Annotated in this window: 52 protein-coding genes (2 of these 52 cut by a window edge); 33 read left to right on the top strand and 19 right to left on the bottom strand. The window is 65.4% G+C overall.

Annotated elements, in window-relative coordinates; translation table 11 throughout:
* From KW835_RS05715 to KW835_RS05690, 7 genes are all read left to right on the top strand, one after another.
* On the top strand, positions 1-1,060 hold the 3' portion of the coding sequence (locus KW835_RS05715) for a hypothetical protein (RefSeq protein WP_218381330.1). It extends 143 nt beyond the left edge of the window; the window shows 1,060 of its 1,203 coding nt (coding positions 144-1,203); its start codon lies off the left edge, out of view; it ends in the stop codon at positions 1,058-1,060.
* Between the two features lie 59 nt (positions 1,061-1,119).
* Entirely contained in the window at positions 1,120-1,383 is a 264-nt protein-coding gene (locus KW835_RS26775; protein WP_339385505.1) for a FliM/FliN family flagellar motor switch protein, read from the top strand.
* Complete coding sequence (locus KW835_RS27100) at positions 1,380-1,781, top strand: flagellar biosynthetic protein FliO (RefSeq protein WP_370633586.1); 402 nt, start codon at positions 1,380-1,382, stop codon at positions 1,779-1,781. Before KW835_RS26775 ends, KW835_RS27100 begins: the two co-directional genes overlap by 4 nt.
* A complete protein-coding gene (gene fliP, locus KW835_RS05705) occupies positions 1,778-2,542 on the top strand; it encodes a flagellar type III secretion system pore protein FliP (protein WP_218381328.1) in 765 nt (254 codons plus the stop codon). The genes KW835_RS27100 and fliP overlap by 4 nt, the downstream gene beginning before the upstream one ends.
* 91 nt (positions 2,543-2,633) lie before the next feature.
* Entirely contained in the window at positions 2,634-3,380 is a 747-nt protein-coding gene (locus KW835_RS05700; RefSeq protein WP_339385504.1) for a sigma-70 family RNA polymerase sigma factor, read from the top strand.
* A 245-nt stretch (positions 3,381-3,625) separates the two neighbouring features.
* The gene (locus KW835_RS05695) at positions 3,626-4,081 is read left to right on the top strand and encodes a M48 family metallopeptidase (RefSeq protein ID WP_218381326.1); all 456 of its coding nucleotides are present in this window, start codon (positions 3,626-3,628) and stop codon (positions 4,079-4,081) included.
* A 38-nt stretch (positions 4,082-4,119) separates the two neighbouring features.
* Entirely contained in the window at positions 4,120-4,527 is a 408-nt protein-coding gene (locus KW835_RS05690) for a hypothetical protein (protein ID WP_218381325.1), read from the top strand.
* 212 nt (positions 4,528-4,739) lie between these two features.
* Here the strand turns inward: KW835_RS05690 and KW835_RS05685 are convergent, their stop codons facing one another.
* On the bottom strand, positions 4,740-5,816 hold the full coding sequence (locus KW835_RS05685) for an AI-2E family transporter (RefSeq protein ID WP_218381324.1): 1,077 nt from the start codon (positions 5,814-5,816) through the stop codon (positions 4,740-4,742).
* A gap of 243 nt (positions 5,817-6,059) precedes the next feature.
* On the opposite strand from KW835_RS05685, the gene KW835_RS05680 reads away from it, so the two are divergent.
* The 5 genes from KW835_RS05680 (at position 6,060) to KW835_RS05660 (ending at position 13,742) form a co-directional block, all read left to right on the top strand.
* A complete protein-coding gene (locus tag KW835_RS05680; protein WP_218381323.1) occupies positions 6,060-8,939 on the top strand; it encodes a 2-oxoglutarate dehydrogenase E1 component in 2,880 nt (959 codons plus the stop codon).
* Positions 8,940-8,991: 52 nt separating this feature from the next.
* A complete protein-coding gene (odhB, locus tag KW835_RS05675; protein WP_218381322.1) occupies positions 8,992-10,269 on the top strand; it encodes a 2-oxoglutarate dehydrogenase complex dihydrolipoyllysine-residue succinyltransferase in 1,278 nt (425 codons plus the stop codon).
* A gap of 89 nt (positions 10,270-10,358) precedes the next feature.
* Positions 10,359-11,786 (top strand): dihydrolipoyl dehydrogenase, encoded by a 1,428-nt coding sequence (gene lpdA, locus KW835_RS05670; RefSeq protein WP_218381320.1) that lies wholly within the window; start codon positions 10,359-10,361, stop codon positions 11,784-11,786.
* Positions 11,787-11,874: 88 nt separating this feature from the next.
* Positions 11,875-12,972, top strand: coding sequence for a cell division protein ZapE (gene zapE, locus KW835_RS05665; RefSeq protein ID WP_218381318.1), 1,098 nt, complete (start codon positions 11,875-11,877; stop codon positions 12,970-12,972).
* 8 nt (positions 12,973-12,980) lie between these two features.
* On the top strand, positions 12,981-13,742 hold the full coding sequence (locus KW835_RS05660; protein ID WP_218381317.1) for a hypothetical protein: 762 nt from the start codon (positions 12,981-12,983) through the stop codon (positions 13,740-13,742).
* Between the two features lie 240 nt (positions 13,743-13,982).
* Here the strand turns inward: KW835_RS05660 and KW835_RS05655 are convergent, their stop codons facing one another.
* A complete protein-coding gene (locus KW835_RS05655) occupies positions 13,983-14,789 on the bottom strand; it encodes a PP2C family serine/threonine-protein phosphatase (RefSeq protein WP_218381315.1) in 807 nt (268 codons plus the stop codon).
* Positions 14,790-15,048: 259 nt separating this feature from the next.
* Here KW835_RS05655 and KW835_RS05650 point away from each other — a divergent pair, with 259 nt between their 5' ends.
* Positions 15,049-17,100: an ATP-dependent DNA helicase gene (locus KW835_RS05650; protein WP_218381546.1), complete on the top strand. Its 2,052-nt coding sequence runs from the start codon at positions 15,049-15,051 to the stop codon at positions 17,098-17,100.
* Here KW835_RS05650 and KW835_RS05645 read toward each other — a convergent pair.
* Positions 17,063-17,860: an outer membrane protein assembly factor BamD gene (locus tag KW835_RS05645; RefSeq protein WP_218381314.1), complete on the bottom strand. Its 798-nt coding sequence runs from the start codon at positions 17,858-17,860 to the stop codon at positions 17,063-17,065. The genes KW835_RS05650 and KW835_RS05645 overlap by 38 nt on opposite strands.
* Before the next feature lie 191 nt (positions 17,861-18,051).
* On the opposite strand from KW835_RS05645, the gene dnaE reads away from it, so the two are divergent.
* The 4 genes from dnaE to KW835_RS05625 all read left to right on the top strand — a co-directional run bounded on the left by dnaE (position 18,052) and on the right by KW835_RS05625 (position 25,051).
* Entirely contained in the window at positions 18,052-21,594 is a 3,543-nt protein-coding gene (dnaE, locus tag KW835_RS05640; protein ID WP_218381313.1) for a DNA polymerase III subunit alpha, read from the top strand.
* Positions 21,595-21,674: 80 nt separating this feature from the next.
* On the top strand, positions 21,675-22,043 hold the full coding sequence (clpS, locus tag KW835_RS05635; RefSeq protein WP_029414237.1) for an ATP-dependent Clp protease adapter ClpS: 369 nt from the start codon (positions 21,675-21,677) through the stop codon (positions 22,041-22,043).
* A 57-nt stretch (positions 22,044-22,100) separates the two neighbouring features.
* Positions 22,101-24,449, top strand: coding sequence for an ATP-dependent Clp protease ATP-binding subunit ClpA (gene clpA / locus KW835_RS05630; protein WP_218381312.1), 2,349 nt, complete (start codon positions 22,101-22,103; stop codon positions 24,447-24,449).
* A 344-nt stretch (positions 24,450-24,793) separates the two neighbouring features.
* Positions 24,794-25,051, top strand: coding sequence for a DUF2789 domain-containing protein (locus KW835_RS05625; RefSeq protein WP_218381311.1), 258 nt, complete (start codon positions 24,794-24,796; stop codon positions 25,049-25,051).
* A 55-nt stretch (positions 25,052-25,106) separates the two neighbouring features.
* On the opposite strand, the gene KW835_RS05620 is transcribed toward KW835_RS05625, so the two are convergent.
* The 3 genes from KW835_RS05620 to KW835_RS05610 form a co-directional block, all read right to left on the bottom strand.
* On the bottom strand, positions 25,107-26,480 hold the full coding sequence (locus KW835_RS05620) for a lytic murein transglycosylase (protein ID WP_218381309.1): 1,374 nt from the start codon (positions 26,478-26,480) through the stop codon (positions 25,107-25,109).
* A gap of 34 nt (positions 26,481-26,514) precedes the next feature.
* Positions 26,515-28,923 (bottom strand): TonB-dependent siderophore receptor, encoded by a 2,409-nt coding sequence (locus KW835_RS05615; RefSeq protein WP_218381308.1) that lies wholly within the window; start codon positions 28,921-28,923, stop codon positions 26,515-26,517.
* A 147-nt stretch (positions 28,924-29,070) separates the two neighbouring features.
* Positions 29,071-30,363, bottom strand: coding sequence for a sigma-70 family RNA polymerase sigma factor (locus tag KW835_RS05610; RefSeq protein ID WP_218381307.1), 1,293 nt, complete (start codon positions 30,361-30,363; stop codon positions 29,071-29,073).
* Between the two features lie 122 nt (positions 30,364-30,485).
* Between KW835_RS05610 and sbcB the strand changes: the two genes are divergently transcribed.
* The 4 genes from sbcB (at position 30,486) to KW835_RS05590 (ending at position 35,246) form a co-directional block, all read left to right on the top strand.
* Complete coding sequence (gene sbcB / locus KW835_RS05605; RefSeq protein WP_218381306.1) at positions 30,486-31,925, top strand: exodeoxyribonuclease I; 1,440 nt, start codon at positions 30,486-30,488, stop codon at positions 31,923-31,925.
* A 147-nt stretch (positions 31,926-32,072) separates the two neighbouring features.
* Positions 32,073-33,320 (top strand): cystathionine gamma-synthase family protein, encoded by a 1,248-nt coding sequence (locus tag KW835_RS05600; RefSeq protein WP_218381305.1) that lies wholly within the window; start codon positions 32,073-32,075, stop codon positions 33,318-33,320.
* A gap of 28 nt (positions 33,321-33,348) precedes the next feature.
* Positions 33,349-34,680, top strand: a complete 1,332-nt coding sequence (locus KW835_RS05595) for a protein kinase (RefSeq protein ID WP_218381304.1) — start codon at positions 33,349-33,351, stop codon at positions 34,678-34,680.
* Between the two features lie 182 nt (positions 34,681-34,862).
* Entirely contained in the window at positions 34,863-35,246 is a 384-nt protein-coding gene (locus KW835_RS05590; RefSeq protein ID WP_218381303.1) for a RidA family protein, read from the top strand.
* A 524-nt stretch (positions 35,247-35,770) separates the two neighbouring features.
* On the opposite strand, the gene arsB is transcribed toward KW835_RS05590, so the two are convergent.
* The 4 genes from arsB to KW835_RS05570 are packed head-to-tail and all read right to left on the bottom strand — an operon-like array spanning position 35,771 to position 38,188.
* Positions 35,771-36,820 carry an ACR3 family arsenite efflux transporter gene (arsB, locus tag KW835_RS05585; protein WP_255593302.1) on the bottom strand — a complete coding sequence of 350 codons (1,050 nt, stop codon included), beginning with the start codon at positions 36,818-36,820 and terminating at the stop codon, positions 35,771-35,773.
* A 16-nt stretch (positions 36,821-36,836) separates the two neighbouring features.
* Complete coding sequence (locus KW835_RS05580; RefSeq protein ID WP_218381302.1) at positions 36,837-37,343, bottom strand: arsenate reductase ArsC; 507 nt, start codon at positions 37,341-37,343, stop codon at positions 36,837-36,839.
* 11 nt (positions 37,344-37,354) lie between these two features.
* Positions 37,355-37,852, bottom strand: coding sequence for an ArsI/CadI family heavy metal resistance metalloenzyme (locus tag KW835_RS05575; RefSeq protein WP_218381300.1), 498 nt, complete (start codon positions 37,850-37,852; stop codon positions 37,355-37,357).
* A gap of 12 nt (positions 37,853-37,864) precedes the next feature.
* A complete protein-coding gene (locus KW835_RS05570) occupies positions 37,865-38,188 on the bottom strand; it encodes a helix-turn-helix transcriptional regulator (protein ID WP_218381299.1) in 324 nt (107 codons plus the stop codon).
* 499 nt (positions 38,189-38,687) lie between these two features.
* Here KW835_RS05570 and KW835_RS05565 point away from each other — a divergent pair, with 499 nt between their 5' ends.
* The 3 genes from KW835_RS05565 (at position 38,688) to KW835_RS05555 (ending at position 40,924) form a co-directional block, all read left to right on the top strand.
* Complete coding sequence (locus tag KW835_RS05565; RefSeq protein ID WP_218381297.1) at positions 38,688-39,179, top strand: hypothetical protein; 492 nt, start codon at positions 38,688-38,690, stop codon at positions 39,177-39,179.
* Positions 39,180-39,263: 84 nt separating this feature from the next.
* Entirely contained in the window at positions 39,264-39,887 is a 624-nt protein-coding gene (locus KW835_RS05560; RefSeq protein WP_218381296.1) for a superoxide dismutase, read from the top strand.
* An 80-nt stretch (positions 39,888-39,967) separates the two neighbouring features.
* Positions 39,968-40,924, top strand: a complete 957-nt coding sequence (locus tag KW835_RS05555; RefSeq protein ID WP_218381295.1) for a ZIP family metal transporter — start codon at positions 39,968-39,970, stop codon at positions 40,922-40,924.
* 157 nt (positions 40,925-41,081) lie between these two features.
* On the opposite strand, the gene KW835_RS05550 is transcribed toward KW835_RS05555, so the two are convergent.
* Positions 41,082-42,311: a nucleoside recognition domain-containing protein gene (locus KW835_RS05550; protein WP_218381294.1), complete on the bottom strand. Its 1,230-nt coding sequence runs from the start codon at positions 42,309-42,311 to the stop codon at positions 41,082-41,084.
* Positions 42,312-42,552: 241 nt separating this feature from the next.
* Between KW835_RS05550 and KW835_RS05545 the strand changes: the two genes are divergently transcribed.
* From KW835_RS05545 to KW835_RS05515, 7 genes are all read left to right on the top strand, one after another.
* The gene (locus KW835_RS05545) at positions 42,553-43,266 is read left to right on the top strand and encodes a YebC/PmpR family DNA-binding transcriptional regulator (protein ID WP_218381293.1); all 714 of its coding nucleotides are present in this window, start codon (positions 42,553-42,555) and stop codon (positions 43,264-43,266) included.
* A gap of 87 nt (positions 43,267-43,353) precedes the next feature.
* A complete protein-coding gene (locus KW835_RS05540; RefSeq protein ID WP_218381292.1) occupies positions 43,354-43,662 on the top strand; it encodes a DnaJ domain-containing protein in 309 nt (102 codons plus the stop codon).
* Positions 43,659-44,228 carry a hypothetical protein gene (locus KW835_RS05535; RefSeq protein ID WP_218381291.1) on the top strand — a complete coding sequence of 190 codons (570 nt, stop codon included), beginning with the start codon at positions 43,659-43,661 and terminating at the stop codon, positions 44,226-44,228. The genes KW835_RS05540 and KW835_RS05535 overlap by 4 nt, the downstream gene beginning before the upstream one ends.
* 142 nt (positions 44,229-44,370) lie before the next feature.
* Positions 44,371-45,135 (top strand): hypothetical protein, encoded by a 765-nt coding sequence (locus KW835_RS05530; protein ID WP_218381290.1) that lies wholly within the window; start codon positions 44,371-44,373, stop codon positions 45,133-45,135.
* A complete protein-coding gene (locus KW835_RS05525; RefSeq protein WP_218381289.1) occupies positions 45,135-46,391 on the top strand; it encodes a hypothetical protein in 1,257 nt (418 codons plus the stop codon). The genes KW835_RS05530 and KW835_RS05525 overlap by 1 nt, the downstream gene beginning before the upstream one ends.
* A gap of 270 nt (positions 46,392-46,661) precedes the next feature.
* A complete protein-coding gene (locus KW835_RS05520) occupies positions 46,662-47,843 on the top strand; it encodes a GGDEF domain-containing protein (protein WP_218381288.1) in 1,182 nt (393 codons plus the stop codon).
* A 190-nt stretch (positions 47,844-48,033) separates the two neighbouring features.
* Positions 48,034-48,690 (top strand): DUF1569 domain-containing protein, encoded by a 657-nt coding sequence (locus KW835_RS05515; protein WP_255593301.1) that lies wholly within the window; start codon positions 48,034-48,036, stop codon positions 48,688-48,690.
* Positions 48,691-48,786: 96 nt separating this feature from the next.
* Here the strand turns inward: KW835_RS05515 and KW835_RS05510 are convergent, their stop codons facing one another.
* Positions 48,787-50,064 carry an amidohydrolase family protein gene (locus tag KW835_RS05510; RefSeq protein ID WP_218381287.1) on the bottom strand — a complete coding sequence of 426 codons (1,278 nt, stop codon included), beginning with the start codon at positions 50,062-50,064 and terminating at the stop codon, positions 48,787-48,789.
* Positions 50,065-50,216: 152 nt separating this feature from the next.
* On the opposite strand from KW835_RS05510, the gene KW835_RS05505 reads away from it, so the two are divergent.
* On the top strand, positions 50,217-50,618 hold the full coding sequence (locus KW835_RS05505; RefSeq protein ID WP_255593300.1) for a VOC family protein: 402 nt from the start codon (positions 50,217-50,219) through the stop codon (positions 50,616-50,618).
* Positions 50,619-50,697: 79 nt separating this feature from the next.
* On the opposite strand, the gene KW835_RS05500 is transcribed toward KW835_RS05505, so the two are convergent.
* The 7 genes from KW835_RS05500 to KW835_RS05470 all read right to left on the bottom strand — a co-directional run bounded on the left by KW835_RS05500 (position 50,698) and on the right by KW835_RS05470 (position 56,025).
* Positions 50,698-51,294: a chromate transporter gene (locus tag KW835_RS05500; RefSeq protein WP_218381542.1), complete on the bottom strand. Its 597-nt coding sequence runs from the start codon at positions 51,292-51,294 to the stop codon at positions 50,698-50,700.
* A gap of 32 nt (positions 51,295-51,326) precedes the next feature.
* Positions 51,327-51,926, bottom strand: coding sequence for a chromate transporter (locus tag KW835_RS05495; RefSeq protein WP_218381286.1), 600 nt, complete (start codon positions 51,924-51,926; stop codon positions 51,327-51,329).
* A 210-nt stretch (positions 51,927-52,136) separates the two neighbouring features.
* Positions 52,137-52,421, bottom strand: a complete 285-nt coding sequence (locus KW835_RS05490; protein ID WP_218381285.1) for a DUF6150 family protein — start codon at positions 52,419-52,421, stop codon at positions 52,137-52,139.
* Between the two features lie 160 nt (positions 52,422-52,581).
* Positions 52,582-53,211, bottom strand: coding sequence for a hypothetical protein (locus KW835_RS05485; RefSeq protein WP_218381284.1), 630 nt, complete (start codon positions 53,209-53,211; stop codon positions 52,582-52,584).
* Positions 53,212-53,295: 84 nt separating this feature from the next.
* A complete protein-coding gene (locus tag KW835_RS05480; RefSeq protein WP_218381283.1) occupies positions 53,296-54,642 on the bottom strand; it encodes a type II toxin-antitoxin system HipA family toxin in 1,347 nt (448 codons plus the stop codon).
* A gap of 36 nt (positions 54,643-54,678) precedes the next feature.
* Positions 54,679-54,987 carry a helix-turn-helix domain-containing protein gene (locus KW835_RS05475; RefSeq protein ID WP_218381282.1) on the bottom strand — a complete coding sequence of 103 codons (309 nt, stop codon included), beginning with the start codon at positions 54,985-54,987 and terminating at the stop codon, positions 54,679-54,681.
* Between the two features lie 81 nt (positions 54,988-55,068).
* A complete protein-coding gene (locus KW835_RS05470; protein WP_218381281.1) occupies positions 55,069-56,025 on the bottom strand; it encodes a LysR substrate-binding domain-containing protein in 957 nt (318 codons plus the stop codon).
* A gap of 153 nt (positions 56,026-56,178) precedes the next feature.
* Here KW835_RS05470 and KW835_RS05465 point away from each other — a divergent pair, with 153 nt between their 5' ends.
* On the top strand, positions 56,179-56,659 hold the beginning of the coding sequence (locus tag KW835_RS05465; RefSeq protein ID WP_218381541.1) for a D-serine ammonia-lyase. It continues 893 nt past the right edge of the window; only the first 481 of its 1,374 coding nucleotides appear in the window; the start codon lies at positions 56,179-56,181; its stop codon lies beyond the right edge, outside the window.

The following is a 56,659-nucleotide window of genomic DNA, read 5'->3' as shown; positions in this document are numbered from 1 at the left end:
GATACAGCGCAATGACGAGTTGGTGATGGGGCTGGGTACAGATACCGCGGTCCTGCGAACCTACAACAGCCAGGGTCTGCTCGATGACGACAATGCGGACAACTGGCGCATCGGTTTTTACCGCTCACTCAACGCGCTCACCGGCACGCTCAACGGGGCGGGAAGCTCGATCGTTCGGGTGGATGCGGACGGCGCGCAATCTCTCTATCGCTATGACCCAGCCCTGCAGGTCTACGTGTGCAAGGATGGCTCGGGTGCCTACGACCATCTCAAGTTCAACCTGGCCGAAAACACCTGGACCTGGAGCGACGGGGCATCCAGCACCGTCGAAACGTACGACTGGACCGGCTCCACCGGCCGCTTGCAAACGCAAAGCGATTCCGACAGCCACCTGGTCACGTATGCATACCGCGGCAACCTGCTTGCCAGCGTGACCAACGCGAGTGGAGATGTCAGCTACCTTGAATACTTGGGGAGCAACCTCACCAGCGTCAAGAGTTTCTATGCCAGCGGACAAGAGTCGGTGCTTGTTCGCTATGGATACGATTACGCAAACCGACTCTCGGAAGTGGTGGTAGACCTGTCGCCGGACGATGCCTCCATTGCCGATGGCAACACCTACGTCACGCGCTACACCTATGACGGAGACAGCCACCGCGTCTCCAGCATCCTCCAGAAGGACGGCTCGGCGCTTTACGTGACATACGGGCTCGTCGCAGGCAAGCAGCGGGTGCTGGAGGCGACCCAGGTTGTGGACGGCAACCTTCAGCTACTACAACGCGCTGGACCAGCGCATTGCACAAGTGGACGCAGAAGGCTAGCGGTTCCACATCAGGGGAAGCCCGACCCGAACCTCTTTGTGCCAGCTGGCTGGGCCAGACCTCCGGCCAGATGGCCGCCGAACTACTTCGTCTTTCGTGACCATAAATCTGCGAAATCATGTCTCGAACAATTTCTTCGATGGACTCCACCGAGCCAGGCCCGTACTCAAGCCCATCCTCGCTTGCTTCTTCTGCGTCTGCAAATGAGGAGCCGGCTCATGTCCAGCGCATTGAGCTGAGTGAGCTTTCTGCGCAGCCAGAAGACATGGATTCGAGGCATGGCAAGCTTGCGCCGTTGGTGTCGACCCTGCACCCATTGCAGCAGGTGAAAGCCACTTTGCAAGTGTGCGTAGGTTCTGCAAGCTTGACGGTCGGCGAACTTCTGGGCGCGCAAGAGCAGCAGGTACTTCAGTTGGACCGCGACATCCATCAGCCCGTCGATCTCTTGCTGGAAGGGCATGTGATCGCACGTGGCCAACTGGTTGCGGTGGGCGATCACTTCGCGGTCCGCATCACGGAGCTTCCTCTTCCCATGGACCTTCCTGGTGCTGCCCAGCCATGAGCCTGCCCAAGAGCATTCCGCTACGCCGTGAAGTGCCTGACGCAGCTTTGGGTAGCGGCTCGGAGATCGCTTGGCTCGGGTTGCTCATTCCGATCGCACTGGTGGCTGTCGCACTTTTGCGGACAATGAAAAGTCGGTCCCGTGCCATGTCGGATGGGGGGGCTTCCGCTATGCCAAAACCGTTGAGGGGATGGTTGCATCGAAGTTCATCAGGCGGACTGCAGGTGAGGGAAAGCCGTCGGCTGACCCCGGGGCACAGCGTACACGAAATCGAATGGCGTGGAAGGACACTGCTGATCGGTTGCAGCAGTCAGTCCATTCATGTGCTGGCAGAAACAAGTACCCGAGAGCATTGGGCGCCCGATCCCTGCGGCAAGTCAGCAGGTGACTCCGCATGAAGCCGGCGTTCCGTCGTATCCAACCGCGTCTCCGTTGGAACGTCAGCGCGAGCGTCGGCCTGATCGCAACCGTCGTGGCGCTCTCGGTGTGCGATGTTGCGCAAGCCCAGTCCGCAAGCCAGGCAGGGCCCGCAGAAACCTCGCAAGCCCTGAGGATTGTCCTGGGCCTGACATTGCTCGCGGTATTGCCCGCACTTCTAGTATGTATCACGGCGTTCCTGCGCATCATCATCGTTCTATCCATGCTTCGCCATGCCATCGGCATGACTGAAACACCTCCTAATACCGTGCTCATCGGGTTGGCACTTTTTCTCACAGTCTTCACGATGGCTCCGGTCTTCGAGAAGGTCAATCAGGAAGCCTTCCAGCCCTTCATGGCAGGCAAACTCAGCATGGAGGCGGGCTATTCCAAAGGCATATCGCCTTTGAGGGATTTCATGGTCCGCCAAACACGAGAGCAGGACCTCGCCTTGATGGTTGAGCTGTCTAAAGCACCTGCACCTCAATCGATGGAGGACATCAGCAACGTCCAGTTGATCCCGGCATTCATGCTGTCAGAACTGCGTGCCGCTTTTCAAATCGGGTTTGTGGTCTTCCTGCCCTTCTTGCTGATCGATCTTATTGTGTCCAGCGTGCTGATGACGTTGGGCATGATGATGATGCCGCCGACCTCCATCGCACTGCCCATCAAGATATTGATGTTCATCCTGATCGATGGCTGGAGCCTGTTGCTCAAGGCGCTGGTCGGCAGTTTCCACTGACGTTGCCTTGGTTGTTCAGATGGGGACTGCGCTGCAACATCCGAATGGGTGCGACACTTCTGCGCAAGAGTCGGCACTTTGGGCGCGGTGGGTGGATCACAATGACTTTCAGGCCCGAGAGCTGCTGGTTCGTCACTACATGCCGCTTGCGCGGACCCTTGCTGCAGTCAATTTCAAGGGGCGCTTCAACGACGATGTACCTTTTTCAGACTACATGCAACTGGCTTGTGTAGGACTGATGGAATCGGTAGATCGGTTCGAACCGCACCAAGCGGTGCCCTTCAAGTCCTATGCTGCGCATCGAATTCGCGGTGCGATCCTCAATGGCCTTGAGAAAGAAACGGAAAAGAACCAACAGATCGCCGCCCGCAAGCGGATCCGCAATGACCGCTTGGAAGCAGTCAAGGCCAATGCCAAGGAGTCGGCCGCCTCGCCATGCATCGAGGCAAAGCCAAGCTCACAGAAAGTTCAGCGGGATCTGTTGTGCTATCTGGCAGAGGTCGGCATCGGCTTGGCGTTGGGTGTGTTGCTGGAAGACTCTGCGATGGTGTTGGATCAGGAGCCTGCAGATACTTCCGAGTCGGCGTCTCCTGAGGCGAGCTACTTTCGCAAGAGCGAAACAGCCCGCCTGCGCGAGTTGCTGCGCGCCGCTGTGTCCCAGCTCCCCGACAGGGAGCGTACGGTCATCCGGTATCACTACCAACAGGAGGTCGCGTTTGACGAAGTCGGTAGGCTCTTGAACGTGTCCCGAGGCAGAATCTCCCAGTTGCACCGGCAAGCTCTTATCCGGCTGAGAACTGCATTGGGGCAGGGACCGCCGGTCGATGTTTCCTGGTAGCCCCTGGTGGGCGGTATGTTCCAGTCTGCACGATGTTCATTCCGCTCTGTTGCCACCTGAGCTTCATTCTCACGTTTTGAACTTCACCTTTACCTGCAACCCAAAATGACAAAATCCCTGGACGGCTCGTCCTTGTTGATTGAGCAAGCATTGGCTGCAAGCCATGCAGGCGACACCGAGCGTGCATTGGTGCTGCTTGCCGGGCTGCCAGCGAACAGCCCTCATCCGGAATTCCACATTTCCTCATGGGATCCGAATATGCAGCGCTCGGGCAGATCGATCAGGCCGACGTGGCATTTTCGAACGCGGTGCTGCTAGCGCCCCATCTGCATGTTGCGAGGTATCAGCTGGGATTGCTTCAGTACAGCAGTGGCCGAGTGCCTGCAGCACTCGTCACGTGGCAGCCGTTACTGGCGCTCGGAGAGAGCAGCCCGATGACGCACTGGGTCAAAGGTTTCGGTGCGTTGGCGCAGGATCAGTTCGGCGCAGCGAAAATGCATTTCGAAAGAGGTGTGCAACTCAATCTCGACAACTTGCCGATGTCCTCAGACATTCTCAACATCGTTCGCGAGATTGATGCAGTGCTGAAAAATCCGTCAACAGTTGCACCGCAGGCTGCTTCGGTTCAGCATTCAGACGACAGTGAATCGTCTTCGCATTTTCTGGTGTCGAACTATGGGCGCCAGGGATCATTGCACTGAGACTCCTGCCGCATTGCCCTTCCAGACGTTTGCTCCAGATGACACGCATTGACGCCGCAGCAGCAATGAACGCGCTTCTGAAATCGCGGCCCGACGCGGGCGGGCGCGCGAATTCGACGGCAACAGTGCCAGTGGGCGCCAAAGTGCCAGATGACCGGACAGCGCATGCCAAGGTCGTGAGTCAGGCCAACCCTCTCATCGAGCTGCAGGTGCTTCAGCGGATTCGTACCATTGCACCGGATGATCCTCAGCGACGACGAAAGGCTTTCCGGATATTCATGGAATCCGTGTTGCTGAATCAGCTTGGACGATCACTATGGGGGGACCCTGAATTCAATCAGCTCGTCGACAAGGTCGTACAGCAGATTGAAGACGATCCCAGTCTTCATGAAAGCAGTTTGATGGCTGCGGAAATTCTCATTGAGCACAGCTGCGCGATGGAGTGACGCCTCAATGATCGTGGCACTGCCATGGGCCGATCATTGGTCTCGATGATCGGCCGCTGCCAAAAAAACTGGCCCACGGGCCCCGCTCAAAGCGGGACAGAACCTGCCTTGCGTTTCAGTGGTGGCAAGTGTGTGCCCGGCTGGCCTCTCGTGGTTTTTAACGGAACCGCAAGCAAGCCCTGGCATGTTTCATCGGTGTGCGCATCGCCGTATCACTGGTCTGGATCGATCGGCGTTGCCCGATAACCGGCAGCGGGCGCAAACAAATCCCACGTCGCAATGAAAAGTGCCGCAATCACAGGGCCGATGACAAACCCAGTCAAGCCGAACAAGGCCATGCCGCCCAGCGTTGAGATCAGCACGACGTAGTCCGGCATTTTCGTGTCCTTGCCGACCAGAATGGGGCGCAGCACGTTGTCTACCAGGCCGATCACGAACACGCCATAGGCGATCAGAACGACCCCTTGCCATACCGCGCCTGTCGCAAGGAAGTAGATGGCCACGGGCAGCCAGATCAGCCCTGCACCCACGGCAGGAAGCAGTGAAAGGAAGGCCATCAGGACACCCCACAGCACGGGGCCCTGAATGCCTAGGATCCAGAAGATCAAGCCACCCAAGGCGCCTTGCGACGCCGCCACCACGATGTTGCCCTTGACCGTGGCTCGGATCACGGTCGTGAACTTGTCGACCAACTGGCGCTTGTGGGCCTCGTCCAGTGGGGTGGCCTGGCCGATGCGCAGTGCCAGGCGATTTCCGTCGCGCAGCAGAAAGAACAGCAGGTACAGCATGATCCCGAAGCTGACCACGAACTCGAGGGTGTTCTGACCGATGCTCAGTGCCTGTGCGGCCACGAACTGGCTGGCCTGCACAGCCACGGACGAGAATTTCTCCTGTAACTGCACGACCGATGTGAGGTTCAGGCGGTCCAGCATATTCACTGCCCAGCCGGGCAGGGCGGCAATGACCTGCTGGAGGTACACGCCAAAATTGAGCTGGCCGGAGCGCACACGCTCGTACACCACCGTGGCTTCCTGGATCAGCGAGATGGTGATGGCGGTCATGGGCAGGATCACGATCACCAGGCACAGGCCCAGCGTGCTGAGGGCCGCAAGGTTCGTGCGCCGAGGCATTCGACGCAAGAGCTTGCGGTGCAGCGGCGCGAACAGGATGGCCAGGATGACGCCCCAGAAGACGGCCCCGTGGAACTGCCAGAGGATGGCTCCGAAGGCAATGGTGACCAGGATCAGCAGCAGCAGGAAAGCTTTGGACTGGAGATGGGCGGGCGTCATGTTGTGCGGTGCAATGGAACAACCCGCAATGTAAGCGAGCCGGGCACTTTCCCGTGGCCGGCACTATTTGTTTTTGGCCTTGCAAGCCCGCAAAGTTGGGTGCTTCCCGGTTCGGTGGCACAATGGCGCCCGCAACCAGGCCCTTCCCCAGCCACTGTCGCATCCGCCAATCGGTTCAGCCGTGTCGCGGAAGGTTTCTCAACCAGCTAATGCTTTCCCAAGGAAAGCGGAGGTCAGCGGAATATGAGCGATACGACATCCGTCTATCAAGCCTACCAAGGCAACACCTACCTCTTCGGCGGCAATGCGCCCTATGTCGAAGAGATGTACGAAAACTACCTTGCCAACCCCGGTAGCGTGCCAGACAACTGGCGCGAGTACTTTGACGCACTGCAAAATGTGCCTGCGGTGGACGGCAGCAATGCCAAGGACGTCCCGCACCTCCCCGTCATCAATGCCTTTGCCGAGCGTGCAAAGCAGGGCGGCACCAAGGTCGTCGTCGCCACGGGCGCCGACTCCGAACTGGGCCGCAAGCGCACCGCCGTCCAGCAGCTGATTGCCGCATACCGCAATGTGGGCCAGCGCTGGGCCGATCTGGACCCCCTCAAGCGCACCGAGCGTCCTGCGATCCCTGAACTCGAACCCTCGTTCTACGGCTTCAGCGACTCCGACCAGGAAGTCGTGTTCAACACCAGCAACACGTTCTTCGGCAAGGAATCCATGCCGCTGCGTGAGCTGATCAACGCCCTGCGCGAAACGTATTGCGGCTCCATCGGTGCCGAATACATGTACGCCACCGACCAGAATCAGAAGCGCTGGTGGCAGGAAAAGCTGGAAACCATCCGCAGCAAGCCCAGCTTCGGTGCGGACAAGAAGAAGCAGATTCTGGATCGCCTGACGGCTGCCGAGGGCCTGGAGCGCTTCCTGCACACCAAGTATGTCGGCCAGAAGCGGTTCTCGCTGGAAGGTGGTGAAAGCTTCATCGCCGCCATGGACGAGCTGATCCAGTCTGCCGGCGCCAAGGGCGTGCAGGAAATCGTGATTGGCATGGCCCACCGCGGTCGCCTGAACGTGCTGGTCAATTCGCTGGGCAAGATGCCCAAGGACCTGTTCGCCGAGTTCGACCACACCGCACCCGAAGACTTGCCATCGGGCGACGTGAAGTACCACCAGGGCTTCAGCTCCGACGTGACCACCCCTGGCGGCCCGGTTCACCTGTCGCTCGCGTTCAACCCCTCCCACCTGGAAATCGTGAACCCCGTGGTCGAAGGCTCGGTGCGCGCCCGCATGGACCGCCGCGCCGACCCCCAGGGCAAGCAAGTGCTGCCCGTGCTGGTGCACGGTGACGCAGCCTTTGCCGGCCAGGGCGTGAACCAGGAAACCCTGGCGCTGGCCCAGACCCGTGGCTACTCCACGGGCGGCACGGTGCACATCATCATCAACAACCAGATCGGTTTCACTACGTCGGACCCCCGCGATGCACGCTCCACGCTGTATTGCACCGACATCGTCAAGATGGTCGAGTCGCCCGTTCTGCACGTGAACGGCGACGATCCAGAAGCCGTGGTTCTGGCCACCCAGCTCGCCCTCGAGTTCCGCATGGAATTCCAGAAGGACGTGGTTGTGGACATCATCTGCTTCCGCAAGCTGGGCCACAACGAGCAGGACACGCCTGCCCTGACCCAGCCGCTGATGTACAAGAAGATCGGCCAGCACCCAGGCACGCGCAAACTGTACGCCGACAAGCTGGCCACGCAAGGCCTGGGCGAGACGCTGGGCGACGACATGGTCAAGGCCTACCGCGCCGCCATGGATTCGGGCAAGCACACGGTAGACCCTGTGCTGACCAACTTCAAGAGCAAGTACGCCGTGGACTGGAGCCCGTTCCTCGGCAAGAAGTGGACTGACGCGGGCGATACCGCGATCCCTCTGGCCGAGTGGAAGCGCCTGGCCGAGAAGATCACGACCATCCCCGAAAGCGTGACGCCGCACCAGCTGGTCAAGAAGGTGTACGACGACCGCGCCGCCATGGGCCGTGGCGAGATCCCCGTGGATTGGGGCATGGGCGAGCACATGGCGTTTGCATCGCTGGTGGCCAGCGGCTACCCCGTGCGCCTGTCGGGTGAAGACTGCGGCCGTGGCACGTTCACGCACCGCCACTCGGTGATTCACGACCAGAAGCGCGAAAAGTGGGACATCGGCACCTACACGCCGCTGCAGAACGTAGCCGACAACCAGGCTCCGTTTGTCGTCATCGACTCCATCCTGTCCGAAGAAGCCGTGCTGGGCTTCGAATACGGCTATGCGTCGAATGACCCCAACACCCTGGTGATCTGGGAGGCCCAGTTCGGCGACTTCGCCAACGGCGCGCAGGTCGTTATCGACCAGTTCATCGCCTCGGGAGAAGTGAAATGGGGCCGTGTCAACGGCATCACGCTGATGCTGCCCCACGGCTACGAAGGCCAGGGTCCCGAGCACAGCTCGGCGCGTCTTGAGCGCTTCATGCAGCTGTCGGCTGACACCAACATGCAAGTGGTGCAGCCCACCACGGCCAGCCAGATCTTCCACGTGCTGCGCCGCCAGATGGTGCGTGATCTGCGCAAGCCGCTGATCATCATGACGCCCAAGTCGCTGCTGCGCAACAAGGATGCCACCTCGCCACTGTCCGAGTTCACCAAGGGCAGCTTCCAGACTGTGATCCCAGAACAGGATGAGGCCATCGTGAAGAAGGCCGCCAAGGTCAAGCGCGTGATCGCCTGCTCCGGCAAGGTGTACTACGACCTCGTGAAGAAGCGCACCGAGCGTGAAGACGATGACGTGGCCATCATCCGTGTGGAACAGCTCTACCCGTTCCCGCACAAGGCTTTTGCTGCCGAGCTCAAGAAGTACCCCAACGCCACGGACATCGTGTGGTGCCAGGACGAGCCGCAGAACCAGGGCGCCTGGTTCTTCATCCAGCACAACATCCACGAGAACATGCTCGAAGGCCAGAAGCTGGGTTACTCCGGCCGTGCGGCTTCGGCATCGCCCGCCGTGGGTTACTCGCACCTGCACCAAGAGCAGCAAAAGGCGCTGGTCGATGGTGCGTTTGCCAAGCTCAAGGGTTTTGTCCTGACCAAGTAAGGCCAGCTACCCCTACCGAACACAGAACAGAACCCTACTGAAAGAATTCAAAATGGCTATCGTAGAAGTCAAAGTCCCCCAGCTGTCCGAATCCGTGGCCGAAGCCACCATGCTGACCTGGAAGAAGAAGGCCGGTGAAGCCGTGGCCGTGGACGAAATCCTCATCGAGATCGAGACCGACAAGGTGGTGCTGGAAGTGCCCGCGCCGTCTGCTGGCGTGTTGGCTGAAATCATCCAGGGCGACGGCGCCACCGTGGTGGCCGACCAGCTCATCGCCAAGATCGACACCGAAGGCAAGGCGGGAGCCGCCGCACCGGCCGCAGCCCCTGCTGCTGCGCCTGCCGCCGCCGCAGCGCCCGCTGCCGCTGCAGCAGCAGCCCCTGTCGCCGCTGGCGGTTCCAAGGGCGACGTTGCCATGCCCGCAGCTGCCAAGCTGCTGGCCGACAACAACCTGTCCGTGTCGGCCGTGGCCGGCACCGGCAAGGATGGCCGCGTGACCAAGGGCGACGTGCTGTCGGCAGTGGCTGGCGGCGCCAAGGTTGCCGCAGCGCCCAGTGTGATTCCCACCGGCGTGCCGACCAAGGCCTTGCCCCAGGTGTCCGCACCTGCCGCCAAGGAAGACCTGAGCGGCCGCCCTGAGCAGCGCGTGCCCATGAGCCGCCTGCGCGCCCGTGTGGCCGAGCGCCTGCTGCAGTCGCAATCGACCAATGCCATCCTGACCACGTTCAACGAAGTGAACATGGCCCCGGTGATGGACCTGCGCAAGAAATTCCAGGATTCCTTCACCAAGGAACACGGTACCAAGCTGGGATTCATGTCCTTCTTCGTGAAGGCCGCCGTGCACGCCCTCAAGAAGTACCCCGTGCTGAACGCGTCGGTGGACGGCAATGACATCGTCTACCACGGCTATTTCGACATCGGTATCGCCGTGGGTTCGCCCCGTGGCCTGGTGGTGCCCATCCTGCGCAATGCAGACCAGATGAGCTTCGCTGACATCGAAAAGAAGATCGCCGAGTTCGGCAAGAAGGCCGCAGAAGGCAAGCTGGGCATCGAAGAAATGACCGGCGGCACGTTCTCCATCTCCAATGGCGGCACCTTCGGCTCCATGATGTCCACCCCCATCATCAACCCGCCCCAGTCTGCCATTCTGGGCGTGCACGCCACGAAGGACCGCGCCATGGTCGAAAACGGCCAGGTCGTGGTGCGTCCGATGAACTATCTGGCCATGTCCTATGACCACCGCATCATCGACGGCCGCGAAGCCGTGCTGGGCCTGGTGGCAATGAAGGACGCCCTGGAAGACCCATCGCGCCTGCTGTTCGACATCTGATCCCCTGACTGCATCGACCCACCCGCGCGGCCGACCTGTGGTCCTGCCCGCTGGTGGGTCTTTCTCCAACAGACCGAGCGAGATTTCTCATGAGCAAACAATTTGATGTGATCGTCATTGGCGGTGGCCCAGGCGGCTACGTGGCTGCCATCCGTGCCGCCCAGCTGGGCTTCAACGTGGCCTGTATCGACGAGTGGAAGAACGAAAAGGGCGGCCCAGCGCCTGGTGGCACATGCACCAACGTGGGCTGCATTCCTTCCAAGGCGCTGCTGCAGTCGTCCGAGCATTTCGAGCATGCCAACAAGCACTTCGCCGAGCACGGCATCACGGCCAGCGACGTCAAGATGGACGTGGCCAAGATGATCGCCCGCAAGGACACTGTCGTGAAGCAGAACAACGACGGCATCCTGTACCTGTTCAAGAAGAACAAGATCAGCTTCTTCCACGGCCGTGGCTCGTTCGTCAAAGCGGCTGAAGGTGGCTACGAGATCAAGGTGGCCGGCGCCGCCGAAGAATCCCTCACCGGCAAACAGATCATCATCGCCACCGGCTCCAACGCCCGTGCGCTGCCTGGTACGCCTTTCGACGAAGAGCTGGTGCTGTCCAACGACGGCGCGCTGCGCGTGGGCGCGGTGCCCAAGAAGCTCGGCCTGATCGGCTCGGGCGTGATCGGCCTGGAAATGGGCTCGGTGTGGCGCCGCCTGGGCGCTGAAGTCACCATCCTCGAAGGTCTGCCGACCTTCCTGGGCGCAGTGGACGAGCAGATCGCCAAGGAGGCCAAGAAGGCCTTCGACAAGCAGGGCCTGAAGATCGAACTGGGCGTGAAGGTCGGCGAGATCAAGACCGGCAAGAAGGGCGTGAGCATTGCCTACACCAACGCCAAGGGCGAAGCCCAGTCGCTGGACGTTGACAAGCTCATCGTCTCCATCGGCCGTGTGCCCAACACCATCGGCCTGAACGTGGAAGCCGTGGGCCTGGCATTGGACGAGCGCGGCGCCATCGTGGTGGACGGAGACTGCAAGACCAACCTGCCCGGCGTGTGGGCGGTGGGCGACGTGGTGCGCGGCCCGATGCTGGCGCACAAGGCCGAGGAAGAAGGCGTTGCCGTGGCCGAGCGCATTGCCGGCCAGCACGGCCATGTGAACTTCAACACCGTGCCCTGGGTCATCTACACCAGCCCCGAGATCGCGTGGGTGGGCCGCACCGAACAGCAGCTCAAGGCCGACGGCGTCAAGTACAAGGCCGGCACTTTCCCGTTCCTGGCGAATGGCCGCGCGCGCGCGCTGGGCGACACCACCGGCATGGTCAAGATGCTGGCCGATGCCGAGACCGACGAAATCCTGGGCGTGCACATCGTGGGCCCGCAGGCCAGCGAGCTGATCTCCGAAGCCGTGGTGGCCATGGAGTTCAAGGCCAGCAGCGAAGACATCGCGCGCATCTGCCACGCGCACCCATCCTTGAGCGAAGCCACGAAGGAAGCAGCCCTGGCCGTGGACAAGCGCACGCTGAACTTCTGATATTTGAATGAAAAAGGGCTCCAGCGCTTGGTGGTCAAGCGCTGGCAGCTATTGAATTCATAGTATCGGAAGGAAGAGTGCCCATCCCGTGACAGTCAAACAGGCTTATCTGGCCGAGCTGGCCGCCAAAGGCTACCAAAGCGACCCGGCCCAACTGCGGGCCGTGGACGCGCTGCAGCGCTGCGCCGACGAGTGGGCTGCCTACAAGGCGCAGCGCTCCAATGCGCTCAAGAAGCTGATCAACCGGCCCGACATTCCGCGTGGCGTGTACATGTACGGCGGGGTGGGGCGGGGCAAGAGCTTCCTCATGGAATGCTTCTTCAACGCCGTGCCGCTCAAGCGCAAGGTGCGCCTTCATTTCCACGAATTCATGCGCGAAGTGCACCGCGAACTGGTCGCGCTGCAAGGCACGCAAAATCCGCTGGACGTGCTGGGCGAGCGGATTGCCAAGCGCTACAAGCTCATCTGCTTTGATGAGTTCCACGTGGCGGACATCACCGACGCGATGATCCTGCACCGCTTGCTGGTGGCGCTGTTCGACAACGGTGTGGGCTTTGTGACCACGTCCAATTTCATGCCGGACGAGCTGTACCCTGGCGGCCTGCACCGCGACCGCATTCTGCCGGCGATCGCGCTGCTCAATGAGAAGCTGGAAGTGGTCAACGTCGACAACGGCACCGACTACCGGCGCCGCACGATGGAACATGTGAAGCTCTACCATACGCCATTGGGCGCCGAGGCCGACGCCGAGATGCGGCAAGCCTTTGAGCAGCTGGCCGAAGTGCGCGACGAAGACCCGGTGCTGCACATCGAGCAACGCGAGATCCGTGCGCGGCGCAAGGCTGGCGGCGTGGTGTGGTTCGACTTCAAGACGCTTTGCGGCGGCCCCCGTTCGCAGAACGACTACCTGGAGATCGCCACGCAGTTCCACACCGTGTTGCTCTCCGACGTGCCGTACATGCCGGTGAGCATGGCATCGCCTGCACGGCGGTTCACCTGGCTGGTGGACGTGCTGTACGACCGGCGTGTGAAGCTCATCATGTCGGCGGCGGTGCCGCCCGAGCAGCTGTACACCGAAGGGCCTTTGGCGCACGAGTTTCCGCGCACCGTGTCGCGGCTCAACGAAATGCAGTCCAAGGAATTCCTGGCGCTGGAGCGCCGCAACGTGGATACGGGGCTGACATGAAGCAACGCGTGTTCCTTTCCCTCATCCTGGTGCTGGGCGGCGTGCCGGGTGCCGGTGCGTGGGCGCAAGCGACCTCCACGGCGTCACAGCCAGCGCGGGTCCAGCTGGCATCTGATTCTCCGGCTGCTGCTTTTGACTCTGCGGCGGAATCCCGGGAGCGCAGCGCCCGCGCCGCCACCGCAGCCCAGCGCAGGGCGGAGCACGAGCGCATCCGCCATGAGCGTGACGCGGTCAAGGCCCAGCGCCTGCACGAGGAAGCGCAGTGCTACAAGCAGTTCGCCGTAGAGGATTGCCTGAGGCCGCTGCGCGCCCGGGCCCGTGATGCGGAAACACGGCTGCGCGCGCAGGAGGTCGAACTCAATGACGCCGAACGCAAGGAAAAGGCCGCAGACCGGCTGAGGTCCATCGAGGACAAGCAACGCCCGGCGCAGCCAGACGCGACGGTGCGTGGCGGCCCCGGTGCCGTGCTCCGCAGCCCCGCGCCGGACCCGCAGGCCACCAAAGCACAACGCGACCATGATGCGCAGCTGCGGGCGCAGCAGCAGCGCAGCAGGGTCGAAAAGCAGACCCAGGAGCAGGCAGGCCGCGCTGCAGAAGGCGCCGAACGTGCGTCGCAGGCCCGCACCCGCCATGCCGAGACACTCCAGGCAGCCCAGGAACGCCGGGCCAGGGTTGAAAAAGCGCAGGCCGACGCCGCCGCACAAGGGCGCAAGCCTGCCGCGCCTCTGCCCGCACCTCCCGCGCCGGCCGCATCGGCTCCAGCCCGATAGGTCTTGAGGGTTGGCCCCTTCGAGCGCAATGCGCGGCATAGCCACCGCAGCCAACCTTCGCAATGGCGAACGCCGTGGGTTCAGGGCACCGGGTGAATGCCCGCGTTGCCCGGCGCATGGCTTGTTGCGATGCATGCGCGCCCGCGATCTGTGTGTGCATCGCGCTCGCGCAGCGGTTGCAGACACCGTACCGTTGGGCTCAACCCTGAGGGCATGAAGCCCGGGGCTGCCGGCAAACGTTCAGGGGCGGCCTGCGTCCAATGGCACGAGGCGGGCGACTTTCTTTTCTTCCACCAGCGGCTCGATCTTCACGATCACCAGCGACAGGTTGTCACCGCCCCCCCGTGCGCGCGAGCGGGCTTTCTCGATCAGGAATTCAGTGGCTTCGCGGGGTGACAGGGAGTCGACCACCGATCCCAGTTCGGTGGGCGAGAAGTAGTGCCACACGCCGTCACTGCACGCCATGAGGACATCGCCCGGCTGCAACTGCGGGATGACGTGGGTGGTGATGGGGGGATCGCTTTCGGTGCCCAGGCAACCCACGAGTATGTTCGAGTGAGGGTGGTTGTTGGCCTCGGCTTCGGTGAGCTCGCCTCGGTCCACCAGCGCCTGCACATAGGAGTGGTCGCTGGTACGGAACACCATGCGCGCGCCCTGGAAGTGGTAGATACGCGAGTCGCCTGCATGCACCCAGTGGCAGTCTCCACGTGGGTTGATGAGGAAGGCCGCAATGGTGCTGTGCGGCTCCTGCTCGGCCGCGATGGCGGTGAGGCGGATGACGATGTGGGCTTCCTCCACCATGCTCTTGAGCATGGCCACCGGGTCATCGGTGTCGGGCGAATAACGCTCGAACAGCTGGCGCGCGGTCATCATGACCTGGTCGGACGCCTTGCGGCCGCCACTGCGGCCGCCCATGCCGTCGGCGATGACGCCCAGCACGCAGCCGTTGTGCCGCTCGTGTGAGATCAAGGCCACCTGGTCTTGCTGGTACTCCCGATCTCCTTTGTGGATACCGGTGGACGCGATGAGGCGAAACGCTTTGGTCATGCTGTGGATTGTGGAGGCGCGTGTGAGAACGGCCATCGTGAAGGGGCTGCCAAACGCTTATTATCGGCCTGCCTGTGGCGTTTTTGCCATGCCATGGCGTCTTTGCCTTGAATCCCCCCTTGTTCACCACGCTCCAACGGCAACGCGCCGGTCAAGCCTGCACGGGCTGCCGTCCGACGGGCCTGCGATCGATTGCCGACCGCGCACCTGCTCCAGCTCCCACCCCATCGTGCGGATTTCACAGCCGGGGCTGCTGCTGATGGCCTGGGCCGACATGGTGCCGGAGGTGTTCGCCGCCGATGGGGTGCTGGCGCGCGCAGACCCGCACTTTCAGCCGCGCGAAGGGCAGACCCGCATGGCCGTTGCTGTTGCGCGGACCATGGAGCAGGGCGGCTCCCTGGTGGTTGAGGCTGGCACTGGCGTGGGCAAGACTTTCGCGTACCTGGTGCCCGCACTCCTCAGCGGCGAGAGGGTGCTGCTGTCCACGGCAACCAAGGCGCTGCAGGACCAGCTTTTCGCTCGGGATCTTCCGCTGCTTGCCCAGACCCTTGGACTGCCCTTGCGCATGGCGCTGCTCAAGGGACGGGCGAGCTACCTGTGCCTGTACCGTCTTGAGCGTGCACGCCACGAGGCCTTGGGACAGGACCGCGGCGTGGCCCGCGTGCTGGCCAAAGTGGAGGACTGGTCCCGCAACACCCGTTCGGGCGACCTGGCTGAACTCACCGGCCTTGACGAGCGTTCGCCCGTGATACCCCTGGTCACATCCACGCGCGAAAATTGCCTCGGCTCACAGTGTCCCCGGTTTCGGGAGTGCCACGTGCACCTGGCGCGCCGGGAGGCTTTGGCTGCAGATATCGTGGTCATCAATCACCACTTGTTCTTTGCCGATGTGGCGGTGCGCGAATCGGGCATGGCGGAGCTGCTGCCGTCCGTGCGCGTCGTCGTCTTCGACGAAGCCCACCAGATCAACGAGACGGGTGTGCAGTTTCTGGGGATGCAGCTTTCTTCCGGTCAACTGGTGGACTTCGGCCGGGATGTGCTTGCAGCTGGCCTGCAGCACGCGCGCGGCCTGGCCGACTGGCAGAGCCTGACGGGCGGTGTTGACCGGTCTGTGCGCGACCTGCTGCTGCTGGCAGGCCAGCAGCACGGCACAAGCAGACTGCGCTGGACGGACGAAGCGCCCGAGGGCGTGCCGCAGGCGCCATGGACCACGGCCCTGCACCGGGTAGCACAGGCATGCGCCGATGCACAGGAAGCGCTGGACACAGTGAGCGAGATCGCGCCCGACTTCGTGCGCCTGTACGAGCGCTGCTCGGACCTGCTGGCGCGCATTGCGCGGTTCAGCGGGCCTGCCCAGCCCGAGGCCGTGCGATGGCTGGACGCGGGAGCGCAGCTGCGCTTGATCGAGTCGCCGCTGGACATTGCCGATGCCATGCGCACACGCGTGTTGGCAGCTCCCAAGGAGGTGTCTGACGCCGATGGCTGGCCGCTGGAGGCCGCGGAGGCTGGCCCAGGCCGGGCCTGGATATTCACCTCTGCCACGTTGGGCGATGACGATGCACTGACCTGGTTCACAGAACGAGCCGGTCTCCAGGATGCAAGCATCCTGCGGGTGGCCAGCCCCTTCGATTACGCGTCGCAGGCGGCCCTGTACGTGCCGCGGCATCTTCCATCCCCGGCGGATCCGGCCCACAGCGGGGCCCTGGCCCAATGGGTGGGCGATGCTGCGGCGGTGCTGGGCGGCCGTACGCTGGTCCTCACCACTACGCTCAAGGCGCTGCGCGCCGTGGGCGACGCGCTCAAGGCCAGATGGGGCGCCATGGGGGAGCTGGAGGTGCTGGTGCAAGGCGACTGGCCAAAGCGGCGACTGATGGAGCGGTTTCGGGAAGGCTCCGACCACGGCCAGCCAGGCTGCATTCTGGTGGCGTCAGCCACGTTCTGGGAGGGGTTCGATGTGCCGGGCGATGCGCTTGAGCTCGTCGTGATCGACAAGCTCCCGTTTCCCCCGCCCGGTGATCCCCTGGTGGAGGCGCGCACGCAGCGCATCGAAAGGTCGGGCGGAAAGGCTTTCAAGGCCTATGCGCTGCCAGAGGCGGCGGTGGCCCTCAAGCAAGGTGCTGGGCGACTGATCCGGCGTGAAACCGACAGGGGCATCCTGGTGGTGGGCGACACGCGGCTGGTGACCATGGGCTATGGCAAGCGCCTGCTGGCTGCGCTTCCGCCCATGCGGCGCCTGGCCTCCGATCAGGAGTTCAATGAGGCGCTGCAGGCGCTTACCAGAACTTCCACCAGGGGTTCGACGTCCCCTTGACCTCGCCGCGCAGGTAAGCGCTCTGGGGGTAGGAGCTGTCCATCACGCGGCGCGCATCGTCGCGCAACTGGGTCATGCCCAGCGCGTCATAAGACTGGATCAGGATGTACAGAGCCTCTTCCAGCGCGGGCACGCCCTGGTAGTCGGCCAGCGCGACCTGCGCCCGGCTGATGGCCGCCACGTAAGCGCCTCGCTCGAAGTAATAGCGCGCCACATGCACTTCATACTGGGCCAGCGAATTCACGATGTAGGTCATGCGCTGGCGGGCATCCTGCGCATAGCGCGAGTCCGGAAAGCGCGTGGCCAGCTCGCTGAACGACTCGAAGGAGTCCTTGGCGGCCTTCTGGTCCCGCTCCGACAGGTCCTGGCGTGAGATGAACGAGAACAGTCCCAGGTTGTCGTTGAAGTTGACCAGGCCCTTCAGATACAGCGCGTAGTCGAGCGCGGGGCTGGCCGGGTGCAACTTCATGAAGCGGTCCAGAGTGGCGATGGCCTGGGCCTTTTCGCCGGCCTTGAAATGGGCGTAGGCCTTGTCCAGCTGGGCCTGCTGCGCCAGAGGCGTGCCGGCAGCCCGGCCTTCGAGCTTTTCAAGCAGCGGGATCGCCTTGTCGTAGGCGCCGCTGTTCAGTTCGTCCTTGGCCTCCGAGTGGATGCGGTTGGGGCTCCATCCTGCCGTCTTGTCATCGGTAGTGGTGGAGCAGGCTGCCAGCAGACCAGCGACCAGCAAGGCGGAGACAAGGGGCAGTGGAGCACGCAGCATCGAAAGAAGCTTTCAGCAAAATAGAAACAAAATGTGCATCGTCGGCTACAGCGCGGGCCGCTGTTGCACAAGGGCCGCCTGTGGCCCGGGCGGCAAAAAAGCATTGTACTGGTCGCAGCGTGGCCACAGGACGGGCGCAGACCTTGTGATTTCTGCCGTGCGTGACGCCGGACTTTTTACAATGCTCCCCTATGTTTGTTCACCTGCGCCTGCACACCGAGTTTTCCGTCGTTGACGGCACCAACCGAATCGATGAGGTGGCCAAGGCCGCCGCCAAGGACGGCCAACCCGCACTGGCCATCACCGACCTCAACAACCTTTTTGGCGCCATCAAGTTCTACAAGGAAGCGCGGGGCAAGGGCGTCAAGCCGCTGATCGGGGCCGAAGTCAATGTCGCCGCCGAGTCCGGCCCTCCGGCGCGCATCGTGCTGCTGGTGCAGAACAAGCAGGGCTATCTGAATCTGTGCGAACTGCTGGCCCGTGCCTGGACGCGCAACATCGTCAAGAACGTGCCCGTGTGCACCTGGGACTGGCTGCGCGAACTGGGCGAGGGCCTGATTGCGCTGGCCGGGGCGCAGGCCGGGCCGGTGGGCCAGGCGCTGATGAAGGGGGACGACGCCGGGGCCTCCAATGTGGCGCTGGAGCTGGCGGGCATCTTTCCTCACCGCTTTTACATGGAGATCCAGCGGGCCGGCCGTGCGGACGATGAAGCCCATGTGATCGCCGCCGTGCAATTGGCCGCGCGCTTGAACCTGCCCGTGGTGGCCACGCACCCGGTCCAGTTCGCGACGGCCGACGACTACGAGGCCCATGAAGCGCGCATCTGCATCGCCGAAGGCGAGATCCTGGCCAACCAGCGCCGGGTGCGCAAGTTCACGCGCGAGCAGTATTTCAAGTCCAGCGCAGAGATGCAGGCCCTGTTCGCCGACGTGCCCACGGCCATCACCAACACCCTGGAAGTGGCCAAGCGTTGCAACCTGACGCTGGTGCTGGGCAAGCCGCAATTGCCCGATTTTCCGACGCCCAACGGCATGCCGGCCGACGAGTACTTCCGGTTTGCGTCGTTCGAGGGGCTGGAAGCGCGCTTGAAGCACCTCTTCCCCGACGAGGCCAAGCGCGACAAGGAGCGGCCACGTTATGTGGAGCGCCTGGAGTTCGAGCTGGGCACCATCCTCAAGATGGGCTTTCCGGGCTACTTCCTCATCGTGGGGGACTTCATCCAGTGGGCCAAGGCCAACGGCTGCCCTGTGGGGCCGGGGCGGGGCTCGGGTGCCGGCTCGCTCGTGGCCTATGCGCTCAAGATCACGGATCTGGACCCGCTTGAATACAACTTGCTTTTCGAGCGGTTCCTGAACCCCGAGCGGGTATCCATGCCCGACTTCGACATCGACTTTTGCCAGTCCAATCGCGACCGCGTGATCGACTACGTCAAGGACAAGTACGGCAAGAACGCCGTGAGCCAGATCGCCACCTTCGGCACCATGGCTGCGAAGGCGGCGATCCGGGACGTGGGCCGCGTGATGGACATGAGCTACACGTTCTGCGACGGCATCTCCAAGCTGGTACCGGGAAAGCCCGGCATGTCCTATACCCTGGCGTACCCCCCCGAGGTGAAGAAAGAGGGCGACAAGAACAACTACGCGCTGGAACTGGAGCCCACGCTGTACGAGCGCGTGCGCAAGGAAGAAGACGTCAAGACCGTCATCGAGATGGCGCAAAAACTCGAGGGCATGACCCGCAACATCGGCATGCATGCCGGGGGCGTGCTGATCGCCCCGGGCAAGCTGACAGACTTCTGCCCCCTGTATCAGCAGCCTGGCAGCGAGTCTGCCGTGAGCCAGTACGACAAGGACGACGTGGAGGCCATTGGCCTTGTGAAATTCGACTTCCTGGGGCTTGCCACGCTCACCATCCTGGAGATCGCACGCGAGTTCATCATGAAGCGCCACAAAGGCCAGGAGAACTTCGCGTTCGAGAACATTCCGCTTGACGACGGGCCGACCTACCGGCTGTTCTCCGAAGGCAAGACCGAGGCCGTGTTCCAGTTTGAAAGCCGCGGTATGCAGGGCATGCTGAAGGAGGCCAAGCCGAGCCGCCTGGAAGACCTGATCGCGCTGAACGCACTGTACCGCCCGGGTCCCATGGACCTGATTCCCAGCTTCGTGAACCGCAAGCATGGCAAGGAGGTGGTGGAGTACCCGCACCCAGCCGTCGCCGACATGCTCAGCGAAACGTACGGGATCATGGTCTACCAGGAGCAGGTGATGCAGACCGCGCAGATCCTGGGCGGATACAGCCTGGGTGGCGCCGACCTGCTGCGCCGCGCCATGGGCAAGAAGAAGGCCGAGGAAATGGCCGAGCATCGCGAGAAGTTCCGCGCCGGCGCCCTCGCGACCCATGGCATCGATCAGGCGAAGGCCGACGAGGTGTTCGACCTGATGGAGAAGTTCGCGGGCTACGGCTTCAACAAGTCGCACGCTGCCGCGTACTCACTGCTGGCCTACCACACGGGTTGGCTCAAGGTGCACTTCACGGCTGAGTTCTTCTGCGCCAACATGACCGTCGAAATGGACGACACCGACAAGCTCAAGGTGCTGTTTGAAGACGCGGTCAAACACTTCGGCATGACTTTCGAGCCGCCGGACGTCAACCGTGGCAAGTACCGTTTCGAGCCCGTGACCGACAAGATCATCCGCTACGGCCTGGGCGCCGTGAAGGGCACGGGCCAGCAGGCCATCGAGGCCATCGTGGCCGCCCGCGAAGGTCGGGGCGAGGGACCCAACGGATCCACGACGGGGCCTTTCAAGAGCCTGTTCGACTTCTGCCTGCGCGTGGACAAGGCGCGCATGAACAAGCGTACGGTGGAGGCGTTGATCAAGGCCGGCGCCTTTGATGCGATCAACATGAACCGCGCGGCACTGGTGGCATCCATCGACCGGGCCTTCGAATTTGCGGCCGCCACGCTCGCCAACGTCAACCAGGGGGGGCTTTTCGACATGATGGGCGACGACGCCCACGGTTCCAGCACGCAGGAGCCCGAACTGGTGGACGCGCTGCCCTGGGGCATCAAGGAGCGGTTGACCCTGGAGAAGACGGCGGTGGGCTTCTACCTCTCAGGCCACCTTTTCGACGAGGTCGCCACCGAGGTGCGCCGGTTCGTGCGCACGTCGATCGACGAGCTGCTCGACAGCCGAGAGCCGCAGGTGCTGGCTGGCATCATCACTGACTTCCGCGTCATCAACGGCCAGCGAGGCAAGCTGGGGCTTTTCAAGCTCGACGACAAGTCGGGAGTGATCGAGGCGTCCGCCGACGAGGCGTTGCTCAACACCTATCGCAACCAGCTCAAGGAAGACGAGTTCGTCGTCATGGTCGGCAAGCTGCAGATGGACCATTTCAGCGGTGGATTGCGCGTGAAGGTGCAGCAGGTCTGGGACCTGGCCGGTGCGCGCTGCCGGTTTGGCAAGTACCTGCATGTGCAGGTGGCCGACAAGGGGCCCGACGTGCCGCGCCTGGTGCGTGAATTCCCGCCCCGCCGCGAGGAGATCGCCGAGGGCGAGGTGCTGCACGGCCTCAAGGTGCGCATGGGCGTGCGCTGCGCTTCGGATGGGACCACCGCCGTCGCGGAACTTCAACTGGGGGAGAGTGCGCGTTTCTACCCGACCGACGCCGCGCTGGCCGCCTGGACGGCCCAGGTGGGTAGCGGCTCTGCGACGGTGGTGTATGAGCATGGGTGAGCCGGTTGCGGTGTGAGCTTGAAAAAAACCGCATGAACGCCAGATTTGTCTCGCGGCAGCATGCCGTGCGGATCGCTAGAATGATTTTCATGGCAACAAAACCACCTTCACCCCCCACCGCGCCGCCCGTGACACGGCCAGCGCGGGATGACGGCGGTTCGGTCGTGCTCGAAAGACGCACACAAAAGACCCAGCCGCCCCAGATGTATCAGGTGGTCATGCTCAATGACGACTACACCCCCATGGAGTTTGTCATCGTGGTCTTGCAGGAGTTCTTCAGCAAGGACCGCGAACAAGCGACCCAGATCATGTTGAAGATCCACCTTGATGGCAAAGGCGTCTGCGGCGTGTATTCCCGCGATGTGGCAGCCACCAAGGTGGAACAAGTGCTTGACGCCGCCCTCAAGGCGGGCCACCCACTGCAATGTGTCAGTGAGCCTGTTGAATAACAGGTCTTTTGTCCCGATCTAAAGTTATCCCTTCCACGCAAGCACAAAGGAGTTCACATGATTGCCCAGGAACTGGAAGTCAGCTTGCACATGGCCTTTGTTGAGGCCCGTCAGCAGCGCCACGAGTTCATCACCGTGGAGCATCTGTTGCTTGCATTGCTCGATAACCCCAGCGCAGCGGAGGTGCTGCGCGCATGTTCGGCCAACATCGATGATCTGCGTTCATCGCTGTCGAATTTCATCAAAGACAACACGCCCCAGGTCGCGGGCACCGACGAGGTGGATACGCAACCCACGCTGGGCTTCCAGCGCGTGATCCAGCGGGCCATCATGCACGTTCAGTCCACGGGCAACGGCAAAAAGGAAGTCACTGGCGCCAACGTGCTGGTGGCCATCTTCGGCGAGAAGGATTCGCACGCCGTGTACTACCTGCACCAGCAGGGCGTGACGCGCCTGGATGTGGTCAACTTCATCGCCCACGGGATCAAGAAGGGCGAGCCGCCGGAACCCGCCAAGGCTGATAACCAGGCCGAAGGCGAAGAAGGCGGTGGCGGCGAGCGCAGCGAAAAGGCCTCGCCCCTGGAGCAGTTCACGCAGAACCTGAACCAGGCTGCCAAGGACGGCAAGATCGACCCGCTGATCGGCCGCAACTACGAGGTCGAGCGCACCATCCAGATCCTGTGCCGCCGCCGCAAGAACAACCCGCTGCTGGTGGGTGAGGCGGGCGTGGGCAAGACCGCCATTGCCGAGGGCCTGGCCTGGCGCATCACGCAGAACGACGTGCCCGAGATCCTGGCCGAGGCCACGGTGTATTCGCTCGACATGGGCGCGCTGCTGGCCGGTACCAAGTACCGTGGCGATTTCGAGCAGCGCCTCAAGGGCGTGCTCAAGTCCTTGAAGGACAAGCCCAACGCGATCCTTTTCATCGACGAGATCCACACGCTGATCGGTGCGGGCGCGGCCTCGGGCGGCACGCTCGATGCGTCCAACCTGCTCAAGCCTGCGCTCTCCAGCGGCCAGCTCAAGTGCATCGGTGCGACAACCTTCACCGAGTACCGTGGCATCTTCGAGAAGGACGCAGCGCTGTCCCGCCGTTTCCAGAAGGTCGATGTGGTCGAGCCGACGGTGCAGGAGACCATCGACATCCTCAAGGGCCTGAAGTCGCGCTTCGAAGAGCACCACAGCGTGAAGTACGCGGCTGCGGCCCTGCAGGCTGCTGCAGAACTGAGCGCCAAGTACATCAACGACCGTCACCTGCCCGACAAGGCCATCGACGTGATCGACGAGGCTGGGGCCGCTCAGCGCATCCTGGTGCCCAGCAAGCGCAAGAAGACCATCGGCAAGGCCGAGATCGAAGAGATCGTGGCCAAGATCGCGCGCATTCCGCCGGCCAATGTCTCCAACGACGACCGCAGTAAGCTGCAGACGCTGGAGCGCGACCTCAAGAGCGTGGTGTTCGGGCAGGACAAGGCGCTGGAAGTGCTCGCCTCGTCGGTCAAGATGGCGCGCTCGGGCCTGGGCAAGGGCGACAAGCCGATCGGCTCGTTCCTGTTCAGCGGCCCCACCGGCGTCGGCAAGACCGAAGCGGCCAAGCAACTGGCCTACATCATGGGCATCGAGCTCATTCGCTTTGACATGTCGGAGTACATGGAGCGCCACGCCGTGAGCCGCCTGATCGGCGCGCCCCCCGGATATGTCGGCTTTGACCAGGGCGGCCTGCTCACCGAAGCCATCACGAAGAAGCCGCACGCGGTGCTGCTGCTCGACGAGATCGAGAAGGCGCACCCGGACATCTTCAACGTGCTGCTGCAGGTCATGGACCATGGCACGCTGACGGACAACAACGGCCGCAAGGCCGACTTCCGCAACGTGCTGATCATCATGACCACGAATGCCGGCGCCGAGACCATGAACAAGGCGACCATTGGCTTCACCAACCCGCGCCAGGCGGGCGACGAAATGGGCGACATCAAGCGCCTGTTCACGCCCGAATTCCGCAACCGGCTGGATGCCATCGTCAACTTCAAGGCCCTGGACGAGCAGATCATCCTGCGCGTGGTGGACAAGTTCCTGCTGCAGCTGGAAACGCAGCTGGCCGAAAAGAAGGTGGAAGTCACCTTCACCGACACGCTGCGCAAGCACCTGGCCAAGAAGGGCTTTGATCCGCTCATGGGTGCCCGCCCGATGCAACGTCTGATCCAGGACACCATTCGCCGCGCGCTGGCTGATGAACTGCTGTTCGGACGCCTGACCGACGGTGGACGCCTGACGGTGGACATCGAGCTCAAGACCGACGACAAGGGCGTGGAGACGCCCGAGGTGCTGCTTGACATCCAACCCGTGGCAAAGAAGGATCGCTCTGCCAAGTCGGAGCCTGCAGAGCCCGAAGAGGCCACAGCCGACTGAGCTGTTGCGGATGCGCCGGGGCTGAGAGTTCCGGTGTGCATCGCCAGGGCGCTTGCGCCCGACCGGCAAGCCAGCCATCCCGTGATGGCTGGCTTTTTCTTTGAGAGCTGCCGCATGGACCCGCAGGGAGTGATGGTCGCCCGTCTGTCAGCGGCACGCTCGACCGCGTGCCAGCGACTGCCGCGGTGGGGCCGGCGGTAAAAGCGCGACTTGCGCCCAAGGCCCCGGAAGGCGGTGAAAACTGCGAAAAAGTCAGCTCCAAGCTGCTATGTTTCCTGCACCCGGCAGCAACACGCAGATGTTGATCATCCCGCTGCCGCCAACGCTACAAAAGGAAGCTGCCCATGATCACGACCGAACCCACCATGACCAATCTTTTCCTGCAGCTGGGGCTGGATGAGAGTGCAGAGGGCATTGCCCAGTTCATCAAAACCCACCAGTTGCCTACCGAGGTGGCGCTTGGCGACGCGCCGTACTGGAATGACTCCCAGCGCCAATTCCTGCTGGAGCAACTCAAGGCCGACGCGCCCTGGGCGATGATCGTGGACCAGTTCAGCGAATCCCTGCATTCCGACGCCGTGCACCGCAGCACCGGCCTGTGAGGCATCAGTCTGGGAAAATTCCGGCGCCTCCAGCGGCGCGCGGGGTCGCCGGCCTTCAGCGCGCAGGCTGCTCCGCGAGCGGCGTGCCGGTGCGCGGGGAGGATGCAGGTGCGCTGCCTGACAACCTGCTGAGCAGTTCGACCGTGGCATAGCCATCTGCCGCCAGCCCCTCGCTTTGCTGGTAGCGCCGAAGGCCCGCACGGGTGGCCGGCCCCAGCACGCCGTCGGGTGTACCGGTGTCGAAGCCTCGCTGATTCAGCGCCAACTGCAGCGCCTGGACCTGCTCACGCGACAGAGCCGGCAGTTCACGCGGCCATGTCGCGACAATTGGCGCGCCGCCTTCGATCTGCTGGGACAGCTGGGCCACGCCCAGGGCGTAGGTCACCGCATTGTTGTAGCGCAGCAGCGTGCGGAAGTTGTGCCCCACCAGGAACGCGGGCCCTCGGGCCCCTGCCGGCGTTATCACCGAGGCGGCATCCAGCGCAGGCAGCGCACGTCCGTCCGTCGTTTGAACACCCTCGGCCGCCCACTGTGTGGCACTTTGGCGCACGTTGAGCTCCGTGCGCGCGAAGTCGAAGACTGCGGGCAGCTTCACCTCGGTTCCCCAGGGTTCGCCACGCCGCCAGCCTTCGCCGGCAAGGAACGCGGCCGTGGAAGCGGCCACGTCCGGCACGCTGCCCCAGATGTCGCGGTGGCCATCACCGTCGGCATCGACGGCATGCCGCAGGAACACCGAGGGCAGAAACTGAGTGTGCCCCATGGCGCCGGCCCAGGAGCCGATCATGCGGTCGGCAGCGATGTCGCCCTGATCGATGATGCGCAGCGCCGCCAGCAGCTCGCCCTGGGCCCAGGCGCGGCGGCGTCCCTCGTACGCCAGCGTGGCCAGGGCATCCACCGTGTGGAAGCTTCCGAAATTGCTGCCGTAGTTGCTTTCCATGCCCCAGATGGCGGTGATCACCGCAGCCGGTACGCCATAGCGCGCGGACGCGGCCTGCAGCGGCGCCGCATGCTCGGCCAGCTTGGCCTGGCCTTGTGCCACGCGCTGCTGCGACACGGCGCTGTCCAGGTACGCCCACGGCGTGCGGCTGAACTCGGGCTGGGCGCGGTCCAGTTCCAAGACGCGCGGCTGCCATTGCGCCTGGGCGAGCACCTGGCGCACGGTTTCGGGGCGGATGCCCGCGGCCAGTGCCTGGGTGGCAAAGCCATCGCGCCAGGCGGCAAAGCCGGCTTCGTGGGTTGTAGGCGCCGGTACCGCCGCGCTGGGGGTCGCTGTGGCTGCGGCTGGTGCGGTTGCGGGCACGGCGGCAGCCGCCACCGGGCGGGGTGCGGGGGCATTGGCGCAGCCCGTCAGGGCCAGGGCCAGCGTGGCCAGCGGCCAGAGGATCAAGGGGCGTGCCCAGGTATGTGCGCGGGGGATTGCAGGGTGCATTCCGGCATTGTCTCCCGCGCCCGCGTGCCGCCTGTTACCAGCGGTAGGTGGCCGTGCCGATCAGCTTGCGCGGCTCGCCGTAGAAGCAGCCGTACATGGCGCAGCTGCCGATATAGGTCTTGTCCGCCAGGTTGCTGAGGTTCAGCGCGAAGCGCCAGGGGCCGGTGTGGTAGCCCAGCATGGCGTCGAACAGCGTGAAGGCCGGCACGGCCACGGGCGTCCCGTGCGCCATGCCGCGTGCCTCGCCCATGTGGCGCACGCCCGCGCCCACCGTCAGGCCCGGCAGGCCCAGCGCGCCAAGCTCGTAGTCCGCCCACAGCGAGACCTGGTTGTAGGGCACGCCGATCGAGCGGGCGCCCTCCTGCGCGGGCTGCAGCGGGCTGGCGCGCACGGTGCGGGCATCGGTATAGGCATAGGCAGCGATCAGGTTGGCATGGCGGCCGACGCGGGTGCGGGCTTCCAGCTCGAGTCCGCGCGAGCGCACCCGGCCGTGCTGGATGGCGTAGTTCGGGTCCTGCGGGTCGGCGACCGTGAGGTTGTCGCGAGTGAGCTGGTACATGGCCGCGGACACCAGGGTGGCCGAGCCCGGTGGCTGCCAGCGCACGCCGGCCTCGATCTGCGTGCCGGTGGTCGGCTGGAAGCGGCGGCCGCTGCGGTCTCGGCCCTCGGTGGGCTCGTAGGACTCGCTGTAGCTCAGGAAGGGGGCGAGCCCGCCCTCAGCCAGATACACCAGCCCGGCGCGGCCGGTGAAAGCCTGGCTTTTCTCGGCGTCCACCCATTTCTCGCCGGTGAACAGGGCGTGCTCGTCGGCGCGCAGCCTGTCATGGCGGCCACCCAGCAGCACGACCCACTTCTCGCCGATCTTCATCTGGTCCTGCAGGTACAGGCCCATGCGCCGGATCCTGGAGACCGAGGAGTTCCCGGCAGGCACGGCCGCGCCCAGGGGCTGGCCGTAGAGCGGCGCATACAGGTCCAGCGGCTGGCCTTCGCGGTTGTAGCGCTCCGTCTTGTGCCGTGGCGCGGCATGGTCCAGGCCCGCGAGCAGCGTGTGCCGCACGCTGCCGTGGGTCGTCTGGTACTGCAGCGAGGTGTCGGTGGTGGTGGCGGACGAGCGGTCCCAGCGGTCCTGCGCGGTGCGGTCCAGCGTGGTGCGCTGGTCGCTGGCCAGGCCCCAGATCCCGGCGTTGTTGTATTCGTTATGCGCGTGGAAGTAGCGCAGGCTGTGGCGCAGCGTGAGGCGGTCGTTGAACGCATGCTCGAGCAGGTAGCCCAGGGAGTAGCGCGTGAGGTCGAACTTGTCGTAGCCGGGCTCGCCTGTGTAGAGGTTGCGCGGCAGCCGCCCGTGCACGTTCGGCAGCACGGTCCCCGGGCCGGGCAGACCGTAGACGTAGGCTGTCCGGTCCCGGTGGTATTCGGCCAGCAGGGTCAGCGAGGTGCTGCCATTGGGCTGCCACTTGAGCGCGGGCGCGAAGTAGCTGCGGTCGTCCCGCACGTGATCCACGAAGCTGTTGCTGTCGCGCCCCAGGAAGGTCAGCCGGTACGACCACTCGCCCTCGGGGTCCAGCGCCGCACCGAAGTCGCCCGACACCTGCCGGCGCGCGAAGCTGCCCAGTTCCAGCTGCAACTCGCGCAGCGGCTCCGTGGTGGGGCGCTTGCTCACCGTGTTGATGATGCCGCCGGGCGCCGAGGCGCCGTAGAGCACTGACGCCGCGCCCTTGAGCACCTCGATGCGCTCCAGCCCATAGGGCTCCTGCCTGCCGTTGTAGTAGTTGACCGTGTAGGGCGTGCCGTCTCGGAAATACGTGCCCACGTTGCTGGACTGGAAGCCGCGCAGGAACATGCCGTCGGTCGTGCGGTCAAGCCCCTCCGAGCGGCTGACGCCGGCCACGTAGCCCAGCGCGTCCTGCAGGCTCTGCGCCTTGCGGTTCTCGATCTCCTGGGCGCCCACCACGCTCAGGGACTGCGGCGTCTCCAGGACCGGCGTGTCGGTCTTGGTGCCCGTGGCGCTGCGCCGCGCCGCATAGCCGTGCAGGGGGCCGGCGGCGGTGTCGTGCTCGGCCTCGGCGCGCACCGTGACCTCGCCCAGCGCGGCCCCCTGGGCGGGCGGGCGCTCCACCACCAGCGTGCGCCCCTGCACACGGCCCTGCAGGCCGGAGCCCGCCAGCAGCGCGCGCAGCGCATCGCCGACGTCGCGGGTGCCGTGCACGGCCGGGGCCTGGCGGTCCGCCGCCAGGTCCGGTGCGAACGCCAGTTGCAATCCGGCCTGCGCCGCCAGCGCCGCGAGCGCGGGGGCCAGCGGCTGGGCCGGAATATCGAAGCGCGCAGTCTGAGCGGTGGCGCACTGCAGCTGCAGCGCCAGGGCCGCAGCCATCGCGGCGCGGGCGACGGCGTGCCGGGGCAGGCGAGAGGGCAGGGTCGGGGGCAGGGAGGCGGGAGGTCGCATGGCCGATGGGTCTTTCGTTCAGGGTGAAACAGGTCTTTCACCTTGCTGGACGAACGAGCGGCGGAAACCCTGAAAGTTTTTGAATGCCGTTTTTGCTATTGAAATGGTAGCTATTTGCGCTTTCCCCCAAAGGGCTGGAGGCCATTTTTATTGATTTTTTGCCTGCCTTGCCACCAGCAGCACGCGGCCGTTGTCGCGCACCACGCGCAACGGCAGCACGGCGGGCAGGGCCTGCAGCCAGTCGGCGGCTTCGGCGATCTCCACCGTGCCGCTGATGCGCAGCTGCGCGGCGCGCGCGTCGGTGGCAAGCTCCAAGCGCGCGTAGCGCGCGAGGCGCTCGGTGGCCTCGGCCAGCGGCACGGCGTCGAAGTGCAGGCGCCCATGGCGCCAGGGGGCCGCAGTGCCGGGTACGGCCCGGGGCGTGCCGTCCGGAGCGACGCGCAAGCCCTGGCCCGCGCCCAGGGCGCCGGCCAGCACCGTGTCGCCGCGGCTCACGCGCACGAGCCCGGACTCGGTCTGCACGAGCACGCTGCCCCCGGGTTCGATCTCCACGCCAAAGCGTGTGCCCAGCACGGTGACCGTGACCTCGCGCGCCTGCACCGTGAAGGGCCGGCTGGCGTCGTGCTGCACTGCGAAGAACGCCGCGCCTTCGAGCAGCCGCGCGCTGCGGCGGCGGGCGTCGTAGGCCAGCTCGATCCGGCTCTGGGCATCGAGGATGAGGCCGGAGCCGTCGGGCAGGGGCTGTGTCAGGCTGCGGCCCCGCGCGGCGGCGTAGCTGCCTTCCCAGTGCAGGGCCTGGTCGCGCCAGAGGCGCCAGCCCAGCGCGCCGACCACGCCCAGGCCGCCCACCGCGAGCAGCGAGGCCAGGCTCCTGCGGCGCCCGCCCTCGCGTGCCGGGGGGCGGGGTTCGCCGCGCCACTGGCGCAGCGCGGTTTCGATGCGGTCGCTGGCCGCGCCCAGGTCGCGCTCGATGGTGTTGAGCGACACACCCAACCTGCCTGCGATGGCGGCCTGGCTCTCGCCGTGGACGCGATGCGCCACGAAGGCCTCGCGCGTGCGGCCGGGCAGCGCGGCGAGAGCGGCCTCGACGGCGGCGAGCGCCTGGCGGTACATGAGCGCGTCGGCCACGTCCGGTGCATGGCCGGCGGCGGCGCCCGTGGCGGCGCTGTCGCGCGTGTGGCTTTGCAGCCATTGCGCGCGCCGCTGCCGGTCCAGCCCGATGTGCGCGGCGGCAGTGCTCAGGTAGGCGCGCGCATCCTCCACAGGTGCGCCCGCCGGTGCGCCTGCGGCAGGGCGCTGCTCGGCCAGACGCAGCCAGGTTTCGTGGGCGATCTCCCGCGCGTCCTCGCCGTTGCCGGTGCGGTGGCGCAGAAAGCGCACGAGCGCGTCGTAGCGCAGGGGAAATTCGTCCAGGAGGGAGAGGCGGGCCGGCGTGCTCATGGGCGGCGAGCATAGCAAATGCGAATTGATATCAATTGCAATTGAACGCTGACGCAGGGCGGCCGCGCCACCCGGCATACTCGGGGCTTTGCGTTCGAGCGCCGGGCTGCGCCTTTTTTTCCATGCATACTTTTCTCTGGCACGACTACGAAACCTTTGGTGCCAACACCCGGCGCGACCGGCCCGCGCAGTTCGCCGCCATCCGCACCGATGCCGAGCTCAATGAGATCGGCGAGCCGCTGATGATCTACTGCCAGCCGGCCAACGACTACCTGCCCGACCCGCAATCGTGTCTCATCACCGGCATCACCCCCCAGCTGTGCCTGGAGAAGGGCGTGCCGGAGCACCAGTTCGCGGCCCGCATCGAGGCCGAATTCGCCCAGCCGGGCACCATCGGTGTGGGCTACAACACCATCCGCTTCGACGACGAGATCACGCGCTTCATGTTCTGGCGCAACCTCATCGACCCCTACGCACGCGAATGGCAGAACCAGTGCGGCCGCTGGGACCTGCTGGACGTGGTGCGCATGACCTACGCCCTGCGGCCCGACGGCATCACCTGGCCGAAGAAGGAGGACGGCTCTGCCAGCTTCAAGCTCGAGCATCTGTCCAAGGCCAACGGCCTGCTGCACGAGGCCGCGCACGATGCGCTCTCTGACGTGCGCGCCACCATTGCGCTGGCGCGGCTCATCCGCCAGCACAACGCCAAGCTGTTCGACTTCGCACTCTCGCTGCACAAGAAGGACCGCGTGGCGACGGAACTGCGCCTGCCCGCCACCACCATCACGGCGCGGCCGTTCCTGCATGTGTCGGGCATGTTCCCCGCAGAGCGGGGCTGCCTGGCCGTGATGTGGCCGCTGGCCAGCCACCCGACCAACAAGAACGAACTCATCGCCTGGGACCTGTCGCAGGACCCGTCGCCCCTGGCCACCATGGGTGTCGAGGAGATCCGCCTGCGCATGTTCAGCAAGGCCGATGCGCTGCCCGAAGGCGTTTCGCGCCTGCCGGTCAAGACCATCCACCTCAACAAGTCGCCCATGGTCGTGGGCAACGTCAACACCCTCACGCCCGCGCTGGCGCAGCGCTGGGGGATCGACCTGGCCCAGGCATCGCAACACGCCGACGCGGCGCGCAACCTGCCCGACATGAGCGGCATATGGCCGGCGGTCTTTGCGCGTCCGCAGGAGCCCGCGCCCGATGTGGACCAGGACCTGTACGGCGGCTTCGTCGGCAACAATGACCGCCGACAGCTCAACGACCTGCGCACCATGAGCGGCGAGAAGCTGGCCCGCTCCCGCGCCGCGTTCGACGACCCGCGCCTGGCAGAGTTGCTGTGGCGTTACCGTGCACGCAACTTCCCCACCACGCTGTCCCCCGAAGAAGCCCGGCAGTGGGAGGCGCACCGCGCAGCCTGCCTGTTTGACGGGCAGGGCGGGGCGCGCACGGTGGAGCAGCTGTTCACCGAAATCGACACCCTGTCGGAGACCGCCGAAGACGACCGTACGCAGGACATCCTGGGCGCCCTGTACGATTACGCGGAGCACATCGCGCCTGAACGGTAGCCCCCCCTGAGGCGCTGCGCGCCTTCCCCCCTGAGGGGGGACGCACCCGGTAGCCTGGCGAAGCCAGTTCCACGGGTGCACTGGCGTTAAGGGCGCGCCAGTTTCAGAGCTTGTGACGATAGCTGACCCAGCAATCCGCTTACTTTTATGACGACACCGCAGACCAACCATTTCACGACCGAGATCCTCCACGCCGACCGCCAGGGCGGCGCGGAGCATGGGGCCATTCACAAGGCGATCCACACCTCGGTGCAGTACGGCTACGACAAGGTCGAGGACCTGATCGCCGTGTTCCAGGGCACGGCCAAGGGCGGCTTCAATTACGCGCGGCAGGGCACGCCCACCACGGCGGCGCTGGAGGCCAAGATCACGCAGATGGAAAAAGGGCAGGGCACCATCGTTTTTGCCACGGGCATGGCGGGCATCTGCGCCATCTTCCTCACGCTGCTCAAGGCGGGCGACCACCTGGTGGCCAGCCAGTTCGTGTTTGGCAACACCAACAGCGTGTTCGGCACGCTGGCGGACCTGGGCATCGAGGTAACCCTGGTGGACGTGACCGACGCCGCCAACGTGGCGGCTGCGGTGCGGCCCAACACCCGCATGGTGTTTGTCGAAACCATTGCCAACCCCGGCACGCAGATCCCCGACCTGGACGGCGTGGGCGCCGTCTGCCGTGAGCGCGGTCTGCTGTATGTGGTGGACAACACCGTGGCATCGCCGTACCTGTTCCGTGCGTCCACGGTGGGCGCGGGCTTGGTGCTCAACTCGCTGACCAAGAGCATCGGCGGGCAGGGCGCGGCGCTGGGCGGTGCGGTCACCGACACCGGCCTGTTCGACTGGAGCACGTACCCCAACATCTTTGCCCCTTACCGCAAGGGTGACGCCAAGGGCTGGGGCCTGCAGCAACTGCGCAAGAAGGGCCTGCGCGACATGGGGGCCACGCTGTCGTCCCACGCTGCGCATCAGATCGCGCTGGGTGCCGAGACGCTGTCTCTGCGCATGGACCGCACCAGCGCCACGGCGCTCGCGCTGGCACAGTGGCTGGAGCGGCACCCGGCCGTCTCGCGCGTGCTGTACCCAGGCCTGCCGTCGCACCCGCAGTACGCGTTTGCGCAAAAGCACCTCAAGGCCGGTTCGTGGCTGCTGTCGTTCGAGCTGCGCAACCCCGACCACTGCCTGCCCGTGTGCAACCGTCTGCAGCTGCCTATCAAGGCCACCGGCCTGGCGGATACGCGCACGCTCATCATCCCGGTGGCCCACACCATCTTCTGGGAGGCGGGCCCTGAGGTGCGCGCGTCCATGGGCATTGCCGACAGCATGATCCGTCTGTCGGTGGGCCTGGAAGAGGCCGACGACCTTCTCGCGGACTTCGAGCAGGCGCTGGCAGCCTTCTGACGCACTCCGCTCTCACCCCATCCGTACCATGGCCACAGCAACCTCCGCGCCGCCCGCCCACATCGGCAAGTACCGCATCGAGCGCGAACTGGGACGGGGCGCCAGCGGCATCGTATTCCTGGGGCTTGACGGCTTCCGGGGCCGCAAGGTGGCCATCAAGCAGACCCACGCGCACCTGCTCAAGCAACCCGAGCAGGCCGAGCGCTACCGCAAGTTGCTGCGCAACGAGGCGGCGCTGTCGGGCCGCCTTCGCCACCCGAACATCGTGCGCCTGCTCGACGCGGACGAAGAGGCCGTGCCGCCGTATCTGGTGCTGGAGTACGTCGATGGTCAGCCCCTGTCGGCCTACGCCACGCCCGATACGCTGCTGCCTGTGCCCCAGGTGCTGGACATTGCCTTCAAGTGCTGCAATGCATTGGAGTACGCGTGCCGCGAAGGCCTGGTGCACCGCGACATCAAGCCCGCCAACCTGATGCTGGCGCAGGGTGGCGACATCAAGCTCACCGACTTCGGCGCGGCGCTGTCGCTGCGCAGCGACGCCACGCAGCTGTCGGGCCTGGTGGGTTCGCCGTCCTACATGTCGCCCGAGCAAGTGCGCGAGCAAGACCTCACCCACCACAGCGACATGTTTTCGCTGGCCGTGGTGGTGTATGAGCTGCTCACCGGCCGGCGCCCCTTTGACGGTGACACCGACTTTGCCACCCTCTACAAGATCAGCAACGAGAACCCCACGCCGCCCAGCCTGTTGCGCGCCTCGCTGCCCCGGCATGTGGACGACGTGCTGCTGCGGGCCATGGCCAAGCAGCCCGCCGACCGCTTTGCCACCTGGCAGGACTTTGCCCAGGCCCTGCTGCACGCCCACCAGGCGCTGCCGCGCCAAAAGTCGCAGGACACCGAGGCCGAGCGCTTTGCGCGCCTGCGTGCGCTGCCGTTCTTTGCCGACTTTCATGATGTCGCACTATGGGAGCTCATGCGCCTGGGCAACTGGCGCCGACTGGAGCAGGGCACCGTGCTCATGCGGGAGAACACCCCCGGCGACTCGTTCTGCATTCTCATCGAAGGCCAGGTCAGCGTCAGCCGCCAGGGCTGGAACCTCAGCACCCTGGGCCCCGGCGTCACCCTGGGCGAGATGACCTACCTGCGCCCCGAGGACAAGATGCGCACGGCCACGGCCGTCGCAGAGACCGAGGTGCTGGTGCTCAAGGTCCGCAACCCGGCGCTGCGAGGCGCGTCGGAGGATTTGCAGTCGCGGTTCGACAAGGCGTTCATCAAGCTGCTGGTGGGCCGGCTGATCGCCACCAACGAGCAGTTGGGAGAGTGGGAACTGGTGGCGGCGCCGGGCGGGGCGGCGCAGGATTGATGTGGGGGGGGCGGCTGGTTGTCATGGACACCGCTGCTGCGGGCTCGCTGGGCCATGGTCTGCTCTGGGCCCGGATCTGCTTCGGGCAATGATACTCAAAGCCGTGTCGTCCCCGGGCCTTTGGGATCGCTCTGAAATCCGGCACACGCTGTGAGCAGTCAAGGAAAAGGGGAACGTGCACGATGAATGAAGCCGAGCTCACCGCAGGAATGTCGGTGACACCTCAGTACCAATACGCGCAGCGAGTGGCCAACCAGCTGTTCGTAGCGGGCCAGGTGCCACATGATTCCCAGGGGAATCTTGTCGGTGCCGGAAACGCGTTTGTTCAAGCGAGCCAGTGCCTTCGCAACCTGAACCTCGTCCTGACTGTTCATGACTTCACGCTCGCAGATGTCCGCAAAATCGTGGTCTACGTTGTTGGTGAGCAAGAGCAGTTGTCGGCTGCATGGAAAGCTACCACTGAATTTTTTGCCGGTCAGGTGCCACCAGCGACGCTTCTGGGCGTGGCTCGGCTGGGCTATGCAGGGCAATGGGTGGAGGTTGATGCCACGGTGATGAAAACATAGCAGGGCAGGACTGGACTGGACAGAACGCCCTGCCCAAGCCTACATGGCATCGAAATGCCTTCGGAAACCGCTGAGCTCCAACGTTGAACGGCTGCTTTCATGGGCGGCGGCCTTCTGCTCCTGGCCGAGCAACCTGCCTGGTGCAGCCTATCGACGGTGCCGTTGGTTGAGCGACGCCTTGCCCGCGCCGGCGCGCCACCGGGTGTGCCAGACCATCAACGCTGCGATTGCCAGGGCAAAGTTGCCAAAACGGCCAGCTGGACGGCGACTCGGCCTCACAAGTGGGCAGGTGATCGAATTGGCACGCATGGGGCTGTGGATAAATTTGGCCACCGCTAAGCCTGGCGCGGGTTTGCAGGCGATTTAAGGCGGTTTGGCGTTGCCGATGGCTTTGGCACGGAATGGTCGGTCCAAGCGGCTGGAATGGCTGAAATGGGCGCTTTGTGATGCCGGGCGGGCCCCGAACAGCGGAAAGTGGTTGCCGGGCCTAGTTGTGCGGTCCGGACGTGGAGGCCGGGATGTGTCTAGTTTGGACGCACAGACCCCGCCTCATACCAGCCCTTGGACGAGTTCACCACACGGACCACCAGCAGCATCGCCGGCACCTCGATGAGAACACCGACAACGGTGGCAAGGGCAGCACCAGACTCGAAGCCAAACAGGCTGATCGCGGTGGCAACGGCCAGCTCAAAGAAATTCGACGCTCCAATGAGCGCGGAGGGGCACGCCACGGAATGCTTCTCGCCCGCCACCCGATTGAGCCAATAGGCGAGCGCCGAGTTGAAGAACACTTGGATCAGGATCGGCACAGCCAGCAACGCGATTACAAGCGGCTGGCGGAGGATGGCCTCGCCCTGGAATGCGAACAGCAGCACCAGGGTGAGCAGCAGCGCGGCGATGGACCAGGGGCCGAGGCGCTGCAGCGCGGCATCGAACTTGGACTGGCCTCGCGCCAGCAGAGTACGCCGCAGCCACTGGGCCAGCACCACCGGGATGACGATGTACAGCACCACAGAAGTGAGCAGCGTGTCCCACGGCACCGCAATGGCCGACAGGCCCAAAAGGAAGGCGACGAGCGGCGCAAACGCCACGATCATGATGCTGTCATTCAGCGCCACCTGGGACAGCGTGAACAGCGGGTCGCCTCCCGTCAGGCGGCTCCACACGAACACCATGGCTGTGCACGGCGCGGCGGCCAGCAGGATGAGTCCGGCGATGTAGCTGTCGAGCTGCTCGGCCGGAAGGTACGGCGCAAACCAATGACGGATGAACAGCCAGCCCAGCAAGGCCATGGAGAACGGCTTGACCAGCCAATTCACGAACAGCGTGACGCCAATTCCCCGCACATGGTGCCGCACCTCGCCCAGGGCGGTGAAATCCACCTTGAGCAGCATCGGGATGATCATCACCCAGATGAGAAGGCCCACCGGCAGGTTCACGCGGGCGACCTCCCAGGCGCCAATCGCTCGGGCCGCATCCGGGAGCATCTGGCCCAGCCCGATGCCCACCACGATGCAGAGCACCACCCACACGGTGAGGTAGCGCTCGAACACGCTCATACCGGACTTCTGCATTGCTTGTCTCAGCCTCTCAGTTTGAGTTCAACTGGCGGGCAGTGGCTTGAAGCACCGTCTTGGCTAGCTTCTCCTCCGGCAGGCTGACCAACAACTCCAGGCGGCGCTTGATGGCATGCAGCGTTTGACGGAAGGCTTCGAGCTTCTGCTCGTCCGTGCCATCGCCCTCGCTGGGGTCCGCATAACCCCAGTGCGCTGTGGCGGGATGGCCTGGCCAGATGGGGCAGACCTCGCCCGCTGCGTTGTCGCAGACCGTGATGATCAGGTCCATCTGCGGTGCCCCCGGGGCTGCGAACTCGCTCCAGCTCTTGCTACGCAGGCCCTGCGTGGAGATACCGGCGTTCTGCAGCACTTCCAGCCCCAGGGGATTGGGCTGCTGGTTGCCGCGCGGGCTGCTGCCAGCGGAATAGGCTCTGAAGCGGCTGTTGCCCATGTCGTTGAGCAGCGCCTCGGCCAGAATGCTCCGCGCCGAGTTGTGAGTGCAAAGAAACAAAACGTTCAGGGGTTGCTGAATCTGACTCATGCGAACCCCGCTCAGCAGCACTTGGCTGCGTCAGTGGACTTGGGCCCGCAGCAGGCGGCTTTTCCGGGTTCGGGTTCTGAGGGATTGCCCGTCGGGCAGCAGGCTGCCGCATGTGCTGAACCGACCGCAGGGGCCTCGTTGAACAAGGGGATGCTGCCCAGCGTGTGGAAGTGCTCCCAAGCCACGCCCTGTGGGTCTGTCACCCAGTGTTTTTCGCTGCGGGCATAGCAGCATGTCGTCGCCCCTTCATCAAGCAGCGCCATGTCGGCAGACTGAGCGCGGCCCTTGAGTTCAGCCAGCTCGTCGGCATCGTCCACCTGAAACCCGAGATGGTCCAAACCAGGCTTGCCGCCTCGCGTGGAGATGGCGAAGTTCACCCGGGGGTCTTCAAGCATCCACTTTGCATAGTCATTCTCGACGCGTGCGGGCTGTGCAGCGAAAAGCTTGGAGTAGAACGCGATGCTCTGGTCGAGATCGCTCACGTGCATATGGACATGGAATCGCTTCATGGTGGCTTCCTTTCAGCAGTTGCAGGAGGTGGCTTGATCGGTGAGGCAGGCAGACCCCTGGCAGCAGTTCTCGGTCATGTAAGCCAGCAGGGAGTTCATGGTTTGGTACGAGGCGCGGTAGACCAGGTTGCGGCCCTGGCGCTCCTGGCTCACCAGGTTGGCATGAGCCAACTCCTTGAGGTGGAATGACAGGGTGTTAGGCGCAATGCCCAGCAGCTCGGAGATTGCGCCGGGCGTCAGACCCTCCTGGCCTGCTACGACAAGCGTGCGGAAGACCCGCAGGCGGAGTTCTTGGGCAAGGGCAGCAAGGGCTTGAATCACGGCGGTTTCGTTCATGATTCAATCATACAACGATTATTGAAATATTGATGACCAGGAATGGAGGCTCAAAACAGCGTGCCCTGCCTCCGGTCGGTAGGTGCAGTAACCCGCAACAGCGATTCCCTGGACTTCAACGAAGTAGCGGTTTTGGGGGGTGAAGGCGGCGTTGCAGGCGGTCTACGAGGCGGGGCTGGCGGCGGGGAAAGACCTGAACAGCCAGCGGTAACGGCTGGATCGGCACCTTACACAGGCCCCTTGCGAGGGGCTTTTCTTCGTCCGGACTGGGCTCTGCGGGGGTTTTTCGTGCCAAAGGGGGCGTAATTTGGCGCCAAAGCGGGCGTAAATCAGTGCCAAAGTGCGCGGCGCGCCATTCACAGGCCAAGCACCCAGCCCGTGTGCTCGCCATCACCGAAAACCGCGTCGGCTGGACATGTCAAATGAGAATGCATATCATTTGTATGCCTGAGTACGCCACCTTCGTCCACCGCAAAAGGCTTTCCCAAGGAGCATTGCCATGGACACCGGCGCGCACGCCAGCCACCACCGATCCGCATCCCCTCACCGCGACCCTGTCACCCTGACGCGGTGGCAGCATGCCGCGCGGCGCGCACGGTCCGCGCAGCAGCTGGGGCAGTGGCGCATGGCGATGGCCTACCAGCACCAGGCGCTGGGGCTGTCGCTGCAACTGCTCGACCACACGCCGCCCGCCGGGCGGGAGGACGACTGCATTGCCGCCGTCGTGGTGTCGCACCTCAACGTGGCCGACCTGCAGGCGCAGGCTGGCGCCCTGGAGGACTCCACGCAGGTCCTGTGCCGCGCCCATGCGGTGCTGCTGGGCCTGATGGCCGATGCGCGACATGGCGTCGCGCTGCAGCAGGCCGCCTGGCGCCACAGCCGTGAAACCCATGCCGCACTGCTGCGCCATGTGCAGGCCCATGGCGCCCACCCGTCCATCACGCAGGCCCTGGCTGCGGCCCACGCGGCCGATGGCTCCGGGCGCCATTGAACCCTCTTTTTCTGCCGGGGCCGTGCCTGAACCGCTGCGGCCTCTGCGTTGTGTTTTCCACCCTGTTTTCCATCCAAGGACACCATGCCCCATACCCTGCCTGCCTTGCCCTACGCCTACGACGCACTGGAGCCCCACATCGATGCCCGCACGATGGAGATCCACCACACCAAGCATCACCAGACGTACATCAACAACCTGAACGCTGCGCTGGAAGGTACGCCGCACGCGGATCTGCCTATTGATGGGCTGGTGGCGCGGCTGGTGCTGCTGCCCGAGAACCTGCAGGGCGCGGTGCGCAACCACGGTGGCGGGCACGCCAACCACAGCCTGTTCTGGAGCGTGATGTCGCCACAGGGCGGCGGCAAGCCCGAGGGCGAGCTGGCGCGGGCCATCGATACCGACCTGGGCGGCTTCGATGCCTTCAAGGACGCCTTCACCAAGGCGGCGCTCACCCGCTTCGGCAGCGGCTGGGCGTGGCTGTCCGTGACCAAGGCGGGCCAGCTGGTGGTGGAGAGCACGGGCAACCAGGACAGCCCGCTCATGGCGGGAGTCATGTCAGGCCATACACCCATCCTCGGCCTGGATGTGTGGGAGCACGCCTACTACCTTCAGTACCAGAACCGACGCCCCGAGTACATCGCTGCGTTCTACAACGTGGTGGACTGGGCCGAGGTATCTCGCCGCTACGCGCTGGCCAGGGCCTGATGAGTACAGCCGGCCCGCCCACGCCGTCCACCCGCGATCCACGCTCTGAAAACCGCCCCCTGACCGACCCAGGAGCCGCCATGCAGACCCCGTCCACTTCCCTGCCACCGACTGAAGCCGTTGTGGAATCGCCAGCTTCCCGCGAGCTGAGGGGGGCGCGCGGCATCACCGGCTTGCGTTGGCGGCAGTGGCTGGGGCTGGGCATCGTGCTGCTGGGCGTGGTGGCCGCTTCAGCGCAGCTGTGGGCCTGGATGGCTGGCCAGCCCGTGGTGCTCAATGCCTTGTGGGGCGGCGCGGCCGCGGCGTTGGCCACCGCGCTGGGGACGCTGCCGGTGCTGTTGTCGCAGCGCCTGTCCGAGCGGGCGCAGGACACGCTGTTCGGCTTTGGTGCGGGCGTGATGCTGGCAGCCTGCTCGTTCTCGCTGATCATTCCCGGCATCCACGCGGCGCGGGCCGCAGGCGCAAGCGCCTGGGCCGCTGGTGGCACGGTTGGGGCGGCCATCCTGCTCGGCGCTCTGGTGCTGCTGATGATGGAGCGCCTCCTGCCCCACGAGCATTTCATCAAGGGCGTGGAGGGTGCCCAGGCGTCTCGCACCTTGCGGCGTACCTGGCTTTTCGTTTTTGCCATCGGCCTGCACAACCTGCCGGAGGGGCTCGCGATCGGCGTGGCCTACGCGGGCGGCGATGCATTGCGCGCCAGCGCCCTGGCCACCGGCATTGCCATCCAGGACGTCCCCGAAGGCCTGGTGGTGGCCGTGGCACTGCTGGCGGCAGGCTACAGGCGCTCGCTGGCCGTGGGCCTGGGCATGGCGTCAGGCCTGGTCGAGCCCGTGGGCGCCGTGCTGGGCGCCGCCGTGGTGAGCTATTCGGCCAGCCTGCTGCCCTGGGGCCTGGGGTTTGCGGCCGGGGCCATGTTGTTCGTGATCAGCCACGAGATCATTCCCGAGTCTCACCGCAAAGGCCACGAGGCCTGGGCCACAGGGGGGCTGATGGTGGGCTTCGTGATCATGATGCTGCTGGATACAGCTCTGGGCTGAGTGCTACGGTTTTGATAGCATCTGGCGATTGATGGGAAAGCGCTGGAGGCTGTTTTTCCCTACATTTTTCGGCCATAACCGGCGCCCAGGGCGTTTGACGGCCTGTGCGGGCCTGTCTGGGCAGGCCGGGCGCGGCGTCACTGCCCGCTTCGGGTCGCTACCCGAAGAACCGGTAGCACACCGCGATGGCTGCCACCACCCCCGCCAGCTCCGCCAGCAAGGCACAGCCCACGGCGTGGCGCGCGCGCTGTATGCCCACCGCGCCAAAGTAGACCGCCAGCACGTAGAAGGTGGTCTCCGTGCTGCCCTGGATGATGGCGGCTGCCAGGGCGGGGAAGCTGTCCACGCCATGGGTCTGCATGGTCTCGATAAGCATCGCGCGGGCGGCGCTGCCTGAAAACGGCTTGACCAGGGCCGTGGGCAGCGCGTCGACGAAGCGGGTGTCTGCCCCCAGCACGGTCACGCACCAGCGGATGCCGTCCAGCACGTAGCCCAAGGCGCCGGAGGCGCGGAACACACCCACGGCGCAGAGCATGGCCACGAGGTAGGGCAGAAGGCCCTTGGCCACGTCGAAGCCCTCGCGCGCGCCTTCGATGAAGGCCTCGTACACCGCCACCTTGCGCCAGGCGCCTATCGCCACGAAGGCAACGATGAGTGCGAACAGCGTGACGTTGCCCAGCAAGGACGACAGCTGTGCCAGGGCCGTGCTGCCCAGCGCGGCCAGCAGCGCCATGAACCCCCCCAGCGCCAACGCCACCGGCAACAGGTACGCCAGCACCACGGGGCTCCACAGGGGCAGCCGCTGCACCACGGCGACGCTGACGAGGCCCACCAGCGTGGACGCGGACGTGGCCAGCAGGATGGGCAGGAACACCAGCGTCGGGTCGGGCGCTCCCTGCTGCATGCGGTACATGAAGATGGTCACGGGCAGCAGCGTGAGCGACGAGGCGTTGAGCACCAGGAACAGGATCTGGGCGTTGGTGGCGGTCTCGGGCTCGGGGTTCAGCTCTTGCAGCGCCTTCATGGCCTTGAGGCCCATGGGCGTGGCGGCGTTGTCCAGTCCCAGCGCGTTGGCGGCGAAGTTCAGGGTCATCAGGCCCAGGGCAGGGTGGCCGCTGGGCACGCCGGGCATCAGCCGGGCAAACAGGGGGGCGAGCCAGCGGGCCAGGGCATCGACGATGCCGGCCTTCTCGGCAATGCGCAGAAACCCCAGCCACAGCGTGAGCGTGCCGAACAGCAGCACCATCACCTCAACCGACAGCCGGGCCATGGCGAACAGGGCCTCCACCATGGCCGCGAAGATCTGCGCATTGCCACCCACCAGCCATTGCGTGAGCGCGGCCACGGCCGCCGTCAGAAAAAAGCCCAGCCACAGGGTATTGAGCATCAGGATTCCGGAGTGAAAAGGAAAGGGACCGGCCGCAGGGGCCGAGGTTACCTTTCCTGGTGTGCAGCAGGGTCTGGCCGCGTGGCGCAGAGGCAACGGTGGCCGCAGTGGTACCCTAGAGGGTTCGGTTCAGTTCACCGCAGGGGCTTTTTCGAGGGCCGTTTTCCTGCGCCGTGGGGGTGAGCCGCCCCTCTATGGCGCCCGGCGCGCCGCAACACACACCAAGGAAAAGAGGTCCATCATGGGCGCGCAGTGGAAGGCAAAGGGCAAGGCGTTGGTCGCCGATGCCAAGGGCAAGCTGTTTGGCAAGCTGGTCAAGGAAATCACCGTGGCCGCGCGCGGCGGCGCCGACCCGGCCAGTAACTCCCGCCTGCGCCTTGTGGTGGAGCAGGCCCGCAAGGCCTCCATGCCCAAGGACACGCTGGAGCGTGCCATCAAGAAGGGTTCCGGCACAGGTGCCGATGCCATCAACTACGAGCGCGTGATCTACGAAGGCTTTGCGCCCCACCAGGTGGCCGTGATGGTCGAATGCCTGACGGACAACGTCAACCGCACCGCGCCCGAAATGCGCGTGCTGTTTCGCAAGGGCCAGCTCGGCACCTCGGGCTCGGTCGCCTGGGACTTCAACCACGTGGGCATGATCGAAGCCGAGCCCGCCAACGCCGATGCCGACCCCGAGCTCGCAGCCATTGAGGCGGGCGCGCAGGACTTCGAGGCCGGTGACGAAGAGGGCACCACCACCTTCTGGACCGACCCGACCGACCTGGACCTGGTGAGCCGCGCGCTGCCGGCCCAGGGCTTCACCGTGCTGTCGGCCAAGCTCGGCTACAAGCCCAAGAACCCGGTGAACCCCGCCAACCTGAGCGCCGAGCAGCTCGAAGAGGTCGAAACCTTCCTGGCCGCCATCGACGCCAACGACGACGTGCAGAACGTGTTCGTGAGCCTGGGCGGCTGACAACGCTTTGCTGCGCAACGCCGGCCGGCACTTTGCTGCGTACGGCTTGCGCGAATGGCCACGGCATCTGCCCAACTTTTTTTGTCCATGAACGCAGACCACTACGCAGCCCTTGGGCTGGCGGCCAACGCAACATTGGCCGACATCAAGAAAGCCTACCGCCAGAAGGCGGCGTTCTTCCATCCGGATCGCAACGACGCGCCCGATGCCGCGCAGCGATTCCAGGCGGTGCAAAAAGCGTACGACGTGCTGTCGGACGAGGCGGCGCGGCAGGCCTACGACGACAACCGCCGCCGCAACCTGCTGGACGACCCGCTGCAGACAGCGCAGGAAATCTGGCAGACCTACGCCACGGACATTCTTCGATCCTCCTTCAAGTCTTCTTCTGCCCAGTGAAACTCTCCCCCTATTTTTATGACCTGCGCTCGGCCTACCAGGCCGAGCTGGACGACCTGGTATCCGATTCGGAAGGCAAGGACGTGCTGCGCAAGCGGCTGGCCGAAAAGCGCAACGAGATTGCCTTCCTGGTGCAGATGATGGAGCTGGCGCCCGAGATGGTGGCCGTGGCCTTTCACCAGGGCTTTCGATTCGCCAAGCCTGCTGCGGTGGAACACGTTCTGGGATTGCCGCAGGATGAGCTGCCCGACTGGCACAGCCTGACCCATGCCGTCACGCTCGAGCCCTGGGCGCAGAGCCTGGCGCAGACGGTGTTGCGGGAGCCGCAGGGCGCGCGATTCCTGGCGGTGGCCGCCGGGCTGGAATACATGCTGCAGCACGCACGCATGGCACCCGCCGCCCACGCGGAGGCGGAGGGCGACGACGACGGTGAAGACGCCGCTGAGCACGATGACGATTTCAGCGCCCTGAGCGCGGACGACGCGGCAGACCCTCAAAACAGTCGCACGCGGGATGAAGCCAGCTCCAACTGGCTGGCTGACGTGGGCTTTGATCGGAAGGACTAGCCCCCCTGTGGCGCTTCGCGCCGTCCCCCGAGGGGGACGCCTGCGGTGGACCGGCCAAGCCGGATCCACGGTGGCGCTGGCGATGAAAGCGCGCCAGTCATTACGGTCTGCGCGCAGCGCAGCAACAACTTGAGGAAACCGCATGAGCAGCAACAACACCCACCTGGCCCTGATCACCAAGACCACCAGCCTGATTGCGGCGGGCGACATCGTCGGCGCCGAGTCGGCATTGGCCGAGCTGGCGGACAGCGACGGCGATGGCGCGCTGATGGTGGTGCTCGACCAGCTCGCGCCCAAGGACATCCTGGCCGTGATGCGCGAGTACGACGACTCCAAGGCGTCGGTGGTGAACATGCTGGTCACGCCCGAGCAGTTCGCGCGCGCGATGGTGCTGGAAAAGCAGTACAAGGACCTCACCCACACGCACCTGCGCAACATGGTCAACGCGGTGGTCTTTCGCGACGACGCGGACCCGGTCGAATTTCTCACCGCCATCGGCGACCTGGAAGGCGGCGCCGAGGCGCTGGCCAACTACTTCGCCGAGAAGTGGAGCCGCATCGAGGCCTTTGCCCGCACGGGCACATTCGACGCAGTGGAAGACTATGGCCCCACGCTGAGCGACGATGAGCTGCTGGCTTCTGGCTATGTTCAGCCCCGCGTCGACCAGGACGAGGTGGCCGACCGCGACTGGATGCAGATGGCCTGGCTGCTGCGCTACGAATGCCGAGACCTGTTCATCGAGATGCTGCTGGTGCTGCGCGCCAAGGCGCGCGCCTTTGACCTGGGGCTGGAAGAGGGGGATGAGGTGCCTTCCGAGGAAGACGATGGCAAGTTCGAGACCAGCGACACGGATCGGGGCAAGGCCACGCCTGCGGCCAGAACCTCGGACGAGGAGTCGGCGATCTGATGGCAGCAAACAGTTCGGCGCTGCAACTGCACGATGCACGCCCCTTCTTCGAGAAAGCCCTGCAGCATGGCGTGCAGCACGGCATCATCGACGCCGAGCGGCTGGCGGCGATCAACGCGGATGCGCCCAAGGGCATGGTGCAGATAGCCCGCTACTTCGGCAGCGAGTTCCTGAGGCCAGAGCTGGAAAAAGCGCGGGACCGCATGGTCAACCTCATCAGCCTCTACCTGCAGGAGAACACCGGTGGTGATCTGCACGAGGCCGCCGTCTCGCTGCGCGACAACTCCTTCCTGTCCCGGTCCAAGGGAGGCTCGGACATGCTCAAGCGGCTGATCGCCATGCCCGAGAGCAGCAACTTCGGCATGGCGGGCTATGCCGATGCCGAGACCCCGCTGCTGGCCGTGTGGTCGCTGCGCAGCCATGCGGACTACCGCGCGGAGTTGGCGCGCCGTACGCAGATTGCGCAGGCCATCCATGCCGCGCAATGGGTGGCCCAGCAATATGAGCTGGACACCGACGAACTGGAAGCTGCCGGCGCCGATGCCGAGTCCGTGGTCCGCACGGGGCTTCTGATGCAGGCACTCTCGCCCAGGGCGGTGGAGTCGGGCGAATGGCCCAATGCCGCCGGGTTTGAGCGGCTGGTCACAGCCCTGCGCAAGAAGAAATTCGCGCCCCCTGCGCAGTTGCGCCTCCCCGCCGGCGTGCCCGCGGATCTGCGCGACGCCATGCAGGCTCAGTGCGCCACCGTGCTGTCAGACCTGCCCAAGCTGCTGGACGCCGCCACGCCGCTGCGCAACCTGCTGCGCCCCGTGGGGCCGTTCAGGGCGCGCTATTTCCTGATCGACGACCCCCTGGCCGAAGTGGACGACTACCACCGCGGCCTGGATGCGCTGGATGCGGAGGGTGACACCCCGCAGCCCGCGAGCAAGACCTGGACGAAAACGGTGCAGGGCAGCGACGACGAGCATTCGCTGCTGACCCTGTTTCTCTGCCTGGCCGCAGGGGTGCCCAAGAAGACGCTGCTGACCGAGAAGACCGCGGCCAGTCTGGTGCGCAAGGTCCGCAAGTCAGGCTGGCAGCCCGCGCTTGCAGCGGACTTCATCCGCGGCCACGCACCCGGCATCCACCAGCAGGACTTCATCGCGCTGTGGAACGCCTTCGTGCAAGACGCAGAGAAGACCTTGCTCAGCGACATGGACTACCAGATGCACGATGCCCTGGCCTTGCTGCGCAGGGAGTGCAGCGTGCAAGGCTGACAGGCACGGTGCTCAGCCGTTATGGCGTGCGTGAAAAGATCATGAACGGGTTCCGAGGGGCCGCGCGCCTGGAGCCCGTTCTGCGCCTTGTCATCAAGATGCTGCCTCCGCTCGGTTAACATGGCTGCGGCACCCGATGCTCGGTCCCGCTGGTCGGCGCCGGCCGCGCTGCAAGGGTCTGTGGTGTGGGTGGAACCGGTTCGTTGTGTTCCGTCGCCTTGTCGCCAACTCCCCACCTGACGAGCCCTTCGCCCAGCCCTTTCGCATTTCGTGCACAGTCCGACCCTCGTCATCCTGGCGGCCCTGCTGGCTGCGCTGGTTACCGCAGTGCTCTACGCAGTGTGGTATTTCAACCGGAACATTCCGGGCCTTCGCCTGTGGGTGCTGTCGTTCCTTGGGGCCACGGTGTTCAGCACCACCTTGCTGGCCCGCTCGCTCATGCCGGAGCTGCTGTCGGTGATGCTGGCGCAAGGCTCCATCGCCGTCGCGTCCTACACCTGCCTGATGGGTAGCCGTGCGTATATGGGGCGCAGTCCTCTGCGGCATGGGGTGGCTGCGGTGGGCTTGGTCGCGCTGCTGGTCCTGTCGGCGTACTTCACCGTGGTGCAGCCTCACCCGGGCGTGCGCTTCGCGCTCTCAGGAGGCTTTTCGGGGCCGTGCTTTCTGCTGACCGCGTACACGCTGGCCCGGGGCGGCTTTCGCCATGCGCCGGTGCGGTACATCGTGGGGCTCGCTATCGGCGCGCACGGGCTCTTCGTGCTGGTACGGCCCGCGCTGTTCAAGCTGTCGAGCCCCTTGGCGGGATTCCAGTGGAGCGAGGCGCTGATTGCACTGCTGTCGCAGTTCGTGGTGCTGGAGGCCACGCTGGCCGTGGTGCTGATCGGCTTTGGGGTGCTGATGCTGACGCATGAGTTCACCACCCGCGAGCTGCGCCACCTGGCCGAGGTGGACCCGCTCACCAGCGTGTTCAACCGGCGAGCATTCCTCACGTTGCTGGACAAGGCCATCAGCAACGCCCAGCGCACGCAGACCGCCTTGCCCGTGCTGGTGATGGACCTGGACCATTTCAAGCGCATCAACGACACCTGGGGCCACCATTGCGGCGACGACGTGCTGCGCCATTTCGTGGAGCTTGCCGGACGCTGCCTTCGCAAGGAGGACGTGATGGGCCGTCTGGGGGGCGAAGAGTTTGCGATCTTCCTGCCCAATGCCGACGGGCCTGGCGCAAAAGCCGTGGCCGAGCGCCTGCGCGCCATGGTGGAATCCCAGCCAATGGAGGGCCCTTGGCGGCAAGCCCACGAGGACGGCGACGGCCTGCGTTTGACGGTGAGCATCGGCGTGGCCCTGTTTGCCGAACCGGACACGGGCGAGGCCGTGCTGCAGCGGGCTGACGAGGCCATGTACCTGGCCAAGCAGCGCGGCCGCAACCGCGTGGAGATGCTGCACCGATAGGGGGCAAGGGCCCTGCTGCGACAGGGTGATGCCCTGGCGCGCAATGGGCCGCCCCACCCGCGGACAGCCTTGCACCGATCGAATGCGGCTTGTGTCGTCTGCCCGACCCTGGCCAGCGGCTGGCGGGTGGTTGCCGGGTGGGGCTCGGTCGCACAATGGCAGCCCTTTCCCCACCTTCGTGAGAACCCCGATGAGCGAGCAGACAGGTACGGCAGGCGCAACACGTGGCAGCGCGAGGGCTCCACGCCCCTCGATCCCTGTAGAACACGAAGTGCAGGCTCGGTCGCCCTCGCGCCGCCGCGTGCTGACGCTGGGCTCTGGCATGGCCGCACTCGGTGTGGCTGCGGGCTCTGGCTACCTGCTGTACCGGCCCAGCCATGACCGCCAACTGGTCTACGGGCGCATCAGCGATGCCATGCAGGAGGTGAACCGGCTTCACGCCGCGTCGCCCCAGGCCATGGAAGCCGCCGCATGGAATTGGTCGCAGACGCTGGAGCATTGCGCGCAGAGCATCGAATTCTCCATGCAGGGCTTTCCGGTCCCCAAGTCGGCTTTGTTCCAGAACACGGCGGGTGCGGCGGCGTTCAGCGTGTTTGCCTGGCGGGGCCGCATGAGCCACAACCTGGCCGAGCCCATTCCGGGCGCTCCCGCGCTCGACGCACACTCGCCGGACGCATCGGCCGCCTTTGCGCGTCTGCACGCGTCCGTGAAAGCGTTCGCTGTGCATGAGGGGCCGCTGCAGCCGCACTTCGCCTACGGCCCGCTCACCCGCCCACAGTACGAGCAAGCGCACGCCATGCACCTGGCCAACCACCTGTCATTGTTTGATGTACGCGCTGCCGCATAGCCTGGCGCTATTGAAATCATAGCTATTTGCGCCCGCGCATCCAGCGGCGCAAGCCTCTTTGATGAGATTTCACAGCCCGTCCTTGACGGGCGCTGCTCAGGCGCCTGCCAGAAATCCCACGCTGTCGGGTCGCCCCGGAAGGCCCAGGCGGGCCACGGGGGCCGGGCTGCTGGCAATCTTCTGGCCGCGCCGGTACACCGCCAGCCGGGTGGCCCGAAGCCGGATCGCCTCGGCCGGGCTGCGCGCGTGCAGCAGCACGAAGTCGGCATGGCAGCCGGCCGCCAGCCCGTAGCCCTGCAGGCCCAGCAGACTGGCGGGGTTGACTGTCACCGCGTCGAAGCACTGGGCCATGGCGGCCTGGCTTGTCATCTGCGCCACGTGCAGGCCCATGTGGGCGGCCTCCAGCATGTCGGCGCTGCCGCCGCCGTACCAGGGGTCCATCACGCAGTCGTGGCCAAAGGCCACCGTCAGGCCCGCCGCCATCAGCTCGGGCACCCGCGTCATGCCGCGGCGCTTGGGGTAGGTGTCGTGGCGGCCTTGCAGGGTGATGTTGATGAGCGGGTTGGCCACCACGCCCAACTGCGCCTCTGCCATCAGCGGGATGAGCTTGCTCACGTAATAGTTGTCCATGCTGTGCATGGACGTGAGGTGGGAGCCGGCCACGCGGCCGTGCAGGCCCAGGCGGTGGGTCTCGTGCGCCAGCGTTTCCACGTGGCGCGAGAGCGGGTCGTCCGACTCGTCGCAGTGCATGTCCACCCGCTTGCCCAGCCGGGCCGCCAGTTCGCACAGGATCTTCACGCTCTCGGCACCCTCGGCCATGGTGCGCTCGAAATGCGGAATGCCGCCGACCACATCCACACCCAGGTCGAGCGCGCGCGTCAAGTTGTCCAGACCACCTGGCGAGCGCAGCACGCCGTCCTGCGGAAACGCCACCAACTGCAGGTCCAGGTAGGGGGCCACACGCTGCTTCACGTCCAGAAGCGCCCGCACGGGCAGCAGGCTCGGGTCGCTGGTGTCCACATGCGATCGGATGGCCAGAAGGCCTTGCGCCACGGCCCAGTCGCAGTACCGCAGCGCGCGCTGCACGATGGCGTCGTGTGTGAGCTGCGGCTTGAGCTCGCCCCACAGGGCGATGCCTTCGAGCAGCGTGCCGCTCTGGTTCACGCGGGGCTGGCCGTAACTCAGCGTGGAGTCCATGTGGAAGTGCGCGTCCACGAAGGGCGGGCTGACCAGAAGGCCCGCCGCATCTACCGTTTCGTGCGCAGGGGCTTGCAGTCCGGGGGTCACTTCGGTGATGCGTCCGTCCTGCACCGCGATGGAGACGTCGGTGCGGCCGTCAGGCAAGGTGGCGTGGGTAACGAGCAGGTCTAGCATGGTGTGGCGCGTGGGCTGTGGCTTCGCAAAGAGCGGGGCAGGCCGTTGTGGCCTTCGTCGTGCAGTGTAGGGGGCCTCGGGCTGCCGCGGCTCGCGGGCATGCAGCGCGGGCCGCGTATGCTCGGCCCTTTCAAGAATCCAGGAAACCTGCGATGCATTTTGGCTACACCATTCTCTACGTCGAGGACGTCCCGCGGACCATTGCTTTCTATGAAGCCGCCTTCGGCCTGCAACGCCGCTTCGTCCACGAGGCCGGAGACTTCGGCGAGCTGGAGACCGGTGCGACGGCGCTGGCGTTCTCGTCGCTGCGCCTGATGACCGAGTTGGGCAAGAACCCCCAGCGCGCGTCGGCCCACGCTCCCAGCTTCGAGATTGCCCTCACGACCACCGACGTACCCGCCGCCGTGGAGCGGGCCATCGCCGCCGGTGCGCGCCTGGTGCAGGCCCCCGAAGAGATGCCCTGGGGACAGACGGTGGCCTATGTGGCCGACATCAACGATGCGCTCGTGGAGCTGTGCACGCCGGTGTTGGCACCCCCCGGGCCTGCGGACTGAGCTGTTGCCGCACAGCCGCCGGGAGCGGAGCCCTCGGTCGTATGGAAGGGGTGCAGGCCTTAGCGCCGGGCCAGGGTGATCACACCCAGCCCAGCGCCCCCAGCATGGCCCCTGCACCCAGCATCCACAGCAGGTGCAGCCTTGTGCGCCACACCAGCACCACTGTGACTGCGCTCAGCAGCCACAGCGGCCAGGCCGTGGCCGGGCCGCCATGGGCGCGGGCCAGCACCCAGGAGGTGGCCAGCAACAGGCCGATCACCACCGGGGCCATGCCCTGCTTGAAGGCGCGCACGCCACGGCGTTCGCGGTTGCGGTGACCCCAGCGTGTGGCCAGCCAGGTCAGCAGGCTGCTGGGCAGCATGACGCCCACCATGCAGACCGCCATGCCCAGGGCGCCCAGCAGCCAGCCGCCCACGCCGGGGCCGCCCGCGTTGATGCCCACATTCCAGCCCAGCAGCGCTATGAACAGCACGTTGGGGCCGGGAGCGGCCTGGGCGATGGCGATGGAGGCGTTGAACTGCGGGTCGGTCAGCCAGGCCTGGCGCTCGACGAGAAAGCGGTGCATGTCTGGCGCGGTGGCAATGGCGCCGCCCACGGCCAGCAGCGACAGCGACATGTAGTAGAGGAAGAGGTTGAACCAGTCCGCAGGGCCGAGCGCGATCAGCGGGGCAGCCATGGCTGCAGTGGCAGTGGCAGTGACAGCGGCGGTCATGGAGCGATCTTTCTCCATGTGAGCAGGCAGGCCGCGCCGCCCACCACCGGCAGGATCCACAGCAGGGGCCAGCGCAGCACCGCCATGGTGAGGATCGTCAGCGCCACGAACGCCACGCACAGCGGCCGGCCCAGCGGGTGCGCCTTGATCGACGCAAATAGCTTGATGCCAACCCCGGCGATCAGCCCCGCCGCCACCGCGCCCATGCCGCGCAGCGCACCCGCCACGGCCGGGTGGCTGGAGAACTCTGCATAGACCACGGCCAGGCCCAGCACCAGCATCAGCGGAAACATCAACATGCCCGCCAGCGCGGCAAACGCACCGCGCAGGCCGAAGTAGCGGTCGCCGATCATGATGCTCAGGTTGACCACATTGGGGCCGGGCATGATCTGCGCCACGGCCCAGTCCTCCACGAACTCCTCGTTCGTCATCCAGCGCTTTTTCTCCACCAGCTCGCGCTGTACCACGGCGAGCACGCCGCCAAAGCCCTGCAGGGCCAGCCAGGTGAAGGACCAGAACAGGTCGGCGGGGTTGCGGGGCTGGGGCCGAGGGGGGGCGCCGGGCGGGGTCGATGTCGTGTCGGTGGCAAGGGCCATGATGGATGCACAGTAAAAACAGCCGCTGGCGCTTTGTGTAAAAGCGGCGGATGCTATCAATTCAGGAGTTCTTGCGCGCAGCGGCTGCAACGCCGCGCCCACGCGCCATGTTACGCGCGCCGCAAGCACTGCCAGAGCGCGCAGGCCTCGTGTCGCGGCAAGGCTGAGCTTGCCATTGGCGTGCACGCCATGGCCTGGCTGCCGGTGCGCCTACCCGAGCTTGCCGCGCAGCGGATGGTCCTTGGTGCGCCAGCTCGCTTCTTCAGGCGTGGCGACCTTGAAGAGCTTGATGTCCGCCTGGCTCGCGTGCTTCACGCGGTAGATCTTGAAGCTGGCCTGGTTGGGGTACTGCACGAAGAACCACACGGCATCGCCGCTGGCCTGTGTGGGGTAGGCCACCTCGTGCCAGCACAGGTCGGCCAGGCTTTGCCGGTCCACCTCGCACACGCGGGCATCCGCCTGGTGCTCGTACTTCACTTCCAGGATCTTGGCCATGGGCGTTCTTTCTGTGACGGGCGGACGAAGCGGATGCGGGCGCCAGAGGTTCCCGCATCGGCATGGAGGGAAGGCGTTTGCGCTACAGCGTACCCCGCAGAGGGGCCCTTGTCGCTCGGGGATATCGCCAAGGCTGGCGGCGGCCCCGGCAAGACCCAGGTCAATTCTCGACCAGCGCGGATTCCACGAACACCAGTTCGCAGGAATTCGCGCCGGAGTCCGAGCGCGTGAGCGAACTCGTCCAGCGCCAGCCGTTGGGCTGCGAGACTTCGACCAGCTTGCCCGTGATGCGGATGAAGGCGCCCTTGCGGGCCTTCCTGAGGGCGCGCTCCACGGCCGGCGTCGCCGGGATCATGTGCATGTTGGCGGACGACTCGATGATCTCCTGCACCGCGATGGGTGGCTGGTCGCGCCACGAATACCGGTACCAGCGCCCGCCCTGGCTGATGTTCAGCGGCTCGTAGACCGCCGGCTCCGCCATGCGTTTCCAGCCCAGGGCCAGGTCGATCGGCGACAGCTCGGCCTCCTTGCCCAGCGAATAGTCTTCGCGCGACAGCACCCGTGCGCGCACGGCAAAGGTGGCCAGCGGGCGTACCTGATACCTATTGAAGACGAAGGATGCGTCCTGTGTGGCGGTCTGTACGGGGCTGTCCGTGAACGGCTGCGCGGGCGCGCTTGCCACGGCGTGCCCCTGCAGCCGCTTGTCGGCCTGGTGCACGCGCAGTTTTTCGATGGCGAAAAACGCCACTGCCAGCGCGATGGCGATCTTGAAGAGTGTGGAGAGAGTCATGGGCCGCGAGAGGAAGGCCCCGGGGAGGTTAGCCGGAATTCGGTCGATCCGCCACGCGGCGCTCGCTGGCGCGGCCGGCAGCGGTCAGGCACCCGCCGTCAGCGCCACGCCGCCCGCCAGCCTTTCCTGCACCGCCGCCCGCATGCTGGGTGGTGCAGCCTGCAGCAGGGCGGGCCACAGCGCGCGGGCTTGCCGCACCTGTTCGCGCAGCAATGCCAGGTGCCGCGGCACGCGCAGCAGCCCGGCAGATTTCATCAGGCCTTCCATGTCGCTCCAGCCGAAGGCCCGCAGCGTGCGGTCGATGGCGCGGTTCACCGCGTACTGGCTCTCGGGCACGCCGTCGAAGAACGCTGCCACGCACACCGGGTCGTACAGCGGCGCCAGCTGCGGCACGCGGGCGTCGGGGTAGACCAGCGCCCAGTTCTTGAGGTGCGCATCGGTGTTGCCCATCAGGATGAACGCCACCATGCGCGCCATGAATTCGCGCGTGTCCTGCACCGGCTGGCTGCTCAGGCGGTTGAGCACGCGCAGCATGGTGGCCCAGTCCTGCAGGATGCCCTTGCCATACTTTTGCCGCGGGGTGTAGCCCAGCACCTGGTTGAACTCTTCCATGTGCACCCGCGCGCCGCCGGGCAGGTGGTCGAATCGCAGCACCGCCAGGATCTCGTCGAAGGGCACGGCATCGGGCAGGTCGGCCTCGGCGCGGCTGATGACGCGCACGTCGGCACAGTGCAGGCCCAGCGCCTGGCACAGAAGGTAGCCCGTGTATTCGTTGGCCACCAGGTCGGGGTGGGCCGTGGTGGGTAACTTCAAGATCACGCTGCCGGCCGCGCCCCGGCGGTGCACGGTGTAGCGGCGGCCATCCTGCACGGCGCTGAACTTGGTCACCACGCCGGGCAGGGACGCCGCGTCTTCCACCGGGTATTCGACAAACCCGGGCTCCAGCACGTCCAGGCCCTGTGTGGTGTGCCAGTGCCGCACCACGTCCGGAATGCCGTCCTGTGCAGGCACGGGTTCCACCTCCAGCGCACCCATCAGGTCGTGGCCCGCAGCGGCCAGCAGTTCGAACTCGTCGTCGGGGCTGCAGCCGCGCTCGCGCGCCAGGCGGTCGCGGTTGTGGCCCTCGGGCAGCAGGTTCTGAAAGTACACCGGCCAGCGCCCGTCGGTGCGCACCAGCCGCGCGTCCCGCGCCGACGCCAGGATCTGCTGCGTGGCCGCCTCGTCGGCGCCCTGAAGGCTCAGCGACAGGGTGGGGCGCTGCGGGTTGCGGATATAGCCCTCGTCGAACGACACGCGCAGGATGTCGCCGTACTGCGAGAGGTAGCCGATGGGCTCGCGGCGGCTGGCGGGCGCGGCTGCGTCTTCGAGGACCGTACCCTGGGGGGCAGGCTGGTGCAGATACAGGCGCAGGTAGCGGATGGAGGTGCTCATGGCGCAAGGCGGGGCGTGCGGGCGCAAGCTGTGGGCTCAGGCAGGGCGGTTCAGGCTGTCCACCACGGACGGCGGCGCATCTACGCCTTCGCGCTGGCCCAGGAACTTGCCGCCGGACTGGATGAACGCCTCCAGGCTGGGCCGCAGGCTGCTGGGCACGGCGATGATGTCCATGCCCAGCACGCGGGCCATCTCGGCCAGGGTGGAATAGCGCGGGTCCAGGTCGCCGCCTTCGGTGCGTTGCACTGTCATGCGGGACAGGCCAGCCCGCTCGGCCAGCTCTGCCTGGGTGAGCTTGCTGGCTTTTCGGGCCAGGGAAAGACTCTGAATAAGATCATTGTTCATGATCTTAATAATACTCTTTTCCGATAAAAAGATAAATTTGATTATCTTTTATCCTGATTTTTGTTGGTGTAGTGACGGTCGTTAGCGTCTGGGCGCAGGCAGCACTTGCCGCCGCTCCTGGCAAAACCGCTGCGCCTCGTCCACCAGCCATTCCCGCACCTGGTCCATCGCCGGGCTGGGGTGTGCGGTGGTCACGAACGAATACGCCGCACGCGACAACACGCTGTGCGCCAAGACAGGCACCAGGCGCCCGGCCTTCACGTCTTGCAGCACCAGCGCTGCGCGGCCCATGGCGATGCCCTGGCCGGCCAGGGCCGCGCCCAGCGCCAGCTGCGACAGGTTGAACTGCTGCCCGCCCGCCCAGGGTGGGGGCGTGGCGCCCACCTGGGTGAACCAGTGCTGCCATTCCTCATACGTGTCCGCGCCGTCCCAGGCGCTGCCGTCGTGCAGCAGCCAGTCGCCTTGCAGGTCCGCTGGCGTGGTGATGGGCGGGTGGCGGGCCAGGAAGGCGGGGCTGGCCACCGGGATGAGCCATTCGTCCAGAAACACGGTGGCGCTCAGATCGCGGTAGCCGCCCCGGTCGAAGCGCACGGCAGCCTCGATGCCGTCTCGCACCATGCGGGTGCGGTCCAGCGTGTGGAACTCCCCGAAAACACGCAGGCCCAGGCTGGGGTACTGCAGAAAGAACTCGCCCAGCCGGGGCGTGAGCCAGCTCATGGCGAACGACGGCGAGCAACTGAGCGTGGCGGTGGCGGACTCGGTCGGCTGGCGCATCTGGGCCAGGGTGCTTTCGATGGCGGTGAAGCTCTCGCGCAGCACCACGGCCAGCCATTGGCCCTCGGGCGTGGGCACCAGGGCGCGCGGGGTGCGCAGGAACAGCGGGCGGCGCAGCCAGTCTTCGAGCTGCTTGACCTGCTGGCTCACCGCGCCCTGGGTGATGCACAGCTCTGCCGCCGCCTTGGTAAAGCTGCCGTGTCGGGCGGCTGCATCAAAACTGCGCAGCCAGGCAAGCAGGGAGGGGGAGAGTCGAATGTCCATTACTTTGGCTAATGCGATCGTCACTATAAATGCGTTGTGACAAGCGAGTGAGAGGCGAAGAATGCGGCAGTGCATGGGCCCAGGGTGTGACAAGCGCCTGGCTGCCCACTGTGTACCACCGTTGTCACAACCTCTATGTCCGAAAACGAATCCATGGTCGACCCGCTAACCCCAGTGGGAATCGATACGCTGCTGGCGAGCCACCTGCATCGGGCCCAGCCTTGCCTGTGGACCAACCCTGCGCGGATGGCGCGTGCGCCTGCATCCCTTCAGACAATGGGTCGCACCATTAGTTTGAATGATACGCGGGAGGCTGCGGCCCGCCTCCATCGCTTCGAAGGTTTGCTGGCGCAGGTGTTTCCCGAGTTGGCAGGCACGGGCGGAGTCGTCGAATCCGCCGTGCTGCCTGCTCAGGCGCTGCACCCAGCATTGGGCATTGGCTCTGTCCAGGGCCGCGTTTTCATCAAGGCGGACCACCGCTTGCCGGTGGCCGGATCGATCAAGGCCCGGGGCGGCATGCACGAAGTGCTGGAGTTCGCAGAGGGGCTGGCGTTGCAGCACGGCCTGGTGGAGCCGGGCGGCGACTACCGCGCGCTGGCCAACCCAAAGGCGCGCGAGGTGCTGGGCCGCTACC

Origin of the sequence: Acidovorax sp. sic0104 (assembly GCF_019219095.1) — a bacterium.
Taxonomy (GTDB): Bacteria; Pseudomonadota; Gammaproteobacteria; order Burkholderiales; family Burkholderiaceae_C; genus Acidovorax.
The sequence above is the reverse complement of the archived record's forward strand: the minus strand, read 5'-3'. Positions and strand labels throughout refer to the sequence as shown.

Bases quoted from the DNA above. Each gene is read 5' to 3' on its own strand.
- KW835_RS05650 (WP_218381546.1), top strand. From the start codon at position 15,049: ATGGCCTGGGCCGACATGGTGCCGGAGGTGTTCGCCGCCGATGGGGTG.
- KW835_RS05560 (WP_218381296.1), top strand. From the start codon at position 39,264: ATGCCCCATACCCTGCCTGCCTTGCCCTACGCCTACGACGCACTGGAG.
- KW835_RS05505 (WP_255593300.1), top strand. From the start codon at position 50,217: ATGCATTTTGGCTACACCATTCTCTACGTCGAGGACGTCCCGCGGACC.
- KW835_RS05610 (WP_218381307.1), bottom strand. From the start codon at position 30,363: ATGAGCACGCCGGCCCGCCTCTCCCTCCTGGACGAATTTCCCCTGCGC.
- sbcB (WP_218381306.1), top strand. From the start codon at position 30,486: ATGCATACTTTTCTCTGGCACGACTACGAAACCTTTGGTGCCAACACC.
- KW835_RS05565 (WP_218381297.1), top strand. From the start codon at position 38,688: ATGGACACCGGCGCGCACGCCAGCCACCACCGATCCGCATCCCCTCAC.
- KW835_RS05620 (WP_218381309.1), bottom strand. From the start codon at position 26,480: ATGCACCCTGCAATCCCCCGCGCACATACCTGGGCACGCCCCTTGATC.
- KW835_RS05695 (WP_218381326.1), top strand. From the start codon at position 3,626: ATGGGATCCGAATATGCAGCGCTCGGGCAGATCGATCAGGCCGACGTG.
- KW835_RS05500 (WP_218381542.1), bottom strand. From the start codon at position 51,294: ATGGCTGCCCCGCTGATCGCGCTCGGCCCTGCGGACTGGTTCAACCTC.
- clpA (WP_218381312.1), top strand. From the start codon at position 22,101: ATGATTGCCCAGGAACTGGAAGTCAGCTTGCACATGGCCTTTGTTGAG.
- KW835_RS05690 (WP_218381325.1), top strand. From the start codon at position 4,120: ATGACACGCATTGACGCCGCAGCAGCAATGAACGCGCTTCTGAAATCG.
- KW835_RS05530 (WP_218381290.1), top strand. From the start codon at position 44,371: ATGAGCAGCAACAACACCCACCTGGCCCTGATCACCAAGACCACCAGC.
- odhB (WP_218381322.1), top strand. From the start codon at position 8,992: ATGGCTATCGTAGAAGTCAAAGTCCCCCAGCTGTCCGAATCCGTGGCC.
- KW835_RS05525 (WP_218381289.1), top strand. From the start codon at position 45,135: ATGGCAGCAAACAGTTCGGCGCTGCAACTGCACGATGCACGCCCCTTC.
- KW835_RS05490 (WP_218381285.1), bottom strand. From the start codon at position 52,421: ATGGCCAAGATCCTGGAAGTGAAGTACGAGCACCAGGCGGATGCCCGC.
- fliP (WP_218381328.1), top strand. From the start codon at position 1,778: ATGAAGCCGGCGTTCCGTCGTATCCAACCGCGTCTCCGTTGGAACGTC.
- KW835_RS05545 (WP_218381293.1), top strand. From the start codon at position 42,553: ATGGGCGCGCAGTGGAAGGCAAAGGGCAAGGCGTTGGTCGCCGATGCC.
- KW835_RS05575 (WP_218381300.1), bottom strand. From the start codon at position 37,852: ATGAAGCGATTCCATGTCCATATGCACGTGAGCGATCTCGACCAGAGC.
- KW835_RS05625 (WP_218381311.1), top strand. From the start codon at position 24,794: ATGATCACGACCGAACCCACCATGACCAATCTTTTCCTGCAGCTGGGG.
- dnaE (WP_218381313.1), top strand. From the start codon at position 18,052: ATGTTTGTTCACCTGCGCCTGCACACCGAGTTTTCCGTCGTTGACGGC.
- KW835_RS05570 (WP_218381299.1), bottom strand. From the start codon at position 38,188: ATGAACGAAACCGCCGTGATTCAAGCCCTTGCTGCCCTTGCCCAAGAA.
- KW835_RS05555 (WP_218381295.1), top strand. From the start codon at position 39,968: ATGCAGACCCCGTCCACTTCCCTGCCACCGACTGAAGCCGTTGTGGAA.
- lpdA (WP_218381320.1), top strand. From the start codon at position 10,359: ATGAGCAAACAATTTGATGTGATCGTCATTGGCGGTGGCCCAGGCGGC.
- arsB (WP_255593302.1), bottom strand. From the start codon at position 36,820: ATGCAGAAGTCCGGTATGAGCGTGTTCGAGCGCTACCTCACCGTGTGG.
- KW835_RS05590 (WP_218381303.1), top strand. From the start codon at position 34,863: ATGAATGAAGCCGAGCTCACCGCAGGAATGTCGGTGACACCTCAGTAC.
- KW835_RS05475 (WP_218381282.1), bottom strand. From the start codon at position 54,987: ATGAACAATGATCTTATTCAGAGTCTTTCCCTGGCCCGAAAAGCCAGC.
- KW835_RS05515 (WP_255593301.1), top strand. From the start codon at position 48,034: ATGAGCGAGCAGACAGGTACGGCAGGCGCAACACGTGGCAGCGCGAGG.
- KW835_RS05495 (WP_218381286.1), bottom strand. From the start codon at position 51,926: ATGGCCCTTGCCACCGACACGACATCGACCCCGCCCGGCGCCCCCCCT.
- KW835_RS05510 (WP_218381287.1), bottom strand. From the start codon at position 50,064: ATGCTAGACCTGCTCGTTACCCACGCCACCTTGCCTGACGGCCGCACC.
- KW835_RS05485 (WP_218381284.1), bottom strand. From the start codon at position 53,211: ATGACTCTCTCCACACTCTTCAAGATCGCCATCGCGCTGGCAGTGGCG.
- KW835_RS05470 (WP_218381281.1), bottom strand. From the start codon at position 56,025: ATGGACATTCGACTCTCCCCCTCCCTGCTTGCCTGGCTGCGCAGTTTT.
- KW835_RS05655 (WP_218381315.1), bottom strand. From the start codon at position 14,789: ATGACCAAAGCGTTTCGCCTCATCGCGTCCACCGGTATCCACAAAGGA.
- KW835_RS05540 (WP_218381292.1), top strand. From the start codon at position 43,354: ATGAACGCAGACCACTACGCAGCCCTTGGGCTGGCGGCCAACGCAACA.
- KW835_RS05550 (WP_218381294.1), bottom strand. From the start codon at position 42,311: ATGCTCAATACCCTGTGGCTGGGCTTTTTTCTGACGGCGGCCGTGGCC.
- KW835_RS05615 (WP_218381308.1), bottom strand. From the start codon at position 28,923: ATGCGACCTCCCGCCTCCCTGCCCCCGACCCTGCCCTCTCGCCTGCCC.
- KW835_RS05645 (WP_218381314.1), bottom strand. From the start codon at position 17,860: ATGCTGCGTGCTCCACTGCCCCTTGTCTCCGCCTTGCTGGTCGCTGGT.
- KW835_RS05580 (WP_218381302.1), bottom strand. From the start codon at position 37,343: ATGAGTCAGATTCAGCAACCCCTGAACGTTTTGTTTCTTTGCACTCAC.
- KW835_RS05595 (WP_218381304.1), top strand. From the start codon at position 33,349: ATGGCCACAGCAACCTCCGCGCCGCCCGCCCACATCGGCAAGTACCGC.
- clpS (WP_029414237.1), top strand. From the start codon at position 21,675: ATGATTTTCATGGCAACAAAACCACCTTCACCCCCCACCGCGCCGCCC.
- KW835_RS05680 (WP_218381323.1), top strand. From the start codon at position 6,060: ATGAGCGATACGACATCCGTCTATCAAGCCTACCAAGGCAACACCTAC.
- KW835_RS27100 (WP_370633586.1), top strand. From the start codon at position 1,380: ATGAGCCTGCCCAAGAGCATTCCGCTACGCCGTGAAGTGCCTGACGCA.
- KW835_RS05480 (WP_218381283.1), bottom strand. From the start codon at position 54,642: ATGAGCACCTCCATCCGCTACCTGCGCCTGTATCTGCACCAGCCTGCC.
- KW835_RS05685 (WP_218381324.1), bottom strand. From the start codon at position 5,816: ATGACGCCCGCCCATCTCCAGTCCAAAGCTTTCCTGCTGCTGCTGATC.
- KW835_RS05600 (WP_218381305.1), top strand. From the start codon at position 32,073: ATGACGACACCGCAGACCAACCATTTCACGACCGAGATCCTCCACGCC.